Source organism: Neorhizobium sp. IRS_2294 (assembly GCF_050500145.1).
GTDB lineage: Bacteria > Pseudomonadota > Alphaproteobacteria > Rhizobiales > Rhizobiaceae > Neorhizobium > Neorhizobium soli.
This window is the reverse complement of sequence record NZ_CP191440.1, coordinates 1,324,687-1,376,148: the sequence shown is the minus strand read 5'-3', so window position 1 is coordinate 1,376,148 and position 51,462 is coordinate 1,324,687. Positions and strand designations below refer to the sequence as shown.

Below are 51,462 nucleotides of genomic sequence, written 5' to 3'. Positions count from 1 at the left end.
AAAACGGTAAGTTGCTGATTTGACGCTATAAAATCGGAATCCACCAGAAAGAGCCCCCAAAACGGGGTATTTGGCGCCAGGTTTATGTGTGCAATCCACCCTGTCTTTGGCCCCGCCTTGAAACCGCCCCGACATCTTCACAATCGCATGGGAAGAGCTTTGCCTATGAAGAGTGATTTCGCCCCTATAGAGTACGCGCGAAGGCCTGGGTCTTCGACCCCCGAGCCGAGTTTGACTCATGTCGCTGAAACGGGCACATGTTTGGCCCAAGGTACTGCAGGCAGCATTCCCTTGCTGTCTATGGAAGAACACGCATCACGGGACTGGCAAAGACTGGCATGATGACGGCCCGCAGCATGATACGCACGCTCGGCAACGAACCGCCGATCCTCGCCGATGGCCGTCGCGCGCCAGATCGGCGCGAAATTTCCATGCGCTGGCTTTCCGGAACGTTCTTGACCGGCATTACATCGTCTCTCCTGATGGGCGTCGCGCTGTTTGCAGCGCTCGATGGCCGCCAGCAGCTTGCCACGCCTGCCGAAGCCTCTGCCGCGATCCCTTCAGATCATGACGACGACATCACGTCGCGCGGCAAGCGCCTCCTCGGCGGCAATATCGTTGCCATGCCGACCGACCGGCGGATCATGGAAGTGTCGACCGTCGTTCACGAGGGCAATAAGGAAGTCGTGCGCCGCCGGCCCTTCGCGCATGTGAAGATGAACCTTGCCGTCAACAACGTCGCGCCGGAAGCCTATCCGAAATTCGATCCGCTCAGCATCTTCTCCTCCAGCGAAGCGCCGCCGCCGCCCAACAGCCGCACCGGCGTGATCTACGGTTCCAATGTGGAATCCGATGTCAGCCTGCAGACGGTGCCCTTCCCGGTGAAGGGCGGCACCTATGCCTATGCGGCGCCGATGACGCTCGAGGAAGTGGAAGAAAACGTCCGCTCCAACGGCTCCGTCCTGACATCAGGCAATACCCAGCTCTCGGCACTCTATTATGTGGACCCGCAGCGCTTCTCTTCCGAAGACGAGGATGTCGACCTGACATCGGGTCTGGCGGCCCGCATTGTCGAGCAGAACATGTCGGTCTCGACGCCCGAACCGTTCACCGCCCGCAGCCGCGAATATGCAGACGATATCATCCCGGTCCGCCAGCCGACCACGATCGCCCAGGCGATGACATCGGTCGGCTACCCCGAGACCAAGGCCCGCGAAATCGCCGGCTACCTCAAGTCGCGGATCGGCAGCGAAGATGTGGCCGCGGGCGACGTGATCCGCATCGGCGTGATCCAGGAGGGCCAGATGGTCCTCGTCGTGCGCGCCAGCATCTATCGCCGCGGCAACCACCAGATCACGGTGGCCGCCGACGACAAGGGCCATTTCATCGACGGCAAGGAACCACAGATGCTGGATGCGGTCGCATCCGCGTTCAGCGAGCAACCGGCTATCGTCGCCGGCCGCGAATTGCCCGATGTCTATGACGGCATTTATCGCGCTGCCCTCTCCTACGGCATGAACAGCGACATGACATCGCTGCTCGTCAAGCTTCTCGCCAGCAATGTGGATCTCCAGGCGCAGCTGCGTCCTTCCGACATGATCGAGGCTTTCTTCTCGGTTGCGGACGAAAAGGGCCAGGCCAGCCGGGATTCGGAACTTCTCTATGTAAACGCCAGGTTTGGCGACACGACTACCCGGTTTTACCGGTTCCAGGATCAGGATGACGGTTCGGTCGATTACTTCGATCAGGACGGCCGCAGCGTCCGGCAGTTCCTGTTGCGCAATCCGGTTCCGAACGGACGCTTCACGTCAGGCTTCGGCATGCGTAACCATCCGATCCTCGGCCGGGCCTTGATGCATACCGGCTCCGATTGGGCGGCCCCGCGCGGCACACCGATCATCGCCACCGGCAACGGCACCGTCGAAAAGGCGGGCTGGGACAGCGGCGGTTACGGCAACCAGACTCTCGTGCGCCATGCCAACGGTTATGTCTCGTCCTACAATCACCAGAGCGCGATCGCCAAGGGCGTGCGCGAAGGCGCCAAGGTGACCCAGGGTCAGGTGATCGGCTATGTCGGTTCGACCGGCCAATCCACCGGCGCCCATCTCCATTACGAACTTGTGGTCAACGGCACCAAGGTCGACCCAATGAAGGTGCGCCTGCCCGGCGGCAAGTCGCTCGACGGCAAGGCACTGGCGCGGTTCGAGGAAGAACGCACCCGCATCGATGCGCTGCTGAAGAGCACGTCGAAGCCTGCCGAAGTCGCCAGCCGCTAATCTTAGCTTCCAAACGAAAAAGGCCGCCCCGTTTCCGGTGCGGCCTCATTTTTCGATCGCCGTTTGCGTTTACGCGGCTTCGCTCATGCTGCCCTTGATACGAAACAGCAGCCGGTCTGAGCCCGACGTCACGTTGATCGTCGATCCGTCCGGGATCTGTCCGGCAAGGATCTGCTCGGCCAACGGATCCTGCACGAACTTCTGGATCACCCGCTTCAGCGGCCGCGCGCCATAGACCGGGTCGTAACCCTTGTTCGCCAGCCATTCGCGGGCATCGCCGTCCAGGTCCAGTTCCACCTTGCGATCGGCCAGAAGCTTCAGCAGGCGCTGCAGCTGGATATCGACGATCGCACCCATCTCGTTGCGCTTCAGCCTGTGGAACAGGATGATTTCGTCAACGCGGTTGAGGAACTCAGGCCGGAACGACGCCTTCACCACGCCCATCACCTGCTCGCGCACGCTTTCGGAATCCTCGTCCTCGCGAAGACCGGTCAGATATTCGGCTCCGAGATTCGAGGTCATGATGATCATCGTGTTCTTGAAGTCGACCGTGCGGCCCTGCCCGTCCGTCAGGCGCCCGTCGTCGAGAACCTGCAGGAGAACGTTGAAGACATCGGGATGCGCCTTTTCGATCTCGTCGAACAGAACGATCTGGTAGGGCTTGCGCCGGATCGCTTCGGTCAGTGCACCGCCTTCGTCATAGCCGACATAGCCGGGAGGCGCGCCGATCAGCCGCGAGACGGAATGCTTCTCCATGTATTCCGACATGTCGAGGCGCACCATCGCGGTTTCGTCGTCGAACATGAAGCGTGCGAGCGACTTGGTAAGCTCGGTCTTGCCAACCCCGGTTGGGCCGAGGAAGATGAACGAGCCGATCGGCCGGTTCGGATCCTGCAATCCGGCACGGGAACGGCGAACCGCACGCGACACCGCCTGCACCGCATCGCCCTGGCCGACGACCGATTTCGCCAACTCGTCTTCCATCCGCAGCAGCTTGTCGCGCTCGCCTTCCAGCATCTTGTCGACGGGAATACCGGTCCAGCGGGACACCACATGCGCGATCGCATCCGGATTGACCACTTCCTGCACCATCGCATTGGTGGAACTGTCCTGCGCTTCCGCCTGTGCGAGCTCCTTTTCGAGATCGGGAATGACGCCGTAGGTCAGCTCGCCGGCACGCTGGTACTCACCCTTGCGCTGGGCAGTGGCGAGTTCGTTGCGTGCTTCGTCGAGCTTACCCTTGAGATCGGCGGCGAGTCCAAGCTTCTGCTTTTCGGCCTGCCAGCGCGCAGTCAGTGCATCCGCCTGCTCTTCCAGCGACGTCACTTCGGTCTCCAGCCGCACCAGCCGGTCGGCCGAGGCAGTGTCGGTTTCCTTCTTCAGCGCCTCGCGCTCGATCTTCAGCTGCATGATGCGGCGATCGAGCTCGTCCAGCTCTTCGGGCTTGGAATCCACCTGCATCCGCAGCCGCGATGCGGCTTCATCCATCAGGTCGATCGCCTTGTCCGGCAGGAACCGGTCGGCGATGTAACGGCTCGACAAGGTCGCGGCCGCAACCAGCGCCGAATCCGAGATACGGACCTTATGGTGCTGCTCGTACTTCTCCTTGAGGCCGCGCAGGATCGAGATCGTATCCTCGACCGTCGGCTCCTCAACCATGACCGGCTGGAAACGACGGGCAAGGGCCGGATCCTTTTCCACATGCTTGCGGTATTCGTCGAGCGTGGTCGCGCCGACGCAATGCAGCTCGCCGCGGGCAAGAGCGGGCTTCAGAAGGTTGGACGCGTCCATCGCGCCATCCGCCTTGCCGGCACCGACAAGCGTGTGCATCTCGTCGATGAACAGGATGATCTCGCCGTTTTCCGACTGCACCTCGTTCAGCACGCTCTTCAGCCGCTCTTCGAACTCGCCGCGATATTTGGCACCCGCAATCAGCGCGCCCATGTCGAGCGCCATCAGCTTCTTGTCTTTGAGGCTTTCCGGCACGTCGCCATTGACGATACGGAGCGCCAGACCTTCGGCGATCGCCGTCTTGCCGACGCCGGGCTCGCCGATCAGGACGGGATTGTTCTTGGTGCGGCGCGACAGAACTTGGATCGTGCGGCGGATTTCGTCGTCACGGCCGATCACCGGATCTAGCCGGCCATCGCGCGCTTCGGTTGTCAGGTCGCGGGCATATTTCTTCAGGGCCTCAAAGCCCTGTTCAGCGGTGGCGCTGTCGGCGGTGCGGCCCTTGCGCAGGTCGTTGATGACCTGGTTGAGACCCTGCGCCGTCAGCCCCGCCTTCTTCAAGCTGGCCGATGTCGAGGCCGAGCTTTCGATCAAAAGCGCCAGCAGCAGTCGTTCGACCGTGACAAAGCTGTCGCCGGCCTTCTTGGCGGCTTCTTCCGCTGTCGAAAACACTTTTGCCAGCGGCTGCGAAAGATAGATCTCGCCATTGCCGCCCGATACCTTCGGAAGCTTGGAAAGTGCAGCGTCGTTTGCGATGCGCGCATCCTTGGCGCTGCCGCCAGCGCGTTCGATCAATGCGGAAGCCATGCCCTGGTCGTCGTCGAGCAGAACCTTAAGCAGGTGCTCTGGCGTAAACTGCTGATGACCAGCGGACAGGGCCTGGGTCTGGGCAGACTGAAGGAAGCCCCGTACCCGCTCGGAATATTTTTCGATGTTCATAAGATAAACCTCCTGAATCGCCCTGCCCTCCATGGAGGCACAGACCGATGATTGAGATGGGGCTCCCTTCAAAGGCGAACCCGGCCGGCCAACCGGCCTTGGTGAAGATATGGGAGCGCGATTTTGTGATTTAAAGACGCGGAGAAGAGGATTCAGGCGATATTGGCGCGGCGTCGATCAAGCCGGGATCGCGCGATGTCATCGAGCCGACAACTCGCCACCGCACCCGGGTAAGACCGGCGAGGTGACAGGTGCAAAACGTGCACGGGATAGGATCCAAGACGAGCCAGGTGCAGCATGGCGATCTCCCGCAAGAGCTTTCGGCTACCCCAAAAAGAAAAACTCCGGCCTTTCGACCGGAGTTTTTATATCATTCGTTCTCTAGAAGATTGGCTTACTCGCCAGCTTCTGCCAAGGCCGGCTTGTCGTCACCGTCGCCGGCATCTCCGCCGTCTGCCGCATCGGCATCCTTGCGGGTCTGGCGACGTGGACGGTTACCTGCCGTGCGGCGACGGCGTGGCGTGGCTTCCGTCTGCGATTCCTCTTCGACCGAAACCTCGACCGGCGTGCCCTCGATATCAGGCTGCGGGCCGGATCCATCGACCACAGGCGCAACGGCTACCGGAGCTTCGGTGACCTGAGGCGCGCGCTGTCTGGTCCGTGTCGGAGCGACCGGCTGTTCGGCAGCCGGTGCAGCAGGCTGCTCCATCGGCTGCTCGCTGCCCTGTTCAGGTGCGCGCTCTGCACGGTCCTGACGCTCTGGGCGGTCGGGACGTTCCGGGCGACGCTCGCGGCGCTCGTTTCGGTCACGCCGGTTTTCGCGCGGCTGCTGGTCCTGGCCGGACTGGCTGCCCTGGTTGTGCCCAGAGTTTTGACCCGGGTTCTGTCCAGAGTTTTGACCGGAATTCTGGCCTGAGTGCTGTCCAGAGTTCTGGCTGGAATTATGCTCGCGGCGTGGCTGCTCGTCCATCATCGGCTGTGGTGCGTAGCCCATATCGTCGCCGTCACCCTGATCCATATCGTCTTGATCGATCGAGTTGCCGTCGCGGTCCTGGTATTCGCCACGCTCCTGATGCTGGAAACGGTCCTGCATCTGTGCCTGCGCTGCAGCAATGATGCGGTAATAGTGTTCCGCATGCTGCAGGTAGTTTTCGGCCATGACACGGTCGCCTGCGCTTTGCGCATCACGAGCAAGCGTCGAGTATTTTTCGGCGATGTGCTGAGCGGTGCCGCGGATTTTTACATCCGGGCCGGAGCTGTCATAGGACCGGCTGAGCGGGTTGCCGCCCTTGCGATTGAAATTGTTGTTTCCACCGCCGCTGCCGCCATTGCTGCTGCCGCCATTGTTGCTGCCACGCCCCCGACCGCGCTTGTTTTGCTGTCCTGGCCTCATATATCGTTCACCAACTCTCTGTCTTCGCTGATAAAAGGCCACGCGGCCCGCCGGTCATCGCCGGAACAGGACTTCGCGTGCCATGCGCAGGTCGACCAAGGCGGCCTGCCGCTTTCAAAGTCAAATTACCTGATCACGCACTGGATCTGCTCAACCTGCTCGGTCTTCGAAAAGAGCCGGTTCTACGGTTGACCTTTTAGCGAGAACGAATCGTTGTTCACTCCCAGCCGCCCCGATGCGTGATTTACGCTAACTCGCTTCCTGAAGGATTCCAAGCCCTTTCTTTTGCTTTGCAACATCGAAAGCCTGGATAATCAAGGGCCACCTCTCGTAAAGACAAGCACGCGATCGTTGTTACCATAATCACGTCTTGCTTGCGTCAAGATGAAGCCTGCATCCTCAAAGATACGTGTCACCGTGTCTCGCTGATCGAACCCGATCTCGACGCCGATCGACCCTTCGTCCTTGGGAAACGAGCCGTCTTCCTGTGGACCGCGCAGTTCGAGAAAGTGCTCGGCCTGCGATGCGATTGCCCGGTAGGCATCCAGGCCATCGGGTCCGCCGTCCAACGCGGCCGGCGGATCGAAATCGCGAACTTCCGGCTCTAGTTCAGGAATGACATCGCTTCTGATATAGGGCGGGTTTGACACGATTATGTCGAAACGCCCGTCAATTGCGTCAAACCAATGACTTCTGACGCCCTGAAACCGCTCGCCAAGATCAAGACGTTGCGCATTGCGCGTCGCCGTCGAAAGCGCATCGTCAGAGATATCGGAGCCGACGCCCGTTGCTTGCGGAACCTCGCTCAGCAGTGCCAGAATGATGGCGCCGGTCCCGGTGCCAAGATCGAGCACGCGGGCATGGCCCTTATCCGCAACGATCCGTCTGAGCACGGGCAGCATGCATTCGACCAGGAGTTCGGTATCCGGCCGCGGCTCCAGCGTCTCTTTCGAGAGCAACAGGTCCAGCCCGTGAAACGCCCGCATGCCTAGAATACGGTGAACCGGCTCGTGACCTAGCCGCCTGGCCACGGCATCCGCAATTCGAGCCATGTCGCCGGGATCGACCACCCGGTCGCCATCGACAAAAACCTCGGTCGAAGTGAGTCCCAGCAAGCCACCGATCAGAAGCCTTGCCTCGATGGCCGCATCGGCGATCCCTGCTCCGGCAAACTGCGCCCTTGCATCCGCCACCACCGCCTTCAGCGCGGACGCCGGTTGCTCGCTCATCCGTGCTGCTCGCCGAGCTGCGCCAGCTGTCCGGCCTGATAATCCGAAATCAGCGCATCGACGACTTCGTCGATCTCGCCGATCATCATCCGGTCGAGCTTGTAGAGCGTCAGGTTGATACGGTGGTCGGTCACGCGCCCTTGAGGGAAATTGTAGGTGCGGATGCGCTCCGAACGGTCGCCCGAGCCGACCTGGCTCTTGCGGTCCGCAGAGCGTTCGCTGTCGGCTTTCTGCCGCTCCATGTCATAGAGCCTGGAGCGCAGGACCTGCATGGCTTTCGCGCGGTTCTGATGCTGCGACTTTTCCGAACTGGTGACAACCAGCCCCGTCGGCAGGTGGGTGATGCGCACGGCAGAGTCGGTGGTGTTGACGTGCTGGCCGCCGGCGCCGGATGCCCGCATCGTATCGATGCGGATATCGTCCGCCTTGATCTCGATATCGATCTCTTCCGCTTCGGGCAAAACCGCGACCGTCGCGGCCGAGGTATGGATGCGCCCCTGCGTTTCCGTATCAGGCACGCGCTGCACTCGGTGCACGCCGCTTTCGAATTTCAGCTTGGAAAAGACGCCGCGGCCGGTCACCGTGGCGATGACTTCGCGGAAACCGCCCGCTTCGCCGTCGCTGGCAGACAGCACTTCCACCTTCCAGCCATGGGCACTGGCGTAGCGCTCGTACATGCGGAAGAGGTCGCCGGCAAACAGCGCCGCCTCGTTGCCGCCGGTGCCGGCGCGAATTTCCAGGATAGCGCTGCGCTCGTCGGCTGCATCCTTGGGAAGGAGCAGGATCTGCATGTCCTTTTCCAGCTGCTCGATGCGCTCTTCCGCATCCGGCAACTCCATCTCGGCCAACTCGCGCATCTCGCGGTCGGTCGCCTTGTCGACAAGCATCGCACGCAGGTCGGCGACTTCAGCCAGCGTCTTTTCGTATTCACGGATCTTGGTCACCACCGGCTGCAGTTCGGAATATTCCGATGCCAGCTTCACATAGACATCGGCAGCCGGACCTTCCGACATGCGCGCCTCGATCTCGCCGAACCGGCGTTCCAGTTCGCGCATCTTTTCGACAGGAAGCTTCGCCACCCAATCACTCCACTCTTGTTCTTTGTGTTTTTCTATACGGGAATGTTGTTGGTTTCCGCAAACCGCAACAGCAAATTGCGGATCGGCTCGTCCGAGCGCACGTCGTCGAGCGCGGCGTTCAGCTCCTCGGCCAACTGCCCTGCATCGAGACCAAGCAGCATCGCCTTGACCGGCCCGATCGAGGTTGCCGCCATCGAGACCGAGCGGAAACCGACGCCGATCAGCGCCATGGCGGAAAGCGGCTTGCCGGCCATCTCGCCGCACAAGGTCACCGGCGTCCGGTTCTTTTCGCCGGCGCGGGCGATATCACGAAGAATGCGCAGGAACGGCTTGCCGAGAATATCGAATCGGTCGGAAACGCGGGCATTGCCCCGGTCAGCGGCCATGGCGAACTGGAACAGGTCGTTTGAGCCGACCGATACGAAATCCACTTCCGCCATCAGTTCATCCAGCTGCCACATCAGCGACGGCACTTCCAGCATCGCGCCGAACTGCAGCTTGCGCGGCAGGCTGTGGCCGAATTTGGAAAGATGCTGGACTTCCTTCTGGAACAGCTCGCGCACCGCGCGGATTTCTGAAACCTCGGTGATCATCGGCAGCATCATGCGCAGCTCGGCACCCGCCGATGCCCGCAGCAGCGCGCGCATCTGGGTGCGCAGCAGGCCCGGCCGATCGAGAGACAGGCGGATCGCCCGCCATCCCAGCGCCGGGTTTTCCTCTTCCTGGCTGCGGAGGTACGAGACCACCTTGTCGCCACCGATATCGAGCGTGCGGAACGTCACCGGAAGGCCCGCCGCCTGACGGATCACGGCGCGATAAAACGCCTCCTGTTCCTCAAGCTTCGGCATAGTCGAGGCAATCATGAACTGCAGCTCAGTGCGGAACAGGCCGATACCCTGCGCACCGGATTCAGCAAGCTGCGGCAGATCCACCAAAAGGCCGGCATTCATATTGAGGCTGATCGCCTTGCCATCCTTGGTCACCGGCTCGACCGAGCGCAGTGCCTTGAACTGTTCCTGGCGCCGGGCCCGCAGCTTGACCTTTTCCTCATAGGCCTTCTGCAGATCCGCCATCGGGCGCACATGCACCTGGCCGTCGTCACCGTCGATGATGATGGGATCGCCGTTTTCGGCAAGCGCAACCAGACCCGTCGCCTGGCCGACAACCGGAATACCCATGGCGCGGGCCACAATCACCACATGGCTGGTGACCGCACCTTCTTCCAGCACCAGGCCGCGCAGGTTCTCGCGCGGGTAATCGAGCAGTTCCGCGGCACCCATGGCGCGCGCCAGAATGATCGCATCGAGCGGGAAGTTTTCGTCCGTCGCCCGGCCGGAATAGCCGGTCAGCTGGCGCAGCAACCGGTTGGCCAGATCGTCGAAATCATGCATCCGCTCGCGCAGATAAGGGTCGGTCAAGCGCATCATCCGCGCCTTGGTGTCGCTCTGCACCTTTTCGACCGCAGCTTCCGCCGTCAGTCCGTTATGGATCGCCTCTTCCATGCGGCGCACCCATCCCTGGTCGTGCGCGAACATGCGGTAGGTCTCGAGAACCTCGCGGTGCTCGCCCTCCTGCGCCACGTCGCGGCGCTGCAGCATGTCGTCGATCGAGATCCGGAGCGATCCGAGCGCTTCGGCCAGACGGAGGATTTCCTTGTCCGAGTCCTCGTTGAGAAGATTGGTAACGACGATGCGCGGCTCGTGCAGCACGACATGGCCGAGCCCGATGCCCTCGTTATAGCCGTTGGCCGCGATCGTGACGGCGCGGGTGAGGTCCAGCTCCAGCCCCGGTGCCGTGATCTTCTTCAGGTCGCCGGTCGCGATCATCTCGGCGATCACCATCGCCGTCGTCTCGAGCGCCTCGACCTCGTCTTCGCGGTAGTTGCGGCTGGCCTTGTTCTGCACGACGAGCACGCCGAGCGTACGGCCGGCGCGCAGGATCGGCACGCCGAGGAAGGAGTGGTAGATCTCTTCGCCGGTTTCCGGCAGGTATCGGAAGGCGGGATGCGCCTGCGCATCGGAAAGATTGAGCGGCTGTGCCGATGCGGCGATCGTGCCGACCAGGCCCTGCCCCATCTTCAGCTGCGATGTATGGACAGCCTCCTTGTTGAGGCCCTCGGTGGCATAAAGCTCGAGCACACCATCGGAGCGCAACACGTAGACGGAGCAAACCTCCGCTACCATGTTGCTGGCGATCTGGCGCACGATCCGGTCAAGCCGCTCCTGCGGCTCAAGTGGCTCGGCCATCAACTCGCGGAGCCGCTTCAGAAGAACGCGCGGCCCGGCCGACATGTCTCTCATCGGCATCATTGCTCCCGAATGCATCTTTAATCCGGAAGTGGCCGCGCGAGTTTCACACCCACGCGGCGAACCGGTTGACGATCAAGTCTTATCGAGACCGTAGGCGGAATGCAAAGACCGAACTGCAAGTTCCGAGTAGTCACCGGCGATCAGGATCGAAATCTTGATTTCCGAGGTGGTGATCGCCTTGATGTTGATCGACTTTTCGGCAAGTGCCTTGAAAGCGGTCGCGGCCACGCCAGCATGGCTGCGCATGCCGATGCCGATCACCGACACCTTTGCGAGACCCGATTCGCTCTGCACGACGTCGAAGCCGATCTTTTCCTTGTTGTCTTCGAGAACGCTGATGGCCTTCGCCACGTCCCCATAAGGCACGGTGAAGGTCATGTCGGTCTTTGATCCGTCCTCGGAAATGTTCTGGACGATCATGTCGACATTGATGTGATTTTCAGCCAGCGGGCCGAAGATGGCGGCAGAAACGCCTGGCCGGTCGGAGAGACGACGCAGGGAGATCTGCGCTTCATCCTTGGCGTAGGCGATGCCGGTGACGACTTCCTGTTCCACGATCTCTTCCTCGTCGCAAATCAAAGTACCGGGCGGGTTGATGAGGTCGCCCATGCCCGGTGCATCGGGATCCTCGAAACTGGAGCGCACGAAGGTGCGAACCTTGTGAACCATGGCAAGTTCAACTGAGCGCACCTGCAACACCTTGGCGCCGAGCGATGCCATTTCGAGCATTTCCTCGAACGAAATCTTCTTCAGGCGCCGCGCCTTGGGCACGATGCGCGGGTCCGTCGTATAGACGCCATCGACATCCGTATAGATATCGCAACGATCGGCCTCGAGAGCGGCAGCAATTGCCACCGCCGAAGTGTCGGAACCGCCGCGACCGAGCGTCGCGATCCGGTTGTCCGGGCCGATGCCCTGGAAGCCGGCAACGACGGCCACTTGGCCCTCGCCCATCCGCTTGATGATGTCGGAACCGTCGATTTCCTGAATGCGTGCCGCGCCATGGGCATTGTCGGTGCGGATCGGCAACTGCCAACCCTGCCAGGAGCGCGCGTTGATCCCCATCGACTGCAGCGCGATCGCAAGCAGACCCGATGTCACCTGCTCGCCGGAGGCAACAACGGCATCGTATTCGCGCGCATCGTAAAAGGGAGAATCGGCGCCATTGACCTTCGGCGTGTCCTGTACCCAGCCCACCAGCTCGTTGGTCTTGCCCGACATGGCGGAAACGACGACGGCCACTTCATGGCCAGCGTCGACCTCGCGTTTCACATGGCGTGCCACATTGTGGATACGGTCAAGATTGGCGACGGACGTGCCGCCGAACTTCATCACGATGCGAGCCATTCGACAAAAACCACTGTTTCGTCCCGGCACCATACGCTGGAACGTCTGCTTCCCGTTTCTCTGCTCTCCGGGCCTCAAGGCCTGGAGTCACAAAGTTGCGGGGGTCTCATATCGAAAAGGGGCTGGCGGTGCAATGGCCGGAACAGGCCAGAACGGTACGCCCGGCAAAAACCGGAGGCAGTATTTCGCGATTATCCGCGGAAAACCGCCGAACATGAAAAGGGCCGCTCTCGCGGCCCCCGACTATCATCAACTATAACCATTCACGGCGGAGCTCGTCCACCGTTGTCGCTTTAGCGATTGCGGCAACCCGGGCCGACGCACTGCTCCGTTTCCCCCTGCGGGGCGCGACGGTCGTTGTTGCGCTCTGCACGCGGTTCCTGACGACGTTCTTCTCTGCGTTCGTCATTGCGCTCGGCACGCGGCGGCGGGCGGCGATCATCCCTGCGGTCATCGCCACGATCCATGCGCGGCGGTGGTGGGCGACGGTCGTCGTCGCGATCAATCCGCGGTGGCGGACGGCGGTCATCCCGGTCGCGGTCGATACGCGGTGGTGGAGGGCGACGGTCGTCGTCACGATCGATACGCGGCGGTGGGCGACGATCGTCCCGGTCTCGGTCTCGGTCGACGCGTGGCGGGTCGCGGCGGTCACCGCGATCACGGTCCCAACCGGGACGGTTGTCCCAGCGGTCACGATCGCGGTCGCGGTCCCAACCCGGAGGCGGTGGCGGCGGACGTCTGTCACGATCCCAACGCGGCGGTGGCGGCGGCTGACGATCGGCGCGCCAATTGTAATCGCGCCAGCGATCACGTTCACGATAGAAATTGCGCTCTCTATAATGGCGGCCCCAGTAGTCGTTGACTTCGAAGGTCACCGTCGGGATGCCGAGACCCTGATAGTAGTCGGGCGCGACATAGACGCGGTTCGAACGGTACGCCGCCTGGACATAGTTTCCCGACACCCAGCCACGACCGCCGTAGAACGAAACGTCGCACCAGTTCACGCTGCTCATGCAGCCGTTGATGGTAACGGTCGCGCTGACCGGGATCACTGTGACCGCCGGATAGGCGGTGCTCGGACCAGACCGCATGTTCACGTTCGCGGTTGCGAATCCCTGCACGGCAGCCGAAGCAATCGACGGCGCCAGCATCAAGGCGCCGAGAGCGGCTACCCGTAAAAGTAACTTTTTCACCTGTTTCCTCCTGGAAAACATAAGCGGTCGGAATTGCTTCCGTTTTGCGCCCCGTAATTTTCAGCCTAAATGCTCGGAACGACCTATTGTTCCAGTTGTCGGCTGAATGGCGAATGAATGATGTATTTGACTGTCATTCACCCTTTTTCTCCTCGCCGTAAGCAACGGTTCATCCCGCCCGCTCACTGGAAAACAATGACTAAGCTGTCGCGCGACCTCCGCGGCGATTTCACCCCTTGACATCAACCCGGGATCGTCCGACTTCAGGCCCTAGTACGAGAGGATGACGATATGACCGAAACCACACGCAGCACAGTCGATAAGGACCAGGTTGAATGGTTCTCGAAAATGGCAGCCGAGTGGTGGAACCCGACAGGGAAGTTTCGGCCTCTCCACAAGTTCAATCCGGTCCGCCTCTCCTATCTTCGCGACCGGATCTGCGAGCATTTCGGCCGTGACCCCAACGGTCACCAGCCGCTTGCCGGTCTTCGCATCCTCGATATCGGATGTGGCGGCGGTCTGTTGTCGGAGCCGATGGCCCGCATGGGTGCGACCGTTGTCGGCGCGGACCCGTCTGAAAAGAACATCGGCATCGCTTCCACCCACGCAGCTGAGACCGGCGTCACCGTCGATTATCGCGCGGTCACCGCCGAGGATCTGGCCGCGTCGGGCGAGATGTTCGACGTGGTCATGAATATGGAAGTGGTCGAACACGTCGCTGACGTCGATTTTTTCATCACGACCTGCGCGTCGCTGGTGAAGCCGGGCGGCCTGATGTTCGTCGCGACTATCAACCGCACGCTGAAGGCCGGCGCGCTGGCGATCTTTGCTGCGGAAAACATTCTCCGCTGGTTGCCGCGCGGCACCCACCAGTACGACAAGCTTGTGCGCCCGGAAGAGATCGAAAAGCCGCTGTCAAAAAGCGGCATGGAGATCATTCACCGCACCGGCGTGTTCTTCAACCCGCTCAGCGACCGCTGGAACCTGTCATCCGACATGGACGTCAATTACATGCTTCTGGCGCGGCGTCCGGGCTGAGCTTCAGTTCTTGACGACAGCCGTGACGGGTGTTGCGGCGTCGACGGATCCACCCTTCCGGTGCAAAAGCGTGGCCCAACGGGGCCGCTCGAACAGGAAGTTGCCGATCCCTGTCGCCCTGACAATCGCGTAGAGGATGAGCGAGCTCACGATCGACACGATCATCACCGAAACGCTCAGCAGTCCTGTATCGGTAATCAGTCCGGTCTTGAGCGCTACTGCCCTGAACAGAGACATCGGGATGGTAAAGGCGAGGTAGACAACCAGCGAATGCTTGCCGAGCCAGACCAGCCAGCGCGAGAACGGCAGTTGGACGACGAGGCCGCAAGCGATGCAAAGCGCCAGCGTTCCAGCGACAGCAAGTACGAAATGCATCCCTGGCAACACCGCAGACCCCATCTGCATCCCGACCGGTTGAACCTCATAGCCGGGTGAAAACACGAGCACTCCGTTGACCAGCGCCCAGACGCACAGCGCAGCCCAGGCTCTCGCCGAATAGCGCTGGCAGAGATCGACCAGCTTCAAAATTGCGGGACCCGTCCGGAAGCCGAGGTAGAAGAAGATAAAATACGCGGCAAACTGCGTCACCACATAGCTCGCCGAATGGGGCGACAGGACCTCGAGGCCGATCGCGACCGGAAGAACCACCCAGGCCGGAACAGACAGCTGGTACAACAGCTTCGTCACCAGTCCGAAAATGGCAAGCAGATAGACGAACCACAAAACGCCGTAGGGCTGGACCATCGCAAACGCCAGCTCCTTCAGCATCTTGCTGAGATCGATTTCGTAGACCCCGATCTTGAGGCCAAGCATGATCGTGACCCAGAGCACGTAGAAATAAAGGTAATGGACCACCCGGCGGTCGACGAACTGCAACCACGGGCGGGCGATAACCTGCGACAGGAACAGACCCGAGATCAGGAAGAATTCCGGCATCCGGAATGGCGTGGCGAAACCGATGACATAGTGCAGAAAGCCGACCTGCCCGGTATATTCGCCGGTATTGTAGGCCGAGTACATCATCACAACGAGGATGATCGAGACACCTTTGGCGGCGTCGACCCACGCTAAACGATCAATCTTTTCCATGCTGCAGAGCACTTTCTGTCTGATCAAGGTTACGGGGACGCCCTTGCGCTGCGATCGCAACGATCCGGCCTGTTTGGTCTAAATCCAGAGGGTCATGTCGAATGCGATGTTGGTGTCGACGTCTGCCAATTCGTCGCCGGAGTGTGGTCCTTGGAGAACTGGGCAGGATTTGAACCTGCATGTACGGGCTTGCGGGCCCGCTCCATTTCAGTCTGGCACCAGTTCATCACGGACGGCTTTCGGCAGCCCGTCCGCAGAGATAGCGCAGTCAGGTTAGAGTTCGGTAAACCGGCATGGTAAAGATGCATGTCTTGGAAGAAATACTTACAAGATACTTCCGACATCGCTAATGAACTTGAAGACCGGCGTCAGTTGCCGTCTTCCGGGAGCGTCGGCAAGGGGGCGATGTCGATGCCCTCATCAATCAGCTCGCGCACGTCGTCGAAACTTGCCTTGCCGATAATCCCGCGCGCATCGGCCTCGCCGTAATGGATCTTGCGCGCCTCTTCCGGAAATTTCTCGCCGACATCTTCGGAACTGGCGCGGATACCGGCGACGGCTTCCTTGAGCTTCGCCATCACCTCATGGCGCGCCATATTCATCGCCAACTCCTGCTTGGCTTCCTTCTTCCGTGCTGTCGAAACGGAGGGCGCCATCAGGGATTTTGAGATCGCGGTGGAATTGCAGACCGGACAGGTTAAAAAGCCGCTTTCCACCTGGCGGTCGAAATCGGCGCTTTGGGCAAACCAGCCTTCAAACGCATGTCCGTTCTCGCAGCCGAGCGAATATTTAATCACGCCGCCTCTTCCCCGTCACCGCGGTCGGGGACGATCGCCACGGAAAACTCCCGGGCATTCTTGAGGTTGGGGATCTTCTGGCGTGCCGCCCGGACCTGGTCGAGATCGATCTCGGCGATCAGGACCTCTTCGCCGGTGCCGCCAGCCATCGCCAGAACCTTGCCCCAGGGATCGACGATCATCGAATGACCGAAGGTTTCGCGGCCATCTTCGTGGGTGCCGCCCTGTGCCGCAGCAATCAGGAACGTCCCGTTCTCGATGGCGCGGGCCCGAAGCAGGATTTCCCAATGCGCCTCGCCCGTCTGGCGGGTAAAGGCAGCCGGAACCGTGAGAATTTCGGCGCCGGCCAAGGCCTCAGCCCGAAACAGCTGCGGAAACCGCACATCGTAGCAGATCGCGAAACCGAGCCTGCCGAAACCGAGGTCGGCGACCCGCGCTTCGTTGCCGGGTTCATAGGCCGAACTTTCGCGCCAGCTTTCGCCATTGTCGAGATCGACATCGAACATGTGGATCTTGTCGTAGCTGCAGACGGTTGCGCCGTCTGGCGAAAACAGGAAAGCGCGGTTGGCGATCTTCCCGTCGTCGCGGGCAATGGCGGTCGAGCCGATATGCAGGAAGACACCAAGCTCTTTTGCGAGATCGCGCGCCGTCGAGACGATCACGTCGTCCGCCTCGCCCCGGAGCACCTCGCGCGCTGCCTTGCGGTCACGCTGCAGCATGCCGGTCATTTCGGGGGTCTGAATATAGGTCGCGCCATGGGCTGCAGCGTCACGGACAAGACGCGCCATGTCGGCCGCATTCCTGACGGGATCGACGCCCGAACACATCTGGATCGCTGCAACCTTGACCGCGGTCATCGAAAAATCTCCTCAGGCCGCCAGAAGCGGATCGAGCTTGCCGGCACGGTCGAGCGCATGCAGGTCGTCGCAACCGCCGACATGCCGACCATCGATGAAGATCTGCGGGAATGTCGAACCGCCGTTCGACTTCTGCACCATTTCGGCGCGCAGTTCCTTGGAATAGGTCGCGTCATGCTCGGTAAAGGCAACGCCCTTGGATTCGAGCAGCGCCTTGGCGCGGGCGCAGTAACCGCAATGTTCGCGGGTGTAAATGATCACATCTGCCATGATTTTCTCCACGTAATGTCAGGACTTTGTGCAGCGCGTCACAATTGCCGTCTCTGTCATATAGGCCCGGCAATGGCCATTGCAAAGGTCAAAACCGTCACCTCGGCAGCCCCTGCCCGCTTCAGCGCCCGGGTTGCGGAAGACACAGTTGCGCCGGTCGTGAACACGTCGTCGACCAGTACGATATGCTTGCCGAACACGTCCTGTTCGCGACCCGCGGCCACCTTGAACGCGGCGCGGACGTTCTCCTCGCGGCCCCGCGCGGTCAACCCCACCTGACGCCGCGTGCTCTTCGTGCGCAGCAATGTTGCTGCAAGAAAGGGCTTTTCGGATTGAGCGGCGAGATGCCGCCCGAGCTCGGCTGCCTGATTGAACCGGCGCCAGAACATCCGCGAGCGATGAAGCGGCACCGGGAGAATAGCGTCGCAATCGGCCACATGGGTCTTGCAAGCGCGCAGCATCCACCCGGCCATCATTGCGGCGAGGTCGGTACGATCCCTATATTTCAGCGCATGGACGAACGCGCGCGCCGCACCTTCGTGGATTGCCACAGCCCGCAGGCGGTCGAACACCGGGGGATTGGCGATCGCTTCCGGCGAGATCAGCAATTGCTCATCCAAAGCGGGATCGGAAGGATCATAGGAGAACGGAAGGCCTAGAACCTCGCAGTAAGGACGTTCGATGAAGCGCAGACCGCGCCAGCACTGTGCACAGAAACCGCGATGGCTGCCGGTGAGCACGCCGCATCCGGGACAGGCTGGCGGGTAGACGACGTCGCCTATCCGGCGTGTCCATAGGGACGCGGCCGATACCATGCTCCTCAGCGATCGCAAGGCGGGGGACGAAGACATGCTTGACATTAATCGACGGAGAGCGACTTTGCGACCCGCGGAAATTGAGTGGAAAACATGGACATCATTTTTGACGCCGAACTGGTCGAAGCACGGCGCCGGCGTGCGATTGCCGCTGGCGACCACAACGCGGCGTTTTTGCTGGATATAGCCGGACGCGAACTGGCCGAGCGGCTGTCCGTGGTCGAACGGCAGTTCGAACAGGGTGTCGAGTTGCATGGCGGTACCGGCACTGCAGCCCGCGAAGCGAAAGCAACCGGCAAGATCGACAACATGGTCCGGGTCGAGAGCGATCCTACCTTCGCCGTCTCTGGCGAAGACATCACGGTCGCACCGCTCGACGATGTGCCGCTTGAGCCGGATACGGTCAATCTCATCGTCTCACCGCTCGCCCTTCACTTGATCAACGATCTTCCCGGCACGCTGGTCCGCATCCGCCGGGCGCTGAAACCGGATGGGCTGTTCCTTGCCGCCATTCCCGGATCCGGCACGCTTGCCGAGCTGCGCGATGTACTTCTGTCGGCCGAGGTGGAAATGACCGGGGGCGCTAGCCCGCGTGTCATTCCGTTTGCGGACGTGCGCGACGTCGGCGGGCTACTGCAGCGGACGGGTTTTGCCCTGCCCGTGATCGATGCGGAAACCTATACGGTGCGCTACGACAACCTGTTTGCACTGATGCGGGACTTGCGCGGCATGGGCATGACCAATGCGCTCGCTGGCCGCAGCCGCAAGCCGCTGACGAAGAGCTTTTTCCTGAAAGCCGCCGAGCTTTATGCCGAACGCTACTCGGATCCGGATGGGCGCATCCGGGCCACGTTTTCGATCATCTACGCATCGGGATGGGCGCCGCATGAAAGCCAGCAAAAGCCCCTGAAGCCGGGATCGGCCAAGATGCGGCTGGAAGATGCGCTGCGCGGATCGCAGAACGAAAACTGATAGATCAGGGTAACGATCGGGGGAGGGTCAGGTAATCGGCTTGTCGACCTTGCCGCCGAGGAAGCTGAACATATTGCTGAGCGCCGAGGAAAAAGCGCCGAAACCGGCGAGCAAGGCGGCCGATATGATCGCGATGATCAGGCCGTACTCGACAGCCGTCGCCCCACATTCATCGCGCATGAAGGAACGCAGGAGACGCATGACTTGCCCTTTATCCGGTAAACCGCTGATCTGTCGCCCGACTATAGCGACTAATCGTTAATTAGCAGCCATCGTTTGCGCCGTAGCCCTGTACGATGCAGACGGAGCCCGGCGTGTCCTGAAGTACGCTACGGCGGATCGTGTAGGTTTTCGTGCCCTTCTCGACCGGCTTGATCGAGCCGGTGGTGATCATGTCGAAGTCCTGCTTGACCGTTGCCAGCCGCTGCTGGTCATCGTGACCGGCGAGCATCGGCGTCACGATCAGCGCAAGCGCAACCGCAGCGGTGCCAAACAGCAGAGCAATATTGAGGGCGCCGGTCCTACCGGATCTGTGCTTTGCCCGCTGGCGGGCCTGCACAGTTTTCCAGAATTCGTCTTCCATCGCTGAAAAGCCTCGTCAACGCAGTCACTGATCCCCCTGACGATGCCACGATGGGCTGAATTAAAGGTTAACAGGCTCTGAATTCGACTGCGCTAATTCGATTGATCTCGATCAGACAAGATCCTGAATGATCGGGATCAGAGGCTCGTCGGCGGGCGGCATCGGATAGTCCCGAAGCGCGTTCGGCTTGACCCACTTGATCGCCTGCCCCTCGCGCCCGTGCGGAATGCCCTCGAAACGGCGACAGACATAGAGCGGCATCAACAGATGGAAGGTTTCATAAGTGTGGCTCGCAAATGTCAGCGGCGCGAGGCAGGCTTCCTTCGTCTGGATCCCGAGCTCCTCGTCGAGTTCACGGATCAACGTCTCCTCGGGCGTTTCGCCAGGCTCCACCTTACCCCCCGGAAACTCCCAGAGCCCGGCCAGCGACTTGCCCTCAGGGCGCTGCGCAAGCAGGATGCGGCCATCGGCATCGATCAGCGCGCAGGCTGCAACGAGAAGAATTTTCCTCGACATGAGATCGGTCACCCTTTGCGCCAGTAGCGGTATTCATAGACCTTGCGAAAGCCGAACTGGCGATAGAGGGCAATCGCCGGTTCGTTGTCTGCCTCCACCTGCAGCCATGCCGAACGGGCGCCGCTGACGCGGGCCCAGCGCAGTGCCGAGGCAAGTATTTCCGAGCCGATGCCCTGCCGCCGAACCGTTTGCGACACGGCAAACGACATGACGCCCGCAAGATCGTTGTCCTGCACGCAAAGCGCCACGGCGACGGCGCCGTGACGTGGGCTTTCCTTGATGAAGAAGCCCGATTGCGGCTTGATGGAACTGAGGATCTCCGCCAGTGCCGGCTTCAGCGCTGCGTCGTCCTGCCCCACTGCAATGCAGGCATCGACGAAACGGCCGATATCGTGGCTGGGAAGATGACCAAGCGTCGGCGGCAGCGGAAGGTGGGCGAGATCGCCGATCATCACATCTGCGGTCTCGAACATCTGCCAGCCATCATCCTCCAGATGACGGATCAGGTGGGGCGGTGCGAGCGGCGTTTCGCGCACCACCAGCGATCGTCCGTAATCGGCAAAACGCTTGCGGGCCTTCGACAACCGCAGGTCCATGTCCCGGTAATCCGACGGATCGAGCGGCACGATGCAGTTGAGACGCTTCGACGGATGGCTACCCGTCAACCGAACCTGCCAGCTGCCGTCATAGACCACGGAAGCCGCGGGCCAGGCCCGGAAGCCGACCGCTTCCAGTCTCCGAACCAGCGGCAGGTCGCCTTGCGCGAGAGATGCGGTCATATCCGTCATCAGCTCCGGTAATCGCCGTTGATGGCAACATATTCCTTGGTGAGGTCGCAGGTCCAGACGGTGGCCGTGCCGGAGCCGAGGCCGAGTTCGACCTTGACCGGAATGTCCTGCCCCTTCATCACGTTGGACGCGGCCTCTTCCGAATAGGAAGGATCGCGTTCGCCATTGACGGCAACGCGGACATCGCCGAACCAGATCGCCAGCTTGTCGCGGTCCGCCGCTTCGCCGGCCTTGCCGACGGCCATGACGATACGGCCCCAGTTGGCGTCTTCGCCGGCGGCGGCGGTCTTGACCAGCGGCGAATTGGCGATCGACAGCGCGATCGTCTTGGCGCTAGCATCGCTTTCAGCGCCCGTGACCGTGATCTCGAGCATCTTGGTGGCGCCTTCGCCATCGCGCGCAACCTGGATCGCCAGGTCCTTCAGAAGCGCGTTCAACGCATCCCGGAAAGACGACAGAGCCGGATCGGCGGGATCGGTGATCTGCGCCTGGCCGTCTGCAGCAGCAGCCCCCGTTGCAAACAGCATCAGCGTATCGGACGTGGACGTATCGCTATCGACCGTCATGGAATTGAAGCTTGGCTCGACGCCTGCAGAGAGAAGCGACTGCAGCACCGAAGACGAGATATCGGCGTCGGTGACGACGAAAGACAGCATCGTCGCCATGTCAGGCGCGATCATGCCAGCACCCTTGGCAATGCCGTTGATCGTAACCGCGACGCCGCCGATCTCCGCCATGCGGGTCGCGACCTTCGGATAGGTATCCGTGGTCATGATCGCCTTGGCAGCCTCCTGCCAGAAATCGCCCGTGGCCGACCCGTGCATATCGCCAAGCACGCCTGCAAATTTCGTGGCATCGAGCGGTTCGCCGATGACGCCTGTCGATGCGAGGTAAATTTCATTCTCGCTGCATCCGACAGCAGCCGCTGCCGATTGTGCGGTAAGTTCCGTTGCCTGGCGGCCCTTGGCGCCGGTAAACGCGTTGGCATTGCCGGAATTGACCACCACGGCCCGCGCGGTGCCATGGGCTAAGTTCGCGCGGCAGAAATCCACCGGTGCCGACGGGCATTTCGACTTGGTGAACACGCCGGCCACCGCTGCCGGTGCGTCGAACACCATCAACAGCACGTCGGTACGGTTCTTGTATTTGATGCCGGCGGCAGCTGTCGCCATGCGGACGCCGCGCAGGGCCGGCATTTCGGGATAGGACTTCGGGGCGAGCGGCGAGACGGAAGAGGACATCTGAACAACCTGGCTGAATAGGAAAGGGCCCGGATATACCGGGCCCAGATGCGAATTTTACTGCTGTGCCGGTGCCGGCGCTTCTGCACCGTCCTGCATCTTGCTCACGTCCTCGTAGCCCTTCTTCAGGCCCACATCCATGATCTCGATCTTCTGGTCGGCCTTCGCCTTTTCGATAATGGCGACATACTTGTCGCGCATCACGAGCTGCTTGACCTGGTCCTCGACCTGGTCGAGTGCCGGCGGAGCGGCTTCGCGCTTGTCGAGAAGCTTGATGACGTGGAAACCGAACTGGGTCTTGACCGGGGTCTTGGTGTAGGCGCCCTTTTCGAGGGCAAACGCGGCCTGCTCGAATTCCGGAACCATGCGGCCCTGGGCAAACCAGCCGAGATCGCCACCTTCGTCCTTGTTCGAATCCTGCGACTTTTCCTTGGCAATGGCTGCGAAATCGCCACCCTTGTCGAGGTCGGCAATCACGGCCTTTGCTTCATCCTCGGTCTTTACCAGGATATGGGCAGCATTGACCTCTTCCTGCTTCGGGATCGACGCGATTTCCTTGTCGTAGCGTGCCTTTACTTCTTCGGGCGTCGTGGCATCGACCACGTGCTTGCGGAAGTAGGCGTTGTGCAGCTCGCGATCGCCGATATAGGCCATGCGCTTCTTGTAGTCCTCGGTGTTACCAAGGCCTTCGGCGGCAGCACCGCTTGCCAGAAGCTTCACGTCGATTGCGCCGGAAAGGGCCGCAACCTTCTTCTGTTCTTCGGGAAGCTGGGCCAGCTGCGGGTCGAGGTTCTGGACCGCGACGTCGAGTTCGGCCTGAGTGATGTTCAGGCTGCCCACCTTGGCGACGACCGTATCGTCAGCGGCGAAAGCCGGGGCCTGGACGAAGATCGCAGCGGCAAGAGCAGCCGATACGAGAAGTTTGTGGCGCAGCATCGAGTTACCTTTCGATTGGTGAACCGGATCCAGAACGTCTGGCACCGGCCGGAAAACCTTCACAAACACCGGATTGTGGCCATTCTGTATCGGCCGTCACCGTTGACATAATTCGGACCCCCTCTTATCTGTCACGCAACTTCGCGTCCAGAAGCTTTGCGGGCGCCACGGGTTGAATTGTCAGAGGCGCCGCCGGCCGACAAGCTCAATCGTGGTCTCGACGAGTGACATCAGGGACTGACATCAGAAAGGGCCATTCGTATGGTCAGCTTTGGCGGCATTGCCCGCAAACTGTTCGGATCTGCAAACGAGCGCCGCGTGCGGGGCTACAAGCCGATGCTCGAGAAGATCAATGCAATCGAGGAAGCCACCAAGGCGCTCACCGATGAGCAGCTCGCCAACAAGACGGCGGAGTTCCGCCAGATGCTGGCAGACGGCAAGACCCTGGAGGATATCCAGATCCCTGCCTTTGCGGTGCTTCGCGAAGCGGCCCTCCGCGTTCTCGGCATGCGACCCTTCGACGTCCAGCTGACCGGCGGCATGATCCTTCACGACGGCGCAATCGCCGAGATGAAGACCGGCGAAGGCAAGACGCTGGTGGGAACCCTGCCCGTCTACCTCAATGCACTGTCGGGCAAAGGCGTGCATGTGGTGACCGTCAACGATTATCTCGCACAGCGCGACGCCAGCATCATGAGCCGCCTCTACGGGTTCCTTGGCCTTTCGACCGGTGTCATCGTCCACGGCCTGTCGGACGACGAACGCCGCGAGGCCTATGCCTGCGACATCACCTATGCGACGAACAACGAGCTCGGCTTCGATTATCTTCGCGATAACATGAAATACGAGCGCGGCCAGATGGTGCAGCGCGGCCACAACTTCGCGATCGTCGACGAAGTCGATTCGATCCTGGTCGACGAAGCCCGCACCCCGCTGATCATCTCAGGCCCGCTGGACGACCGTTCCGATCTCTACAACACGATCGACGCCTACATTCCGTTGCTGTCTCCGGAAGATTACGAAATCGACGAAAAGCAGCGCTCGGCCAACTTCTCCGAAGAGGGAACCGAAAAGCTCGAAGGCCTGCTGCGTCAGGCCGGCCTGCTGAAGGGCGAATCGCTCTACGACGTCGAGAACGTGGCGATCGTGCACCACATCAACAACGCGCTGAAGGCCCACAAGCTCTTCACCCGCGACAAGGACTATATCGTCCGCAACGACGAGATCGTCATCATCGACGAGTTTACCGGCCGCATGATGCCGGGCCGCCGCTATTCCGAAGGTCAGCATCAGGCGCTGGAAGCCAAGGAAAAGGTGCAGATCCAGCCGGAGAACCAGACGCTCTCCTCGATTACCTTCCAGAATTACTTCCGCATGTACGACAAGCTTGCCGGCATGACCGGTACGGCGCAGACGGAAGCGGAAGAATTCGGCAACATCTACAAGCTGGAAGTGGTGGAGGTTCCGACCAACCTGCCGATCCAGCGTATCGACGAGGACGACGAAGTCTATCGGACGTTTGAGGAAAAGTTCAAAGCGATCATCGTCGAGATCAAGGCGGCCAGCGAACGCAACCAGCCGGTTCTGGTCGGTACGACCTCGATCGAAAAGTCCGAACTTCTGGCAACCATGCTGCGCGAGTCCGGTTTTGAGAAATTCCACGTTCTAAACGCACGCTACCACGAGCAGGAAGCCTATATCGTGTCGCAGGCCGGCGTGCCCGGTGCCGTCACGATCGCCACCAACATGGCCGGTCGCGGTACCGACATTCAGCTCGGCGGCAATATCGACATGCGCCTTGAGCGCGAGCTCGAAGGCATCGAGGACGAGGGCGAACGCGCTGCCAAGGAGGCTGCCGTCCGTGCCGAGGTGAAGGTCCTGAAGGGCAAGGCTCTGGAAGCCGGTGGCCTTTACGTCATCGCCACGGAACGTCACGAAAGCCGCCGCATCGACAACCAGCTGCGTGGCCGTTCCGGCCGCCAGGGTGACCCGGGCCGCTCGAAATTCTACCTGTCGCTCCAGGACGATCTGATGCGCATCTTCGGTTCCGACCGGATGGATTCGATGCTGCAAAAGCTTGGTCTCAAGGAAGGCGAAGCGATCGTCCACCCCTGGATCAACAAGGCGCTCGAGCGGGCGCAGAAAAAGGTCGAGGCGCGTAACTTCGACATCCGCAAGAACCTTCTGAAATACGACGACGTCACCAACGACCAGCGCAAGGTGATCTTCGAGCAGCGTATCGAGATGATGGATTCGGAAGACGTGTCCGAGACCATCGAGGACATGCGCAACGAAGTGATCGAGGTTCTCGTTGCCAAGCACATCCCTGAGCGGGCCTATGCCGAACAGTGGAGCGTCAAGGAACTGCGCGAAGACGTTGATCGCCTGCTGAACCTTGATCTTCCGATCGAGGACTGGGCGACCGAAGAGGGTATCGGCGAAACCGATATCCGCGAGCGGATCACTGCCGCCGCTGAAGCTTCCGTCAAGGATCGCCGAGAGCGGTTTGGTGCCGACGTGATGAACTACGTCGAACGCTCCGTGGTGTTGCAGACGCTGGACGCCCTGTGGCGCGAGCATATCGTCAATCTCGACCACCTGCGCTCCGTCATCGGGTTCCGCGGCTATGCGCAGCGCGATCCGTTGCAGGAATACAAGGCGGAAGCCTTCGAGCTGTTCCAGGCGCTGCTTGCGAACCTGCGCGAAGCCGTGACCGCCCAGATGATGCGCGTCGAGCTTGTGCAGAACCCCGAGCCGCCGGTACCGCCATCGGTGTTCGAGGAGCATCATTTCGACCCGACGACCGGCGAAGACCAGGTGTCGGGCGCAGACGGCAGCGACTTCATCGCAGCGCCTGCCGATCGTCATCCCGAAGACCAGTCTACCTGGGGGCGCGTCGGCCGCAACGAGGCTTGCCCCTGTGGTTCGGGCAAGAAATACAAGCACTGCCACGGCGCCTTCGAACAGGCCTGATCGGGCAACACCAGTGTTATCGATAGAACGCCGCCTTCGGGCGGCGTTTTTCGTTTGCGGGATCGTCGCCGTCTTAACGTTCGGGTCGGCTGAGCCAACCGTTTCTTAACCCTGCTGTGGCAGATTTGCGAGCATGGCTCCTGTAGCGTAACGAGTATTGCGTGCCCATCATGGCGGTGATCGAAACAGCGGAAAGACTGCTTCCGGCCGGTTTGCGTGCCAGAGTCGCACCGCTGACGGGCAGGATCAGAGCCACTGTGACCGAAAACAGCGATACGGCGCGGGCGCAACGCCAGGCCATGACCGCGTTTGCGATCCGCATTTTCAGCGCCGCTATCGCCTTCCTGTCCCAGATCGTCATGGCCAGGCTGATGGGCGAGTTCGAATACGGGTTGTTCGCCTTCGTCTGGGTGATTGTCATCCTCGTCGGCAATCTCTCCTGCCTCGGCTTTCACACCTCGATCATCCGCTTCATCCACCAGCATTCAGCAGAGGGTGAAAACGGCGAGATCCGCGGCTTGAGCCTTGCCGCCTGCCTTGTCGCGCTCGTCACCTCGACCGTGATCGGCGGCCTCGGCTTTGCCTTTCTCTGGGCGTTCGGCAGCAGCATCGAGCCCTACTACATCGTGCCGGTTTCGATCGCTCTTTTCATCATTCCGATGATCGGCATCGGCGACATCCTCGACGGGATTGCCCGTACCCATGGCTGGACGATATCGGCGCTGGCGCCAACCTACATCCTCAGGCCCATCCTGATCCTCACTTTCATGACGGCAGCCGTCCTGTCCGATGCGCCGCGCGATGCGCAGACCGCCATGCTGGCGGCGCTTGCCGCCACATACGCCACAACGTTTGCGCATCTGACGCAGCTCATACTTCGGCTGAAAGGCAGCTACGGCAATGCATCGCGGCGCTACCGGCTTGGCTCCTGGATCCGATACTCGATCCCGCTATTTGTAGTCGACGGCATCGGCTTCCTGCTGACCAATGCGGACGTGGTCGTGGTCGGCATCTTTCTGCCGCCGGACGATGTCGGGATCTATTTTGCGGCGTCGAAAACGATCGTCCTTGTGCAGTTCGTCTACTTCTCCATCAAGGCGGCCGCCGCTCCCCGTTTCGCCGCCATCATGGCGGAAGGCGACATGACGGCGTTGGCCACATTCGCGGGCCAGACCGTCCGCTGGACCTTCTGGCCGTCGCTCGTCGTCGGGTTGACGACGCTTGCTGCGGGTGAACTGCTTCTGTCGCTGTTCGGCGACGCTTTCACTTCAGGCTATATCCTGATGGTGATCCTGTTTGCTGGCATTCTGTCCAAGTCGCTCGTCGGTCCCGGAGAAGTGCTGCTCAGCATGGCGGGCAGGCAAAAGCTCTGCGTTGCAGTCTATACGGCAACGCTTGCCGGCAGCATCGTCCTCAATGTCGTGCTGATACCACATTATGGGCTGGTCGGTGCGGCGATGGCGACCGCCGGCGCCATGATGATCGAGGCGACGTTGCTGCACATAGCAGTACGCCGCACGCTCGGAATCGTGCTATTCGCTTTTTCCGATCCACTGCCCAGACCCTCGTTCAAGGTTCTATAGACACAATGGCTCTTCCCCCGAACAGGAGCGAGAAGGAATACGACGACGTCACGATGCCGAACGTCGCGTCGCGTCTTCGTGCAGACCGCCCGGATGCCGATACACGGGTAGAAATCGGCCGGCCCGGCCGCGAATTTTGCCTCTATCCGGCAGGTCTCGGTTACGATCTGCAGGAAGAACTCGAATTTTTGTCTCACCGCGCGATGGAGCCCAACATCTTCTTCTCGGCGCGGCTTCTTGCCCCCGCCATGCCGCGCATCGATGACCGCCAGGTGCGACTGGCGCTTATCCGTGACGAAGGCGAAAGCCATAGCCGCCTTCGCCTTCTGATGCCGTTTACCGTGGAGAAACCAGGCTTTGCCATGGGTGCTCCGATCATCCGCGTCTGGTCCAATCCGTTCGGTCCGCTCGGTACGCCACTGGTGGATGCCGAAGATGCGGCCGAAACCATCGACAACCTCCTGGAGGCCCTGACTGCCCGGGAAGCAAAACTTCCCTCCGTTCTCGTTCTGCCCGATGTGCGCTTAGGCGGCCGCTTTGCCCAGCTTGCGCGCGCCGTTGCCATCGGCCGCGACCTGCCCGTTGCCGTCACCGACAGCTTTCGCCGGCCGATGCTGGAAAGCCTTCAGGACGGCGAAACCTATATGAAGGCCTCCGTCTCGCCGCACCATTACCGCGAGATGCAGCGCCAGTGGCGAAAGCTCGGACAGCTGGGAAGGCTTGAATACGCCGTCGCCCGTCAGCCGGAAGAGGTGCGCCAGCGGATGGAGGAATTCCTGGCGCTTGAATCGACAGGCTGGAAAGGCCGCAAGCGTTCGGCCCTGATCAACGACCGTTACCGCGCAGCCTTTGCTCGCGAAGCGATCACCAATCTTGCCGAAGTGGACGCCGTGCGCATCCACACGATCAATCTCGACGGCCGCGCGATCGCCTCGATCGTGATCTTCTTGATGGCCGGCGAGGCCTATACCTGGAAGACCGCCTATGACGAGAGCCTTAGCCGCTATTCGCCCGGCAAGCTGTTGGTGATGAAGCTGACCGACTGGCACCTTGATGATGCCAACATCCTGCGCACCGACAGCTGCGCCGTGCCCGACCATCCGATCATGAGCAGGCTATGGGAAGAGCGCGAGGAAATGGGAACGCTGGTGATCGGCCTTGCCCGCAACAGCGACCGTGACGTGAGACAGGTGGCGACACAGCTTCACCTCTACCGCAACACCCGCAACATGGCGCGTCTGCTGCGCGAAAAGATCCTGGCGATTGCCGGACGCAATGCCTGACATCGCGGTTTGCAGCGATCCGAATAGTTCTTCTTGCATCCGCCGCCGAGGCCATGTTAGAGGCCTTCACCATACCCTCCGTGCCCCATTGGCGGAACTGGTAGACGCGCTCGACTCAAAATCGAGTTCCGAAAGGAGTGCTGGTTCGATTCCGGCATGGGGCACCACCCACTTTTTTGACCATTGTTTTTACAGCGAAGTTTGGTTCCAAACGTCCAGAAAACTTAAACTGCTTAGAAAAGCTGGACACTTTTGTTCTTATTTTCCCCCCTCGTTCCTTTCGTCGATGTCGTCGAACAGGCTGATAGCGCTCTCCGCCAATAGCTTCTGATTTGCCGCCTTCGTGTATCGCGACACCTCTTTCGATGTCGTATGACCGGTCACCGACATGATCTGTTTCTCGGTGGCGCCTCTCTCAGCGAGCCTGGCCGATGCGGATTTCCGCAGACCATGCGCGCTGCAGTGTGGAAGGCCCGCATCATTGCACTGCTTGCGAAACCAGTTTCCAAACCCTGCGGCGGTGAAGCCTTTATTAAATTCGGTCACGAGGAACGTGAGATCGCCTACAGGCGATGCATCAATGATCTTCTGCAGTTTCGGATGAACTGGGATCTCCAGCGTAATCGGCTTCTTCTTCCGGCCTTTGAACTGCGTAAATTTTAAACTTCCGTTGCTGACGTGCTGCCGGCCGAACAGGATGACATCGCTACGACGCTGACCGGTGTAGAGCATCAGCGCCAAGGCGAGCCGAGGCTTCGTCCCGATCTTGTGCTTATCCTCAAACTTCGCAATCTCGTCTTCAGTCCACGAATGATAGCCGTCGCCTTGCTGAGCGAAGAATGACACGTCCCTCGCGGGGTTTGTCAGCATTAGCTCGACGTCGCTTTTGCAGGCCCACGCGAATATTGCACGCAGCGCTTTGATCCGGCTGTTAGCCGCTTCCGGCTTCTCAGCCTTGCGGTCTCTCAAGACCCGGACGGCCTTTGCAGTGATGGCAGCAATCGGCATGTCTTCGAAAAGGCGCGTACTGTCCTTCTTTAGGGGTTCGGCCCACATATGCTCGATGATCAGTTTACGGACATGCCGGGTCCGCTGATCCAGGCGCTTATATTCAGCCGACTGAAAGTACTGCTCGCAAAGCCAACGAAGAGAGTTTTTCGTTGATAGCTTCGGTCCCCTCGCCTCTTCGACCGCGGTGCCATTCACAGCGATATAATAGGCCTCATTGAACTCGTCGCTACCCGGCACGCCAGGAAGCCGGACCTTCTTCTGGCCGCGCTTTCGGAAATAGAAGCGCAGGACGCCGTCCGTGCGATCCTCAATCACGTACTTCTTTGCAAACTTCTTCGGCATCACACTTCCACGGACCAATCATCTTCGTCGTCAGGATCACCACCAGGCAGACGCGTGAACGCCCGGTCAAGTGCCACGCGGTCCCAGATCGTCCGGGCGTTGGCCTTCTTTGGTTTTGGCATTCTGCCATCGCCTACCATTTCGTCAAATAGGCTGGAAGATACCCCGATGTACGCTGCAGCCTGGTCACGTGCCAAACCGCGTGGCGGGAGGGAGGTCGGCAGAACTTCTGCGCGCTGTGCTCTCATCTGTACCCGTCCCTTCTAGTTTTGGCTGATGGGGTATCGGTTTCGGTCATGCGGCCTCCAAACCAGCTTCCATTTCAGTCTCCTGTGTGATGGTGCCGCCTGCTGGTGAGACTGGCGGGCGGTAATGGTTCTTGCCCAAATATCGATTGGCGGATAAGGATTTCTGGGCTTTTAGGGGAATCTCATGGGTAAGATAATTGGCGGTCTGTTCCGACTGATCGGAAAAGGACTTTGGATATTAGTGGCGTTCATCTTTGTCCTGATCGGACGTTTCCTGATGACATTTCTTGAGAATTTCGTCGGGACACCTGCCGCCAAAAAACGGCAGCGGCAGCGAGAAAACGATGAACTCCGCAAGCTTCGCCTCAAACGCGCTCGTGAGCGCGACTATTATTAGGCCACCGTCCTCGTTTCGGGCGATGGGTTCTGATTATCGGTCATGATCCATTCCTCGCTTTTACGCTTGGCAAGGCGCGATCGTCCTTTAAGGCGCGATAGGCAAAGCGCTGGTTCAATCGGGAGAGGCTCGAAAAGCCGAATGCATGTTGGCCGGCGTTCTGTCGCGCCTGCCGCTCGGCCATTTGAATTCGCAGGGTCATGATTGCGATGTCTCGCCGACACTGGCCACTGTTTCGCAGGATATCGACGAGCAACCCCCATCCGGGCTCGATCGCCTTATCCAAACGAGGTGGACGCTTCACGACACGCCATGTTGCGCCGTCCCATTCCAGAAGGCCCGCCCACGATGGAACTTCCATCTTCGTCAGGAGCCCAGGTGGGGTCACGTAGATGAAGCGGTCGGAATGCCGCAGTGCACCCGCCTGCTTCTCCTCGCTGTCGCGCTTGAAGTCCTGTCTGGATACCTTGATCTCATAGCTTGTGGCACGGAAGCCGGCTGATCTGGTCGGCTCCAAGGTCCAGAAGTCAATGCGCGTCGTCGATCCTCGGAATGGGACTTCAGTAGCCCAGATCTTGTCGCCGCTCGCGGAAACCAATGCGTCGAGGATATGATCGGCCGTGATGCTCATGGCTGACTCTCCGTCGTGGCGGCAACGTAGGTTTCTGTTGCCGTCAAATCGATTACGTGTATCGTTGGTTGGTCGCCAAGTAGAAGGAGCGATAAATGATCGACGATATCGTCTCGATAGTGGCAATGACCCTGCGAATCGCCGTTGCGATTTGCGACGTTTGCTCTTTTAAAAAAATCTCTATTTGACGGTGTCGTCATTTAGATGGCCTCTTTATTCAAGTCGCGGATGCCGTCGATAATTTCTTGCAGCTCTCCGACATACTCATCGCCGTTACCCGGAAACTCGACGGTGCCTGTTTCTGGATCGGTAGAGCCGTGTTCCTGGACGTAGTCGTTGAGGCGCTTCTCGACGAAGCGAGCAGCAAGCTCGATCCCCGTCACATGCGTCTGGGGCGGTGGGATTGTCAGCGCAGCGACAAGCGCTTCAGGCGTAAGCTCGAAGCCAGCACCCTTTCCGCTCTCGTCGAAGATCCGCGGCGCCATCACCTCGCGGTAGAGGTACGTACTGATCTTGCTGTCCGGTATCTCGTCGCCCTTTTCGAGATCGACGACCGGCGAACCTTCGAGGCATTCCGCGTGGCAGGTGCCTTCTGTGATGTCGTTGGCGCAAACGTCATCCGCTTTGAAGGGCACGTCGCAAATCGGGCAGCGATCGATGTCGTCTTCCAGTGCTGCGCGCGCCTCGGTGTTGAACTCGGATTTACCCATGTGATCTCGGGTCATGCTGCATCCTTCCATTCTCGGTATCGTCCGAGTAAGACCTCCCAGCGCCTGGCGGCGGCTGGGTGCGTGTTGAGTTCAGAGCGGGATTCGATCTGCAGAACCTTGCGGACGCCGGTGGCAAACCGCTCGCGGTCGTCGGAGGGGATGCCGTGCTTCTGCAGCATGAATTGCTTGAACTGAGCGTCCTCGCAGATCCTGCCGCATTCCTTCGCCAGGTCCGGGCGTGGCTGCTCTAACAGCCTTTCAAGTTCGCGAATCCTGCGGAAAGACTTGCCTAGAATCTCGAAGAGCCACTGCTCGTCCGCGTGGGCGTGCAGGAGAAAGTTGCGGTCCTGATACCCGCACTCTTCCGTCAGCGTCACGAGTGCGACGGAGGGCTGGCTTGGCAGTAATCGAGCCGTAAGCTGCTCGCCATTGCGGGCGCTGTCGATTGCCCTCCAGTCTGTGCTTGCCTCACTGTGGCGGGCGCGGATGGTGTCCAGACGTTCTTTGTCCTGAGCGCTGCCCATCAGCTGAAACTCGGGCTCGATGCGAAGTCAAAGCCGGCAAGATCATTGACGGCCGACACGACGAGCGCGGCGATCATCAAAACTTTGGCGTTGTCGCGCATGCCGTTGCTGTCGACCGTCAGCACGTCGGCTCCATCTTCATCGAGGATTACGCCGACGTCTTCTTCGGACAGACGCAGGGGTAGTTTGACGTCGTGGTCGGCGAAGGCAGATCGAACTGCGTTGGCGGCTGGAAGGTCCTGCATGTTCAGGCCTCCCGCTGCGCCAGGCGCGATAGCAAAAGATCCCGCAGCGGGCGGTCTGCCTGAAGGCATCCGCAAAGGGTCAGCGCGTGGAAGAGCGCGGCTTCAAGCGACCGCGTCCCTTCGAGGATCGATGCCTCGTCGCTCGCACGGTCGGACAGCATTCCGAACCTGCCTGCGGCATCGTTCAAATTGACTGCGACTGCGCCAAGCTCGCGCTGGAAGAAGGATGCCGGACGGGTCTCGACGGCGCGCGGTGCTGGGCGGACTGGCAGGCGTAGGATGGTCGCGCTCATACCGCCTCCCGCGCATAACGTGTTTCAATCTCCACGACGCGCTGGCCGGCTAGTGCAGCAGCGGCGCACATGCCGATGATCGAGATCACGACGGCGAAAGCGATGGTGAAACGCGTTGGGAGGTATTCGAGGCGGGCGCGTCCCGATCCGGTGAGAGCAATCGTTGAAGGACGAACACCCGGATCATCGACGATGAAGGGCGCGTTACGCCGTTCGGCGGCGTGGCGGCGGACCATCTCCGCTTCCACTTCCAACCGCATCTCTATCGCTATTTCAGCCGATATGCCCCAACGTTCGTCGCTGGCAATCTCGGCTGTCCAGAATGCGAGTTCTTCGTCGAGCTGCAGCATCGTCATCTGTGAAAATGGCAGTGTTGTGGGCATGTGCTGAGGGTTTTTGACGGCTGACATATTGGCCTCCGATCCGTTTCGGGTCACGTCTGCGCGGCTTAAGCCGGGGGTACGCAGACGGGCACCGAAGCGGATCAGGCGGCGCGCTTGGCCGGAACAGAAACGCGCCGCTGATAGGTGCTGGCGGCGACAGCGTAGGCGCGTGCGTCGTCAGCAACGTCGTTCAGTTCGCTGGAGGTGATGCCGAGGCTGTTCTTGAGATCACTCTCGGTGCAGCCTTCGCCAAGGCGGCGCATGGCTTCGCCGACGCATTCAACCTGCTCCTGGCGGTTGCGGCAAAGTGGGTAGGCATTGTGATTGTGAAAGCGCATTTCGTTCTCTCCTGGTGATGATGGCGAACCTCTAAAGAGGTCTGCCGACCAGAGAGAATATGCATTTCGCATAGTTTTGCGTCAAGCTCTAAATATGCGTAATGCATATTATGCTTTGCGCGTAGAAGGTTGCGGTCTGGATTTTAGATGGTAAGCCGATGCGGTGACCGATATCAGCGATTGTTACATCTTGAGGATAGACATGCGGACCCGCCCGATAATCGTGGGCGTGTTGTCAGGAAAAATTGGCTCAAGTTCAGCGTTCGTCGAAACCGGTTCGAAGCGGTCGGGAGCTGGCCGGTATCGCTTGTAAGTGGCGTCTCCGTTCTCATCAGCGATCACATAACAGCCATTCGGGACGAGGGTTTTGTCGGCGCGATTTACGATGATGATCGAGGTAGGAGGTGAGATGCGATCCATCGAGTCGCCTGAAACCTCAAGTGCTATCCAGTCTCCTATCGGCAGCTGGCCGACAGTAACTATGCCCATTGCTTCATCGATCACGTCATCGCGCTGGAGATCTCCTGCGCTGACAGTCGTGAGAATTGGGATATCGATTGCTTTGTCGGAAATGATTTCGTCCGCTTCCCCTGGTCCAGGTCCTACGCCACGTAAAAGCCAGTCGAGAGACACTTTGTAGCGTCTCGCATACTGCTTTGCATTTCGGACAACACCTCGGCTGCCGTTCTCGTGGCCCGCGTAGGTCGGGTATTTCATGCCAAGGGACTGCGCCGCTACCGTGGCGCTCGCATAGCCTGCGTGCTCGCGAGCAAGCTTCAAACGCTTGCCGATTTCTACTGTGTCGCTCATGTGTGTGCGTTTCGCATATTTGGATATGCGTTAGGCATTGACATTGCATCTATGCGTAACGCATAACATGGATATGTTCACGCCCAGCAGCATCATCCAGTTTCGGACAGAACGAGGCCTAAGCCAGCGAGAGATGGCGGAGTTGTTGGGCGTTGATCAGGGAACGGTCTCCAAAATGGAGACCGGGAAGATACGACCTAGTGGCCCTGTCGAGCGCCTCTTGTCCCTTCTTTCGAGGGAGGCGGCAGAGTGATTTCAGGCCAAAATTCATACGGTGGCAGCTCCTCCTCCCGCTTGTCCACCGAACCACGCGCCAGGGTGAGTTCCCTGACCTGGCGCGATCTCCGGCCGAGGCAGGTTTTGTCTTGCGGACCGTCTCGGCCGGTTTCTTTTCTTGAGCTTCGTGCATGCGGTCCCCCGTGATCTGATGCGCTGAACTTCGCACTTTCGAAAGCTTCCCACGATGGGAAACGCGCGGGACTTTTCCCGGCGCGGGAAAACTTTGTCTGGAGAAACCCCATGCAGGATACTTTGACGAACGCCTGGTTCCATCAGTTGAAGGCCGCCAACCGTCTGCTGATCAAAAAGAACGGCGGCATTGAAGCTGCAGCGGAAACCTGCTCGCTTTCGAAAAGCCAGGTCGGGCGCTGCAATGCCGATTCCGACACTGAGCTACTGCCGATCCCGGCGGTGTTGCGGCTGGAAGCCGAATGTGGCGACCCTTGCGTGACGCGGGTTATGGCCGGCCTGCACGGCTGCAAGCTCACAGACCCGGAAGAGAAGAACCGCGACGGCACGTGCCTGGTGCGCGGCTCCCTCGCGATCGGCGCTGCGGCGAACGAGTATCAGCGCAACGCCTCCATTGCCTATTCTGACCTGCAGGTGAGCGCAGCGGAAGCGCGGCAGGGCATGCGCGATCTTGAGAAGGTCGTTGAGGAAGCGACCGACCAGATGCGGCGGTATGCTGGGATTGTCGCCAAGGGCGGCGATGCTTCGCCAGCTCTGAAGATCGTCGGCGGGGAATGATTCCATGGCCCGCACCGCGTTCAAGCTTGTCGGCGTGATGATCAACGTGCCTGAGAAGGCGAAGACGACGCTCGATCGGCAGGCGGCGGAACGTGGTGTTGCCTCGTCGATCTGGGCTGGTCAGGTGTTCGACCTCGGCTTTGCAGCGGTCTGCGCGCGCGAGAAAGGGATGCCGGTCACTGACGCGGATCTCGACGCGATCGTCGGCGCTACGCTGCTGCTGTGGGAGCGTGGCGAATGGGATAGCGCATCAATAGCCAAGGGGCTCGGCGTCTCGGAAGCAACGGTGTCGCGCGTTCTCGACGGCTGGCGCAGTTATCGGAGGGCGTCATGACCAAGGCCTCCATAAGCCGTGCTTTTGAAGAGCGGCTGCACCAGGCGCAGCTCCGAAATTTTCGCGCCTTTGTCCGGCACACCGATTCGGTGAATGCCGGCGATTTCGCGGACGGCGTCCAAGCCCGTGAAGAGCCTGCGTATGAACGCTATGCGCGGCAAATGATCGAAGGCGGCATCTGCTGGCGCGATCCGCATGCGAGGCGCCCCTCATGAGTGAGCTCGCGATCCGTGACAGCTCGGAACTGGTTACCTGCATAGAGACGGCGCGCGCGCTGCTGGATGCCGGCGATGTCGAGCGCGCTCTAAAGCTTTCGTCCGTGGCCTATGACCAGGCCAAGGCTGTCGCCTGTTCTGCGGAACGCGTGAAGACTTCGCGCGACCTGGTCGACAAGGCGCGGCGTATGCAAGCGGAAGCGCTGAAGATGGAAAGCCTCTGCTATGTGGCGATGGCGGACGCTGTCGATGATGCGCAGGCGAAGGGCGAGCTTTCGCGCGGCGGGCGTCCGAAAACCGTTTCCAGCGGAAACAGTTTTACACTCGACGAGATCGGCGTCGATCGCCAGCAGCTGCACGCGGCTCGCAGCCTGCGCAGCGCCATCGCAGCGGAACCGGGCTTTGTCGATCGTGTGGTTGAGGTTCGGCTTTCGGAGGGGCTGGAGCCAAGCCGCGCGGCGCTGAAGAATGCTGCGCGTCATGCGATCGGCACGAAAACGGCGACCAAAGAAGAAAAGGGCGATCAGCTTTACGAGACGCCGATTGAGGCAACCCGCACCATTCTCGCGCTGGAAAGCTTCTCGGAGATTATCAAGGAACCGTTCGTCGGCCGTGCGGCGATCTTGCGGCCGCTGGAAGCTGCCGGCTATGACGTGCTGATAGCGGATCTCGTTGACCGTGCGATCAGCACGCAGCATGGCGAGCTGCAGCAGGTTGGCGATTTTCTCTTGTCTGATCCTGGCGATACCGTCGGCACGGATATCTTCACCAATCCACCCTATGGCGACCTCGCCAACAAGTGCCTTGCCCACGCGCTTCGCCTGCACAAGCCAGCCAAGATGGCGGCGCTGCTCAACATCAATTTCATGTGCGGCTTCGATGATCCGGATCGCCGCTACGTGATGGACGAGAACCCGCCAAGCCGGGTCTATGTCTTCACTCGGCGCCTGCCGATGATGCACCGCGACGGATGGACCGGGAACGTCGCCTCAAGCCAGATGAATACAGCGTTCTTCATTTGGGAGCGCAACGCCGATGGCAGCTACGGCAATGGCGACGGGACATGGAAGACCGTGCGCGTCGACTGGAAGGCGTTCGAGCACGCGGAAGCGTTGCCGCCTGGCGAGGGTGGCCATCGTGCACCGATGGCGTTCGCTGCGGCGGACGATGAAGATTTTACCCGCACCACGCCACGCAAGACGCTGGAAGAGCGTTGCGACGAAGAGACGGCGCGGGCGCTAGTGTGGATGGCAGAGAACCCCGGCTTTGACGCGGCACGGCTGCGGCGCGGGATTGGCGTGCGGCCATCGGTTGCCGATGCGCTGATTGCGGATCTCGCGACCAAGTGCGTGATCTGGGCCGGTCCCGATGATGACGGGTGGCAGATCTCTCCAGATGGCATGACTGCGCTCAACGCGACAGCTGCCGTGCTGCTCGGCGCGACACTCGACGAGGTAGCGGCATGAACCCTGACTTTTCACCCGCCATGCTGCGCGGTTTCGTCAATGCGCGGATCCAGATGGCCGGCTTTCGGGCGGAATTTCCGGACGAACGCAAGAGCGCCCGCCGCAAGGCACTGAGCTTCGACGAGGCCTGCGCCGCTGAGCGGGCTCACCTCATTCGCCGTGCGGACATCACGCCGGAACAGCTGGAGCTAGTCCTGTCCGGTCGCCGCATCTCGCCGGCTCCGCGCGAGCGGCTTTGGAAGGCGCTGGACGCTGACCCCGGCCGGTTCGGCATCCGCCTCGTCGGCATGACAGAACAGGAGATTGTTCGATGATCCCCGAAATCGATCGCGACCGCCTGGCCATGGACACGCGTGCCTGGCTGGAAGCAACCGGGCTGTCGACGCGCAACGCCTCAATGCGGCATGCAGGACTGAACCCGGCGATGATTTCGCGCGCCTGCAGCTGTCAGGTCCTATCGGCTGCGAGCCATCTCGCACTGTGCACGGCGATGGGTGTCGATCCTTCCGGCTATCTCATCTTCAATCATCGAGGCCAGCGAAATCAGGCTGTTACAGCGTTTGCGCAACGTGAAACACCGAGGGCGGTCCCGTGAACCCCATCCTCGATATTCTGGCGGACCTGCAAAACGACCGGGCGCGGGCGGTGTGGCTTTCGACCATTCCGCTCGGCGTCATCCAGCGCGACCATGCCGACATTGCGGCTGTCCTCGGAGCTGCCGGTTTCTCCGGCGGGCTGGCCTATCTCGCGGCACTCGTCGCTCACGTCAATTCGGTGCGGCTGGACGACGGGTCGATCCCGATCGAGACGCGCCAGATCACGGACTATTCCCGCAAACTGATGTGGGGCGCCGTGAAGCAGGGGGAAATGGTGGAATGACATCTGAGCCCCGTCTCTCGATCATACCGGGATGGATCGTCACGGACCCGCGCCTGAAGGGCAAAGATCTGCAGGTGATCTGCATGCTGGGCCGGAACGCCAACACCCGCCACGGCTGGTGCCGGCGAAGCCAGGTGAAGCTTGCTGAGGCGCTGTCTTGCTCGCGCTCGACAGTCCAGGCGGCGATTGATCGTCTCGTGGAAATTGGTGCGTTGGAGCGCCGCAAGGTGGAAAGCGCGAGCGGTCGTGACAGTGCTCATTGGTATCGCGTCATCTACGATTCAGCCGTCGATAGCTCTGCATTTGATGCATGGGACGCTGACGACAAAGAGGAATTTGATCCTAATTCGTCGGCTGCAGCTGGTGCACCCCCTGCCGGTATACCGGCACCCCCTGCCTGCCCAGAGTCGGCACCCCCTGCCGGTTCTGGACCGGCACCTATTAACGCCTCTACCTTAACGCCTCCTGCTAAACGAGAAGAGAGAGAGCGCGCGAGCGAAGACGATGAAGGGGAAGAAAATCCCAAAGCGCTGGAACGGCGTTTTCGGAAATGGTGGTCGTCATGGCCGACATACGCCATCGACGCCGAGATGCCGACACGGCGCGCCTGGCAGGATCTGGCGCCGGAGCAGCGCGAGGCCTGCGAGGAACGGACCCCTGACTATCTCGCTGCGGCCAAAGCCAGCGGTCGCAAGTTCTCCAAGGCTGCGGCCACTTATCTTTCGGAACGGGCGTGGGAGCGCCTCGACGACAGGCCGGCAGCAGCGGCGACGCCTGAGAGGCACAATCCATATTCACGCGCCTGGAGTGCGCTGCGCCTTACGGAGCTTTCTAAGCCGCCTGTCCATCTGACCCTGACGCCATTGGAAGCGCAGATCATCGAAGCGAAGCCTGAGAAGGATGCGGTGATCTGGCGCGACAAGCGGGAAAAGGCTGGATGGCCGGAGGCGGTGAAGCTGAACGAAGGCGCTCGTGAGCGTCGGCCTGTGTTCGTTCATCCGCGCATTGTCTCGATCTCGTCGAGCTTCGACAAGGTCGAGGTCGGCGGCGAGATCTGGGACGCTTGGAAGCGGCTGCATGCTGATCGTTGCTGGCCTTGGTTGCCAGAGCCGAACGGGCTGCCGTTCGTGCAGTTCCCGGCTTTGCCGGACGGCATCGAAGATCCTGATGAGGCGGTGGCCGCTGCCCTTCGCGAGTTCCAGAAGAAGCTGATCGAGAGGCGGGACGATGATGCAGCATAAAACGGTGATCGGATCGCCAATCGCAAACCAAGGCAGAGAGCGCTTCGAAGACAGAATGCGCAGAATCGCCGCTAGAAACCTGAAAGAAGCAACCATGAGCGTGACAGAGAATCACCCGCACCTAGCCCGTTGGTACTGCTTGCAGGTCGAGCCACGCCACGAGTTCTCTGTGGAAAACATCCTGAAGGACGCGGGCGTCGAGGTATTCCTCGCCCGACAAAAGGTGACGATCGTTCGTCGTGGACAAAAGCTCGTGCAAGAAATCTCGATGTTTCCAGGCTATCTCATGGTTCGCTGCATACCGTCTGACGAGGCTTTTGACGGTCTGAGGAGACAGAAATTTGTGATCAGGGTTATGGGTGGGAAGACCGGCACACCCCTTTCGATCCGCGATGAAGTGATCAACCTTTTCAAGAAGATCGCTGATGATGGCGTACCACGCGTCGCGACGGACAAGAGCTTCGTTGACGGCGATCGTGCGGAGATCGAAGGCAGTGCTTTTGCCGGTTTCACCTGCCTGATCTTGCAGATCAAATGGTGCCGGCAGGCTAAGGCGCGAGTTGCCATCAACGTCGACGGTCAGGTATTCGAGATTGAAAGCATGCCACTTGCTTTCCTGAGAAAGCTATGAGAGTCATCTCGTCACTGGACGAGTTAGACAGCATCCCCTCTGATCCCCAACGCCTGACGCTGGGAAGAGTAGGCAGTAGCCTCAGGGACCAATGCACCTGACCCCAGCCCTACAAGCCTCACCAACGAGGCACCGATTCAGGGCAAGTGCTACAGCTATGCGATGACGATGATGAGGCGGCCATAAGGTCGCCTTTTGTCGTCTTAGAGTATGCCTCGTCTCAAGTCCCTGCCACCTCGACTGACCTCGATGCCACCCCGTCTCGGACGTGCTGTCGGTGATGAGAAGGCCAGACTGAGAGAGCGCGAGATCAACACGCCGAACCGCAAGTGGTATCACAGCGAACGCTGGAAGAAGCTGCGGCTCAGGGTTCTCGAACGTGACAGCTACACATGCAAGCAGACCGGAGCGATCTGTGTCGGAAAGCATCCCGCTCCCAACAGTCCAGTTGTCGACCACATCAAGCCGCATCACTGGGATGAGCAGTTGTTCTGGGACATCGACAACCTGCAGACGGTGACCAAAGCCTACCACGATAGCGAGAAGCAGAAGCAGGAGCGGGCACAGCCCGGTTGGTGACGCGATGCAGATAGCCATGATCGAAGGCGCAACACGCATCATAGGCAAGAGCCAAGGCTACCTCGGTCTGCCTCTGCGAGACGAGCTGATCAACTGCACGGTCAGCGGTGAAGGCACACCGGCAATGGTGACAGCTTGGACGCCGACACCTGACGAACTGGAGCGGCTCAACGCAGGTGCATCGGTGCACCTTCGCATCCACGGCGTCAGTCACCCGCCTGTCATGGTCGAAGTCGGCGACGTGCCGATCGAGGCCTGACCCCCGACCGGGAGGGGGGGTCGAAAGTCTGGAACCCCTCTGCCTCCCGCACCCGCGTCCCCCATACTCAGAGATTTTTTTCCCGGTGACAGACGATTTATCCCCAGAGGCTGTTGAGCTCGACATGTTCGGGCAGCCCGTTCTTCCGATTAAGGAACGGCGAGGCCGACCTTCGTTCGCGAAGAACAAGGAAAATCAGGAGCTTGTGTGCCTTCTTCGGGCGGCAGGTTGGACGCAGGCCCGGATCTCTCGCTATCTCGGCTGCGATGAGAAGACACTTCGGAAGAATTTTTCCCGAGAGCTGGAAGACGGCGCCGACCTGATCGAGGGCATGGCCTTGGAGGTCACGCTCAAGAAAATGAAGTTTGGCAACTCAGTCGCCATCGGTCGCATCCTCGACCTGGTCGACAAGAAGGGTAGCCCCGCCATCCCGGTCACGGCCAAGCCAGCGAAGGAAGAGCCGTTGGGCAAGAAAGAGACGCTCCAGCAGGAAGCGCATACAGCGCATGAGGGGACCAAGTGGGGATCGTTGCTGCAGTAAAGCCGGAGTGGAACTTTGCCTGCCCAGACTGGGCGGAGCGGCTAAGGTCCGGTCGCTCCATTCTTCCGGATCTCCCGCTGTTCAAGGCCAAGGCTGACCGTGCAGTCGCCATTTTCGACAATCTCCGCATCCCGGACATCGAAGGGCAGCCGCGCTTCGCTGATGCCGCTGGGGATTGGTTCCGCGACATCGTCCGGGCGATCCTCGGCTCGCTCGACGACAACGGCGTTCGCCACGTCTCCGAAGTCTTCGCCCTACTTGGCAAGAAGAACAGCAAGACCACCAATGGCGGTGGCCTGATGCTGACGGCGCTGCTGGTCAATGAGGTGCCTCGCGGCGAATTCCTGTTCATCGGTCCCACTCAGGAAATCTCGGATCTCGCCTTCCAGCAAGCGGCCGGGATGATCGAGGCGGATCCGGAGGGGTATCTCCAGAAGCGCTTCCACGTGCAGGAGTACAAAAAGAAGATCGTCGACCGGGTCAACAAGGCCTTCGTCAAGGTCAAGACCTTCGATATGAAAGTCATGACTGGGTCAAAGCCCATCGGCGTACTGATCGACGAGCTGCACGTCATGGGCTCGCTGCACTACGCTTCCCGTGTCATGGGCCAGATCCGCGGCGCCCTTGAATCCAAGCGGAACAGTTTCCTGCTGATCATCAGCACCCAAAGTGACCAGCCGCCGGCGGGCGTCTTCAAAGCCGAGCTGCAGTACGCGCGGAGCATCCGTGACGGCAAGGTGACCGGTAACATCCGGATGCTTCCGATGCTCTTTGAGTTTCCGGAGAGCATGCAGATCGACCGGCACAACAAGCCGTGGGCCAATCCAGAATTCTGGCCGATGGTCATGCCCAACTTGGGGCGCTCGCTGCATCTGGACGCCATGCTGGCGGGTTACCAGGCAGCGAGAGAAAAAGGCGACGAGGAAGAGCGGCGCTGGGCAAGCCAGCATCTCAATGTCGAGATTGGGCTTGCTCTCCACTCCGACCGTTGGATTGGAGCCGACTACTTCGAGGACGCAGCGGACGAACGGATCACCCTCGAATACATTGAGGAGAACTCCGATGTCTGTGTGGTGGGAGGCGACGTCGGCGGGCTGGAAGATCTCTGGGGCCTCGCGGTTCTGGGGCGCCATAAACGAACCCGCCATTGGATGCTGTGGGTTCATGCCTGGGTTCAGCCTATCGTTTTCGAGCGCCGCAAAGAAATTGCAGAACGGTTGCGAGACTTCGTCAAGGATGGCGATCTCACCATCTGCAAGCATGTCACACAGGATGCCGAAGAGGCGGCATTAATCATTGTTCGCCTACGCGACAAGGGCCTCCTCCCGGAAGAGGGAGCGGTTGGCCTTGATCCGGCCGGTGTGACTGCCCTTCTGGAAGAGCTGGCCTCGCATAGCATCGTCTCGCCGATGGCTGCGAGCGTCTCGCAAGGGTACAAGCTTTCCGCGGCCATCTTCGGTGTCGAGCGCAAGCTTGCAGATGGGACTTTGAAGCATTCCGGCTCGCCGCTTCTAACTTGGTGTGTCGAGAACGCCCGGGCAGAGATGCGGGGCAGCAATGTCTATATCGAGAAGAAGTCGGCAAGCTCCAAAATCGACCCCCTCGTGGCGACCTTCAACGCTGCCGAAATGATGAGCCGCAACCCTGAAGCAGTCGGCCGCTCGGTCTATGAGACTCGCGGAATAAGGATGATCTGAGCCGATGGGTAAGAAGAAACAGGCCCGTCAGGCAGCACTTGCTGTTGCCTCTTCGACCGGCCGTGCAGAAGTCCTGGCTTCCGGCGCTGGCTACGTGTCTCTGGATGACCCACGGCTGATCGAATTCCTTCGCGATGGCATGATGACGGCGACAGGGTTTACAGTGAACCCGGAAACTGCGTTGCGAAACCCGTCTATGTTCCGGGCTTGCAGCCTGATCTCGAACTCGATTGGCATGCTGCCGCTGCACCTGATCGTGCAGGAGACGAAAGAGAAAGCGACGGAGCACCCGCTTTATCGCGTGCTGCATCGTCGCCCTAACACCTTTCAAAGCGCGTTCGATTTCCGTGCCTGCATGCAAATGCGGGCGTTGGTCCATAAGAACAGCTTTGCGCGGATCCTGAGATCGACGAGCATTCGGACAGGTAAACCAACGGTGTCGGGCCTGGTCCCGCTCGATGCTCGCAAGATGTCGGTCAGCCTGAACGCAAGCTGGCGCATGGAATACCTCTACGAGCCGACTAATGGGCCGAAAGTTCGCTATCAGGCTGAAGACATTTTCCACCTTCGAGGTGCGTCCATTGATGGCTTGAATGGGTTCTCGCTGATCGAGCAGGCCAAAGAGGCCATCGGCCTGGCGTTGAGTGCGGAGCTAGCAGCGGGCCGGATGTTCAAGAATGGAACGTTGGTCGGCGGCGCGCTCTCCCACAAGGGAACGTTGTCCGATCCTGCTTTCGAACGCCTTCAGGCAAGTCTCGCGGAGAAGGAAGGGGCCGATAACGCAGGCAAGAACCTCATCCTCGAAGAGGGGATGGAATGGAAGGCTTATGGCTCGAACGCCAAAGACTCTCAGATGACGGAGCTTCGTAAGCTCCAAATCGAAGAGATCGCTCGTGTCTCCGGCGTGCCTCGGCCGCTGCTGATGGTCGATGAGACCAGTTGGGGTTCCGGTATCGAGGCGCTCGGACAGTTCTTCGTCGCCTATGCCCTCAACCCATGGTTCGAAGCTTGGCAGCAAGCCGTCGAGCGATGCCTCCTAAGTGATGATGAGGTCGAGATCTATGAGGCCAAGTTCAATCCGGGAGCGCTTCTACGCGGCTCACTGAAAGACCAGGCCGATTACCTCTCGAAAGCGCTTGGCGCCGGCGGTCATCAGCCGTGGATACACTACGACGAGGCCCGCAGCACGATGGACCTTCCTGATCGAGAGCGGCCAATAAACCCCATGACCGCGGCCCCAACTACCCCGGACCCTGCGCGGACCTGAGAAGGATCACTACCATGAAGCCTACCAAGCCAATTTCAACTTCGACGAAACCGGCCGGCGCTCATGTGGCGGGATCGTCCGTGATCAAACCACCTCGCGGGTCGATCATGAAGCCGCAGGCGAAGGTCCGGCCTGGCGCCTTGCCGCTTCCTGCCAACCGCGACGTTGCGGCGTTCACAAAGCCATCAGTGTTCGATCGGTGGTCGGCAGATGCTGCCGGTGTTCGTGCGCTTGAACCTGGTGACAACGTCATCACCATGTTCGATGTGGTCGGTGAAGATTACTGGTCGGGCGGCGGCATCACTGCAAAGCGCGTTGCCTCGCAGTTGCGTGCCATCGGCCCAAAACCCGTCGAAGTCCAGATCAACAGCCCCGGCGGGGATATGTTCGAGGGCATCGCCGTCTACAACGTTCTGCGCGAGCATCCGCAGCCGATCACGGTCAAGGTCATGGGCATGGCTGCGTCAGCGGCATCGATCATCGCCATGGCGGGTGATCAGATCCTCGTCGGCGCCGCATCCTTCCTGATGATCCATAACTGCTGGGTCATGGCGATGGGAAATCGTCACGACATGAAAGAGACGGCCGAATGGCTCGAACCTTTCGACCAGGCCATGGTCGAGGTTTACGCGGCAAGGTCCGCGCAGGACCCGAAGCAGATCGCGAAGTGGATGGATGCTGAGACGTTCATGTCTGGCTCCATATCCGTCGATCGCGGATTTGCCGATGGCTTGTTGCCGGCGGACACGATGACCGTCGACGAAAGCGCAAAGGCGGAGGATCTTGATCTCAACGAAATTCGGGCGATGGAGCTTTCCCTCGTCTCGGCGGGCATGAAGCGCAGCGATGCGCGCGCCCGCCTCAACAAGATCAAGGGTACGCCTGGCGCTGCCCTTGAAGCCACGCCCGGCGCTGGCGCTGATTGGTCGGGACTGTCCGGCCTCCTTTCCACGCTTCGTTCCTGAGAGGACACCATCATGAAGCACATTGCACCGGGCGCTTTCGCGCTCGCGCGTCCGCGCGCCATCATCACGATGCCACGCGCCGACGCATCCAATCCGGCGGCTCTGCTTGCCGAAATCAAATCGGCTTTTGAGGAATTCAAGACTGCCAATGAGCAGAACCTCAAGGGCAAGGCCGATGTTGTCGTCGCTGAAAAGGTCGATCGCATCAATGCTGCGCTGTCGACGATGGAAGGCAACTTCCAGAAGGCGGTCGACGACCTGAATGCGAAAGTTGCTGCAGCTGGCTCGGGGAACATCATCGGCGATATTCCGGGAGACCCGGAATATACCAAGGCGTTTAAGGCGCATATGCGCAAGGGCGACGTCTCCGCGGCCATGACCAAGGGCACGGCGGAAGATGGCGGCTATCTCGCTCCGATCGAATGGGATCGCACGATCACCGGCCGCCTGAAGCGGATCTCGGCAATTCGTGCCAATGCTCGTGTGCAGTCGATCACCGGTGCTGGCTTCAAGAAGCTGTTCACCGATCGTGCGGTCGGCTCTGGCTGGGTGGGTGAAACCGCCTCGCGGCCGGCAACCACGACGCCGCAGTTCGGTCAGCTCGACTTCATCCCTGGCGAGATCTACGCGAATCCGGCGATCTCTCAGCAGATGCTCGACGATGCTGCCATCGATCTGGAAGTCTGGCTTTCCGACGAGGTTGACACCGAGTTCTCCCGTCAGGAAGGCATTGCCTTCGTCGGCGGTGACGGGGTCAATAAGCCGAATGGCATCCTGACTTACGTGACTGGCGCCGCCAATGCCGCCAAGCACCCATGGGGCGCCATCCAGGTGCAGAACTCCGGCGCTGCCGCCGGCGTGACGCTCGATGCCATGATCGACCTGATTGCAAGCCTGCCGGAGGAACTTTCGCAGAACGCGAAGTTCTTCATGAACCGGCTGTCGGTTGCCGCTTATCGCAAGATCAAGGATGCCAACGGCAACTACATCTGGCAGCCGAGCCCTGCTGTCGGTCAGCCGTCGACGCTGTTCGAAGCGCCAATCGTGCAGGTGCCGGACATGCCAGTCGTAGCGGCCGGCAACATCGCCGCTCTCTACGGCGACATGGAAGCGACTTACTTGGTCGTCGACCGTGTCGGCATCCGTGTCCTTCGCGACCCCTACACCAACAAGCCGTTCGTGCACTTCTACACGACGAAACGCGTTGGCGGCGGCGTCTACAACCCCGAGCCAATGCGCGCCCTCAAGATCGGCGTCTGATTCAGGCGGCGGGCGTCACATAACGCCCGCTACCACTTTGCTTCAGCCCAGATATCAAAGGAGGCCACCATGGCCACGACGAAAGAAACCACCGCGCCAGCCGCAGCCAAGCAGGCGCCCGAAGCAAACCATCACAATGAGACGGTTTCTGTCACGAACAGCGGCGATAACGCGCCTGTAGCCACGCCGGTGGAGAGCGTGACGTCCACTGAGACTGTGGCGACGGAACAGGCAGCAAACATCGCACCGGCGACCGAGGTCGATCCTTCCGGTGCACCCGTCCAGATCGTTCCGGACGTCGATCTCTCGCATCCGGCCGTCGACGCCGATCCGCGCAAGGGCACGACGGTTGCCCAAAACCGGATCGACTTCAACGATCCTACCCTGACTCCTGGCGAGGCTGTCGCAAACATGCTCCGCGCTCAAGGCGTCGAAGTCATCACCGACCCTTCCAGCAAGTAAGGTTGCACCAATGGCAGACGTCGTCGTCCTGACTACCGGCCCGCTCTATACTCTTGACGAGGTGAAAGAGCACCTTCGCGTCGATGGCAGCGACGACGACGTTACCATTGCGGCCTACATGGATGCAGCTCAAGAGTCCGTGCTGCAATACTGTAACCTTTCCCTCGTTCCAGTGGGAAAGGAAAACACATTCAAAGTCGCAGCGCTGATGTACGTCGCGGCAATGTATGAGAACCGAACGGGTCTCGATGGGCTTCCGAAGTCGGCGCAGTTGCTCGTGAACCCTTACCGTTGGCTTCGGGTGTAGCGATGGAAGCTGGCAAGCTGAACCGGCGCGTTGCATTCGACGCGCCGAAGAAGGTCAAAGACGGTCATGGCGGCATCAAGAACGGCTTTGCCGACGACGCCGAGGCGACAAAGGTCTGGGCGAATTTCCTCTACCTTCGTGGCGGGGAAACCGTCCAGGCTGCCCGTCTCGCCGGTCGTCAGCCAATCGTCGTGACAGTGCGCAGCAGTTCGCAGAGCAAGGCTGTCGATACCAGCTGGCGCATGCGCGATAGCGATGGCGAGATTTACAACATCCGCTCCGGTCCGGTGCCCTCGGATGACCGGCTTTATCTCGAATTCACAGTCGAAGGCGGCGTGGCATGAGTGTTTCCGTCGCCTTTCAGGACCTGGTGCTTTCACTGTTGTCGAACGACGACGCTGTGTCTGCCATCGTTGGAGACCGGTTCATTGATGGACCGGATGCCGACACAGCTTTCCCTTACGTGAGCTTTGGGGCGACGGACACGGACCGTCTTGATGCTGAGTGCATTCCAGGTCGCGACGAGACAATGCAAATCGACTGTTGGTCACGCGACGACGGACGGCTCAATCCTTGCAAGGCACTCGTCAACGCGGTTGAGGCTGCGCTCCACGAGAAAGATGGAACTCTCAGCGTCGGCGCTCTGATCTCGCTGAATGTCGTTTTGTCGCGATGCTTCATCGATCCTGATGGCATCACGGCTCATGGAGTCGTGCAGGTCACGGCCGAAATCGAAGATCCTCGAAACTAAGGACTGGCAATGGCTCGCGTACGTTTTCTCAAAGACTTTGACTATCGCCCGACTGGCAACAGTCTCACCGCCTACCTCGCGGGCATGGAAGAAACCGTAAAGCGAGAATGTGCCGATCAGGCTATCGCTGAAGGCAAGGCGGTCGAGCTGCCGGCCGCAACAAGGGGTAAGCCAAATGGCGAAAATCCTGAACCTGGCTCGACTGGACAGGAAGCTTAAGCGCCTCCCGACTGTAGCTCGGGTGCGCATCAGGCTTGGCATGGAAGAGGCGGCTGACGAAATCGTCGCTATGATGAAAAGCCTCGTTCCAAAAGACAGCGGCACGCTGCGCGACAGCATCGGCTGGACGTGGGGAAAAGCGCCCAAAGGCTCTATGGTCATGGCAACGGCCAAGGGATCATTGGGTGCCGATCTCACGCTGACGATCTACGCCGGCAACAGTGATGCCTACTACGCCCGGTGGGTGGAGTTTGGTACGGTGGGACATACCAACGCTGGAAAATTCGCCGGTTCGGACAACCCGGGCACAAGGGCGCAACCGTTCTTCTACGTGAGCTGGCGGGCAAATAAACGAGCGGCAAAGCGCATCGTTAGGAAAGCCAGTCGAGACGCAGCCAAAAAAGTGGCCGCCGGCTGAAACTATCAATTTTTCAATTATGATCGCCTGCCGTTCGGTGGGTTCATTGGCATGCCATCAAAGGAGATCCACTATGGCAGACGCAACGGGTATTAAGGGCGGACGCATCAAGATCATGCTCGGCAACTCTGCCGTTCCAATTGTCTACGGCGTTCCATGCGGACTGACGCAGCGTTCGCTTACCTTCAATAAAGGTCTGGAAGAGTTTCAGCTTCCCGACTGTGACGACCCCGATCAGGTGTCCTGGATGGGCCGTGACGCGATCTCAATCTCGATGTCGATCGGCGGCGAAACTGTCATCGCCGAAGAAAGCGTTGAAACGTGGCTGGATGCAGTCGAGGACGAAGACTCCACGCCGATCAAGGTCATTGCCGAGTTCCCGGCCAAAACGATCACGTGGACCGGTAAGGCGCACGTCGAAACGTTCGAAATCACGGGCATCAACAACCGCCGCGCAACCGGTACCGTCTCGCTTCAGAGCGACGGCAAGATGACACGAGTTGTCGTCTAATGCGGGACGCGCAGATAACACTGCCGTGGGCGGATGGTGATTACACCTTCCGCCTCGGCTGGGGCGAGTTGGAGTTGCTGCAGGAAGCGTGCGGTGCTGGCCCCTATGTGGTCCTGAACAGATTGATCGCCGATGAATGGATGATGGGTGATGTTCTGCATACCATCCGTCTCGGACTGATCGGTGGCGGAATGGCTCCAACGGACGCGTTAAAAAAGGTCCGTGACTATGTCGAAAAGCGGCCCCCGGTAGAGAATGTTCTTTATGCGCAGGGCATCTTGTCGGCAGGCCTGACCGGAGCGCCGGAGGAAGGCGCACTGGGGGAGGACGCGGCCGGAAATCAGGACAGCAGCTCGACGACCTCCCAAACGGAAAGCTGAGATTTGCGGCCATCTACGGCAATGGCGCCGTGATGGGTTTTAGCCCGCAACAAGTGCGGGCTATGAGCATGTGGCAGTATTTTGCGGCGCTAGATGGATATCAGAAGGCGAACGGCGCCGAAGACGCCATGACCAAGGCCGAAGAAGACGATCTTTGGGATTGGATTAATTCTAGCGACTAAGCCTTGCGACCGATGAGCCGGCAGCCATCCGGTAACGGTCACCATTGGAGCAATCGAGGACATACCCCCCTGATGCAACAGGCGTGACCATCTCGATGGTGCCGCAGCTATTTAGGATCGACTTCATTGCTTCGCGCGCAACAGCGTATTCCGCTGAGTCGGACCTGATCGACGTGCTTACTGCAAGGCTGGAGCTGCCTCGGCTCGAAAACAGGGGCGAAAAGAGCCAATAGCCTCCCCCGCCAACGACAAGAAGAACTATCAACCAAGATAGGACGATTTCTCGTTCTTCTCTTCTTTTTGCATCTGTCACAGGACACCTATGGCAACCGATATTGAAAAATTGGTCGTACAACTTTCCGCTGACCTTAAGGGGTACCAGCGCGAAATGCAAAAGGCCGTAGGTGTCTCCAATCGACAGATGAAGGCTATCGAGACGCGTGCGAGCCAGCTTGACAAGCGGCTTGGTGCAATTGGCAAGAACGCCGCTGCAGGACTGATCGCGCCTCTGGCAGGCGTCGCGGCTGCACTTTCCATTCGTGAAGTTGCACGGTATGCCGATGCGTGGACATCTGCGAAGAACAGCCTCGCTGTTGCAGGTGTCACAGGGCAGCGGCAAACTCAAATTCTCGATCAGCTCTACCAGTCTGCGCAGGCGAACGCCGCCCCGGTGACAGCACTTGCTGACCTTTATGGCAAGGCC

The 51,462-nt window shown here is 60.2% G+C and carries 61 protein-coding genes and 2 tRNA genes (1 of these 63 only partly in view); 34 read left to right on the top strand and 29 right to left on the bottom strand.

Annotation, left to right across the window (positions count from 1 at the left end; all coding sequences use genetic code 11):
- Positions 1 to 338 precede the first annotated feature (338 nt).
- Positions 339 to 2,276: a M23 family metallopeptidase gene (locus ACQY1K_RS23525; protein ID WP_113166643.1), complete on the top strand. Its 1,938-nt coding sequence runs from the start codon at positions 339 to 341 to the stop codon at positions 2,274 to 2,276.
- 69 nt (positions 2,277 to 2,345) lie between these two features.
- Here the strand turns inward: ACQY1K_RS23525 and clpB are convergent, their stop codons facing one another.
- The 7 genes from clpB to ACQY1K_RS23490 all read right to left on the bottom strand — a co-directional run bounded on the left by clpB (position 2,346) and on the right by ACQY1K_RS23490 (position 13,496).
- On the bottom strand, positions 2,346 to 4,946 hold the full coding sequence (gene clpB / locus ACQY1K_RS23520) for an ATP-dependent chaperone ClpB (RefSeq protein ID WP_092664670.1): 2,601 nt from the start codon (positions 4,944 to 4,946) through the stop codon (positions 2,346 to 2,348).
- 394 nt (positions 4,947 to 5,340) lie between these two features.
- The gene (locus tag ACQY1K_RS23515) at positions 5,341 to 6,339 is read right to left on the bottom strand and encodes a DUF4167 domain-containing protein (protein WP_430259864.1); all 999 of its coding nucleotides are present in this window, start codon (positions 6,337 to 6,339) and stop codon (positions 5,341 to 5,343) included.
- Between the two features lie 314 nt (positions 6,340 to 6,653).
- A complete protein-coding gene (gene prmC, locus ACQY1K_RS23510) occupies positions 6,654 to 7,568 on the bottom strand; it encodes a peptide chain release factor N(5)-glutamine methyltransferase (protein ID WP_430259862.1) in 915 nt (304 codons plus the stop codon).
- Complete coding sequence (gene prfA, locus ACQY1K_RS23505) at positions 7,565 to 8,647, bottom strand: peptide chain release factor 1 (RefSeq protein ID WP_062454274.1); 1,083 nt, start codon at positions 8,645 to 8,647, stop codon at positions 7,565 to 7,567. Before prfA ends, prmC begins: the two co-directional genes overlap by 4 nt.
- Before the next feature lie 32 nt (positions 8,648 to 8,679).
- Complete coding sequence (gene ptsP, locus ACQY1K_RS23500) at positions 8,680 to 10,947, bottom strand: phosphoenolpyruvate--protein phosphotransferase (protein ID WP_174197870.1); 2,268 nt, start codon at positions 10,945 to 10,947, stop codon at positions 8,680 to 8,682.
- Positions 10,948 to 11,028: 81 nt separating this feature from the next.
- Positions 11,029 to 12,303 (bottom strand): aspartate kinase, encoded by a 1,275-nt coding sequence (locus ACQY1K_RS23495; protein ID WP_430259860.1) that lies wholly within the window; start codon positions 12,301 to 12,303, stop codon positions 11,029 to 11,031.
- Positions 12,304 to 12,596: 293 nt separating this feature from the next.
- Entirely contained in the window at positions 12,597 to 13,496 is a 900-nt protein-coding gene (locus tag ACQY1K_RS23490) for an SH3 domain-containing protein (RefSeq protein ID WP_082471734.1), read from the bottom strand.
- 291 nt (positions 13,497 to 13,787) lie between these two features.
- Here ACQY1K_RS23490 and ubiG point away from each other — a divergent pair, with 291 nt between their 5' ends.
- Complete coding sequence (gene ubiG / locus ACQY1K_RS23485) at positions 13,788 to 14,534, top strand: bifunctional 2-polyprenyl-6-hydroxyphenol methylase/3-demethylubiquinol 3-O-methyltransferase UbiG (RefSeq protein ID WP_062577499.1); 747 nt, start codon at positions 13,788 to 13,790, stop codon at positions 14,532 to 14,534.
- A gap of 3 nt (positions 14,535 to 14,537) precedes the next feature.
- On the opposite strand, the gene ACQY1K_RS23480 is transcribed toward ubiG, so the two are convergent.
- The 6 genes from ACQY1K_RS23480 to ACQY1K_RS23455 form a co-directional block, all read right to left on the bottom strand.
- A complete protein-coding gene (locus tag ACQY1K_RS23480) occupies positions 14,538 to 15,623 on the bottom strand; it encodes an acyltransferase family protein (RefSeq protein WP_430259858.1) in 1,086 nt (361 codons plus the stop codon).
- A gap of 151 nt (positions 15,624 to 15,774) precedes the next feature.
- Positions 15,775 to 15,848: transfer RNA gene (locus ACQY1K_RS23475), tRNA-Ala, on the bottom strand.
- A gap of 143 nt (positions 15,849 to 15,991) precedes the next feature.
- Positions 15,992 to 16,420 (bottom strand): DUF1178 family protein, encoded by a 429-nt coding sequence (locus tag ACQY1K_RS23470; RefSeq protein ID WP_062454278.1) that lies wholly within the window; start codon positions 16,418 to 16,420, stop codon positions 15,992 to 15,994.
- Positions 16,417 to 17,277 (bottom strand): carbon-nitrogen hydrolase family protein, encoded by an 861-nt coding sequence (locus ACQY1K_RS23465; protein WP_092664580.1) that lies wholly within the window; start codon positions 17,275 to 17,277, stop codon positions 16,417 to 16,419. The genes ACQY1K_RS23470 and ACQY1K_RS23465 overlap by 4 nt, the downstream gene beginning before the upstream one ends.
- 12 nt (positions 17,278 to 17,289) lie before the next feature.
- On the bottom strand, positions 17,290 to 17,547 hold the full coding sequence (grxC, locus tag ACQY1K_RS23460; protein WP_430259856.1) for a glutaredoxin 3: 258 nt from the start codon (positions 17,545 to 17,547) through the stop codon (positions 17,290 to 17,292).
- Positions 17,548 to 17,603: 56 nt separating this feature from the next.
- Positions 17,604 to 18,362, bottom strand: a complete 759-nt coding sequence (locus ACQY1K_RS23455) for a ComF family protein (RefSeq protein ID WP_430259854.1) — start codon at positions 18,360 to 18,362, stop codon at positions 17,604 to 17,606.
- Positions 18,363 to 18,455: 93 nt separating this feature from the next.
- Here ACQY1K_RS23455 and ACQY1K_RS23450 point away from each other — a divergent pair, with 93 nt between their 5' ends.
- A complete protein-coding gene (locus ACQY1K_RS23450) occupies positions 18,456 to 19,334 on the top strand; it encodes a methyltransferase domain-containing protein (protein WP_062454282.1) in 879 nt (292 codons plus the stop codon).
- A gap of 27 nt (positions 19,335 to 19,361) precedes the next feature.
- On the opposite strand, the gene ACQY1K_RS23445 is transcribed toward ACQY1K_RS23450, so the two are convergent.
- The 6 genes from ACQY1K_RS23445 to ACQY1K_RS23420 form a co-directional block, all read right to left on the bottom strand.
- The gene (locus ACQY1K_RS23445; RefSeq protein WP_062454283.1) at positions 19,362 to 19,535 is read right to left on the bottom strand and encodes a Flp family type IVb pilin; all 174 of its coding nucleotides are present in this window, start codon (positions 19,533 to 19,535) and stop codon (positions 19,362 to 19,364) included.
- Between the two features lie 61 nt (positions 19,536 to 19,596).
- On the bottom strand, positions 19,597 to 19,917 hold the full coding sequence (locus ACQY1K_RS23440) for a hypothetical protein (RefSeq protein ID WP_062454284.1): 321 nt from the start codon (positions 19,915 to 19,917) through the stop codon (positions 19,597 to 19,599).
- A gap of 111 nt (positions 19,918 to 20,028) precedes the next feature.
- Positions 20,029 to 20,433: an 8-oxo-dGTP diphosphatase MutT gene (gene mutT / locus ACQY1K_RS23435; protein WP_062577544.1), complete on the bottom strand. Its 405-nt coding sequence runs from the start codon at positions 20,431 to 20,433 to the stop codon at positions 20,029 to 20,031.
- An 8-nt stretch (positions 20,434 to 20,441) separates the two neighbouring features.
- Positions 20,442 to 21,212, bottom strand: coding sequence for a GNAT family N-acetyltransferase (locus tag ACQY1K_RS23430; RefSeq protein ID WP_092664664.1), 771 nt, complete (start codon positions 21,210 to 21,212; stop codon positions 20,442 to 20,444).
- Positions 21,213 to 21,220: 8 nt separating this feature from the next.
- Positions 21,221 to 22,462: a bifunctional glutamate N-acetyltransferase/amino-acid acetyltransferase ArgJ gene (argJ, locus tag ACQY1K_RS23425; protein ID WP_062577490.1), complete on the bottom strand. Its 1,242-nt coding sequence runs from the start codon at positions 22,460 to 22,462 to the stop codon at positions 21,221 to 21,223.
- A gap of 57 nt (positions 22,463 to 22,519) precedes the next feature.
- Positions 22,520 to 23,398 carry a peptidylprolyl isomerase gene (locus ACQY1K_RS23420; protein ID WP_430259852.1) on the bottom strand — a complete coding sequence of 293 codons (879 nt, stop codon included), beginning with the start codon at positions 23,396 to 23,398 and terminating at the stop codon, positions 22,520 to 22,522.
- A gap of 261 nt (positions 23,399 to 23,659) precedes the next feature.
- Between ACQY1K_RS23420 and secA the strand changes: the two genes are divergently transcribed.
- The 4 genes from secA (at position 23,660) to ACQY1K_RS23400 (ending at position 29,404) form a co-directional block, all read left to right on the top strand.
- A complete protein-coding gene (gene secA, locus ACQY1K_RS23415) occupies positions 23,660 to 26,371 on the top strand; it encodes a preprotein translocase subunit SecA (RefSeq protein WP_092664569.1) in 2,712 nt (903 codons plus the stop codon).
- A 170-nt stretch (positions 26,372 to 26,541) separates the two neighbouring features.
- Positions 26,542 to 27,954, top strand: a complete 1,413-nt coding sequence (locus tag ACQY1K_RS23410; protein WP_325264632.1) for a lipopolysaccharide biosynthesis protein — start codon at positions 26,542 to 26,544, stop codon at positions 27,952 to 27,954.
- Positions 27,955 to 28,007: 53 nt separating this feature from the next.
- Positions 28,008 to 29,237 (top strand): GNAT family N-acetyltransferase, encoded by a 1,230-nt coding sequence (locus ACQY1K_RS23405; RefSeq protein WP_244631559.1) that lies wholly within the window; start codon positions 28,008 to 28,010, stop codon positions 29,235 to 29,237.
- 82 nt (positions 29,238 to 29,319) lie between these two features.
- Positions 29,320 to 29,404, top strand: a tRNA-Leu gene (locus tag ACQY1K_RS23400).
- Between the two features lie 91 nt (positions 29,405 to 29,495).
- Here the strand turns inward: ACQY1K_RS23400 and ACQY1K_RS23395 are convergent.
- Both ACQY1K_RS23395 and ACQY1K_RS23390 read right to left on the bottom strand, forming a co-directional pair.
- Positions 29,496 to 30,590, bottom strand: coding sequence for a tyrosine-type recombinase/integrase (locus tag ACQY1K_RS23395; protein WP_430259850.1), 1,095 nt, complete (start codon positions 30,588 to 30,590; stop codon positions 29,496 to 29,498).
- Complete coding sequence (locus ACQY1K_RS23390) at positions 30,590 to 30,838, bottom strand: hypothetical protein (RefSeq protein ID WP_430259848.1); 249 nt, start codon at positions 30,836 to 30,838, stop codon at positions 30,590 to 30,592. Before ACQY1K_RS23390 ends, ACQY1K_RS23395 begins: the two co-directional genes overlap by 1 nt.
- A gap of 184 nt (positions 30,839 to 31,022) precedes the next feature.
- Here ACQY1K_RS23390 and ACQY1K_RS23385 point away from each other — a divergent pair, with 184 nt between their 5' ends.
- On the top strand, positions 31,023 to 31,235 hold the full coding sequence (locus ACQY1K_RS23385; RefSeq protein WP_430259846.1) for a hypothetical protein: 213 nt from the start codon (positions 31,023 to 31,025) through the stop codon (positions 31,233 to 31,235).
- Between the two features lie 40 nt (positions 31,236 to 31,275).
- Here the strand turns inward: ACQY1K_RS23385 and ACQY1K_RS23380 are convergent, their stop codons facing one another.
- The 8 genes from ACQY1K_RS23380 to ACQY1K_RS23345 form a co-directional block, all read right to left on the bottom strand.
- A complete protein-coding gene (locus ACQY1K_RS23380) occupies positions 31,276 to 31,866 on the bottom strand; it encodes a hypothetical protein (RefSeq protein WP_430259844.1) in 591 nt (196 codons plus the stop codon).
- A gap of 200 nt (positions 31,867 to 32,066) precedes the next feature.
- The gene (locus tag ACQY1K_RS23375) at positions 32,067 to 32,591 is read right to left on the bottom strand and encodes a hypothetical protein (RefSeq protein ID WP_430259842.1); all 525 of its coding nucleotides are present in this window, start codon (positions 32,589 to 32,591) and stop codon (positions 32,067 to 32,069) included.
- Positions 32,588 to 33,100, bottom strand: coding sequence for a hypothetical protein (locus ACQY1K_RS23370; RefSeq protein WP_430259840.1), 513 nt, complete (start codon positions 33,098 to 33,100; stop codon positions 32,588 to 32,590). The genes ACQY1K_RS23375 and ACQY1K_RS23370 overlap by 4 nt, the downstream gene beginning before the upstream one ends.
- Complete coding sequence (locus ACQY1K_RS23365; protein ID WP_430259838.1) at positions 33,100 to 33,345, bottom strand: hypothetical protein; 246 nt, start codon at positions 33,343 to 33,345, stop codon at positions 33,100 to 33,102. The genes ACQY1K_RS23370 and ACQY1K_RS23365 overlap by 1 nt, the downstream gene beginning before the upstream one ends.
- Positions 33,346 to 33,347: 2 nt before the next feature.
- Entirely contained in the window at positions 33,348 to 33,638 is a 291-nt protein-coding gene (locus tag ACQY1K_RS23360) for a hypothetical protein (protein ID WP_430259836.1), read from the bottom strand.
- Positions 33,635 to 34,048: a hypothetical protein gene (locus ACQY1K_RS23355; protein WP_430259834.1), complete on the bottom strand. Its 414-nt coding sequence runs from the start codon at positions 34,046 to 34,048 to the stop codon at positions 33,635 to 33,637. The genes ACQY1K_RS23360 and ACQY1K_RS23355 overlap by 4 nt, the downstream gene beginning before the upstream one ends.
- A 74-nt stretch (positions 34,049 to 34,122) precedes the next feature.
- Positions 34,123 to 34,359 (bottom strand): hypothetical protein, encoded by a 237-nt coding sequence (locus ACQY1K_RS23350; protein ID WP_430259832.1) that lies wholly within the window; start codon positions 34,357 to 34,359, stop codon positions 34,123 to 34,125.
- Between the two features lie 183 nt (positions 34,360 to 34,542).
- Complete coding sequence (locus tag ACQY1K_RS23345; RefSeq protein ID WP_430259830.1) at positions 34,543 to 35,169, bottom strand: LexA family protein; 627 nt, start codon at positions 35,167 to 35,169, stop codon at positions 34,543 to 34,545.
- A gap of 67 nt (positions 35,170 to 35,236) precedes the next feature.
- On the opposite strand from ACQY1K_RS23345, the gene ACQY1K_RS23340 reads away from it, so the two are divergent.
- The 26 genes from ACQY1K_RS23340 to ACQY1K_RS23215 all read left to right on the top strand — a co-directional run.
- On the top strand, positions 35,237 to 35,422 hold the full coding sequence (locus tag ACQY1K_RS23340; protein WP_430259828.1) for a helix-turn-helix domain-containing protein: 186 nt from the start codon (positions 35,237 to 35,239) through the stop codon (positions 35,420 to 35,422).
- Positions 35,423 to 35,688: 266 nt separating this feature from the next.
- Entirely contained in the window at positions 35,689 to 36,195 is a 507-nt protein-coding gene (locus ACQY1K_RS23335) for a hypothetical protein (protein ID WP_430259826.1), read from the top strand.
- A gap of 4 nt (positions 36,196 to 36,199) precedes the next feature.
- Positions 36,200 to 36,529 carry a hypothetical protein gene (locus ACQY1K_RS23330; protein WP_192087793.1) on the top strand — a complete coding sequence of 110 codons (330 nt, stop codon included), beginning with the start codon at positions 36,200 to 36,202 and terminating at the stop codon, positions 36,527 to 36,529.
- Complete coding sequence (locus tag ACQY1K_RS23325) at positions 36,526 to 36,744, top strand: hypothetical protein (protein WP_430259824.1); 219 nt, start codon at positions 36,526 to 36,528, stop codon at positions 36,742 to 36,744. The genes ACQY1K_RS23330 and ACQY1K_RS23325 overlap by 4 nt, the downstream gene beginning before the upstream one ends.
- Complete coding sequence (locus tag ACQY1K_RS23320; protein WP_430259822.1) at positions 36,741 to 38,210, top strand: hypothetical protein; 1,470 nt, start codon at positions 36,741 to 36,743, stop codon at positions 38,208 to 38,210. The genes ACQY1K_RS23325 and ACQY1K_RS23320 overlap by 4 nt, the downstream gene beginning before the upstream one ends.
- On the top strand, positions 38,207 to 38,524 hold the full coding sequence (locus tag ACQY1K_RS23315) for a hypothetical protein (RefSeq protein ID WP_430259820.1): 318 nt from the start codon (positions 38,207 to 38,209) through the stop codon (positions 38,522 to 38,524). Before ACQY1K_RS23320 ends, ACQY1K_RS23315 begins: the two co-directional genes overlap by 4 nt.
- A complete protein-coding gene (locus tag ACQY1K_RS23310) occupies positions 38,521 to 38,805 on the top strand; it encodes a hypothetical protein (RefSeq protein ID WP_430259818.1) in 285 nt (94 codons plus the stop codon). Before ACQY1K_RS23315 ends, ACQY1K_RS23310 begins: the two co-directional genes overlap by 4 nt.
- Positions 38,802 to 39,089: a hypothetical protein gene (locus ACQY1K_RS23305; protein ID WP_430259816.1), complete on the top strand. Its 288-nt coding sequence runs from the start codon at positions 38,802 to 38,804 to the stop codon at positions 39,087 to 39,089. The genes ACQY1K_RS23310 and ACQY1K_RS23305 overlap by 4 nt, the downstream gene beginning before the upstream one ends.
- Positions 39,086 to 40,330, top strand: coding sequence for a helix-turn-helix domain-containing protein (locus ACQY1K_RS23300; protein ID WP_430259814.1), 1,245 nt, complete (start codon positions 39,086 to 39,088; stop codon positions 40,328 to 40,330). The genes ACQY1K_RS23305 and ACQY1K_RS23300 overlap by 4 nt, the downstream gene beginning before the upstream one ends.
- Entirely contained in the window at positions 40,317 to 40,961 is a 645-nt protein-coding gene (gene nusG / locus ACQY1K_RS23295) for a transcription termination/antitermination protein NusG (RefSeq protein ID WP_430259812.1), read from the top strand. Before ACQY1K_RS23300 ends, nusG begins: the two co-directional genes overlap by 14 nt.
- Before the next feature lie 249 nt (positions 40,962 to 41,210).
- Entirely contained in the window at positions 41,211 to 41,540 is a 330-nt protein-coding gene (locus tag ACQY1K_RS23290; protein ID WP_430259810.1) for an HNH endonuclease, read from the top strand.
- A gap of 4 nt (positions 41,541 to 41,544) precedes the next feature.
- Positions 41,545 to 41,799, top strand: coding sequence for a hypothetical protein (locus tag ACQY1K_RS23285; protein ID WP_430241953.1), 255 nt, complete (start codon positions 41,545 to 41,547; stop codon positions 41,797 to 41,799).
- An 85-nt stretch (positions 41,800 to 41,884) separates the two neighbouring features.
- Complete coding sequence (locus tag ACQY1K_RS23280) at positions 41,885 to 42,340, top strand: helix-turn-helix domain-containing protein (RefSeq protein ID WP_430259808.1); 456 nt, start codon at positions 41,885 to 41,887, stop codon at positions 42,338 to 42,340.
- A complete protein-coding gene (locus ACQY1K_RS23275; RefSeq protein ID WP_430259806.1) occupies positions 42,319 to 44,037 on the top strand; it encodes a terminase large subunit in 1,719 nt (572 codons plus the stop codon). Before ACQY1K_RS23280 ends, ACQY1K_RS23275 begins: the two co-directional genes overlap by 22 nt.
- 4 nt (positions 44,038 to 44,041) lie before the next feature.
- A complete protein-coding gene (locus tag ACQY1K_RS23270; RefSeq protein WP_430259804.1) occupies positions 44,042 to 45,304 on the top strand; it encodes a phage portal protein in 1,263 nt (420 codons plus the stop codon).
- Between the two features lie 80 nt (positions 45,305 to 45,384).
- Positions 45,385 to 46,269 carry a head maturation protease, ClpP-related gene (locus tag ACQY1K_RS23265; RefSeq protein ID WP_430259802.1) on the top strand — a complete coding sequence of 295 codons (885 nt, stop codon included), beginning with the start codon at positions 45,385 to 45,387 and terminating at the stop codon, positions 46,267 to 46,269.
- A gap of 12 nt (positions 46,270 to 46,281) precedes the next feature.
- The gene (locus ACQY1K_RS23260; protein WP_430259800.1) at positions 46,282 to 47,529 is read left to right on the top strand and encodes a phage major capsid protein; all 1,248 of its coding nucleotides are present in this window, start codon (positions 46,282 to 46,284) and stop codon (positions 47,527 to 47,529) included.
- A 69-nt stretch (positions 47,530 to 47,598) separates the two neighbouring features.
- Positions 47,599 to 47,991, top strand: a complete 393-nt coding sequence (locus ACQY1K_RS23255) for a hypothetical protein (protein WP_430259798.1) — start codon at positions 47,599 to 47,601, stop codon at positions 47,989 to 47,991.
- 10 nt (positions 47,992 to 48,001) lie between these two features.
- Complete coding sequence (locus ACQY1K_RS23250) at positions 48,002 to 48,298, top strand: head-tail connector protein (protein ID WP_430259796.1); 297 nt, start codon at positions 48,002 to 48,004, stop codon at positions 48,296 to 48,298.
- Between the two features lie 2 nt (positions 48,299 to 48,300).
- Positions 48,301 to 48,642: a head-tail adaptor protein gene (locus tag ACQY1K_RS23245; protein ID WP_430259794.1), complete on the top strand. Its 342-nt coding sequence runs from the start codon at positions 48,301 to 48,303 to the stop codon at positions 48,640 to 48,642.
- Complete coding sequence (locus tag ACQY1K_RS23240; protein ID WP_430259792.1) at positions 48,639 to 49,049, top strand: DUF3168 domain-containing protein; 411 nt, start codon at positions 48,639 to 48,641, stop codon at positions 49,047 to 49,049. The genes ACQY1K_RS23245 and ACQY1K_RS23240 overlap by 4 nt, the downstream gene beginning before the upstream one ends.
- Positions 49,050 to 49,058: 9 nt before the next feature.
- Entirely contained in the window at positions 49,059 to 49,268 is a 210-nt protein-coding gene (locus ACQY1K_RS23235) for a hypothetical protein (protein WP_430259790.1), read from the top strand.
- Positions 49,225 to 49,686: an HK97 gp10 family phage protein gene (locus tag ACQY1K_RS23230; protein WP_430259788.1), complete on the top strand. Its 462-nt coding sequence runs from the start codon at positions 49,225 to 49,227 to the stop codon at positions 49,684 to 49,686. Before ACQY1K_RS23235 ends, ACQY1K_RS23230 begins: the two co-directional genes overlap by 44 nt.
- A gap of 73 nt (positions 49,687 to 49,759) precedes the next feature.
- Positions 49,760 to 50,197 (top strand): phage tail tube protein, encoded by a 438-nt coding sequence (locus tag ACQY1K_RS23225; RefSeq protein WP_430259786.1) that lies wholly within the window; start codon positions 49,760 to 49,762, stop codon positions 50,195 to 50,197.
- Positions 50,197 to 50,577 (top strand): gene transfer agent family protein, encoded by a 381-nt coding sequence (locus tag ACQY1K_RS23220; protein ID WP_430259784.1) that lies wholly within the window; start codon positions 50,197 to 50,199, stop codon positions 50,575 to 50,577. The genes ACQY1K_RS23225 and ACQY1K_RS23220 overlap by 1 nt, the downstream gene beginning before the upstream one ends.
- 504 nt (positions 50,578 to 51,081) lie before the next feature.
- Positions 51,082 to 51,462 carry the start of a tape measure protein gene (locus tag ACQY1K_RS23215; protein WP_430259782.1) on the top strand. Its footprint extends 2,862 nt past the window's final position, so 381 of the gene's 3,243 nt are visible here — the first part of the coding sequence; its start codon is at positions 51,082 to 51,084; its stop codon lies beyond the right edge, outside the window.

Coding starts and splice junctions, on each gene's coding strand:
- ACQY1K_RS23420 (WP_430259852.1), bottom strand. CDS start 23,398: ATGCTGCGCCACAAACTTCTCGTATCGGCTGCTCTTGCCGCTGCGATC.
- ACQY1K_RS23235 (WP_430259790.1), top strand. CDS start 49,059: ATGGCTCGCGTACGTTTTCTCAAAGACTTTGACTATCGCCCGACTGGC.
- argJ (WP_062577490.1), bottom strand. CDS start 22,462: ATGTCCTCTTCCGTCTCGCCGCTCGCCCCGAAGTCCTATCCCGAAATG.
- ACQY1K_RS23250 (WP_430259796.1), top strand. CDS start 48,002: ATGGCAGACGTCGTCGTCCTGACTACCGGCCCGCTCTATACTCTTGAC.
- ACQY1K_RS23430 (WP_092664664.1), bottom strand. CDS start 21,212: ATGACCGCATCTCTCGCGCAAGGCGACCTGCCGCTGGTTCGGAGACTG.
- clpB (WP_092664670.1), bottom strand. CDS start 4,946: ATGAACATCGAAAAATATTCCGAGCGGGTACGGGGCTTCCTTCAGTCT.
- ACQY1K_RS23360 (WP_430259836.1), bottom strand. CDS start 33,638: ATGAGCGCGACCATCCTACGCCTGCCAGTCCGCCCAGCACCGCGCGCC.
- ACQY1K_RS23225 (WP_430259786.1), top strand. CDS start 49,760: ATGGCAGACGCAACGGGTATTAAGGGCGGACGCATCAAGATCATGCTC.
- ACQY1K_RS23440 (WP_062454284.1), bottom strand. CDS start 19,917: ATGGAAGACGAATTCTGGAAAACTGTGCAGGCCCGCCAGCGGGCAAAG.
- ACQY1K_RS23395 (WP_430259850.1), bottom strand. CDS start 30,590: ATGCCGAAGAAGTTTGCAAAGAAGTACGTGATTGAGGATCGCACGGAC.
- ACQY1K_RS23340 (WP_430259828.1), top strand. CDS start 35,237: ATGGATATGTTCACGCCCAGCAGCATCATCCAGTTTCGGACAGAACGA.
- ACQY1K_RS23285 (WP_430241953.1), top strand. CDS start 41,545: ATGCAGATAGCCATGATCGAAGGCGCAACACGCATCATAGGCAAGAGC.
- prmC (WP_430259862.1), bottom strand. CDS start 7,568: ATGAGCGAGCAACCGGCGTCCGCGCTGAAGGCGGTGGTGGCGGATGCA.
- ACQY1K_RS23380 (WP_430259844.1), bottom strand. CDS start 31,866: ATGAGCATCACGGCCGATCATATCCTCGACGCATTGGTTTCCGCGAGC.
- ACQY1K_RS23345 (WP_430259830.1), bottom strand. CDS start 35,169: ATGAGCGACACAGTAGAAATCGGCAAGCGTTTGAAGCTTGCTCGCGAG.
- ACQY1K_RS23320 (WP_430259822.1), top strand. CDS start 36,741: ATGAGTGAGCTCGCGATCCGTGACAGCTCGGAACTGGTTACCTGCATA.
- ACQY1K_RS23290 (WP_430259810.1), top strand. CDS start 41,211: ATGCCACCCCGTCTCGGACGTGCTGTCGGTGATGAGAAGGCCAGACTG.
- ACQY1K_RS23255 (WP_430259798.1), top strand. CDS start 47,599: ATGGCCACGACGAAAGAAACCACCGCGCCAGCCGCAGCCAAGCAGGCG.
- ACQY1K_RS23375 (WP_430259842.1), bottom strand. CDS start 32,591: ATGACCCGAGATCACATGGGTAAATCCGAGTTCAACACCGAGGCGCGC.
- ACQY1K_RS23385 (WP_430259846.1), top strand. CDS start 31,023: ATGGGTAAGATAATTGGCGGTCTGTTCCGACTGATCGGAAAAGGACTT.
- ACQY1K_RS23455 (WP_430259854.1), bottom strand. CDS start 18,362: ATGGTATCGGCCGCGTCCCTATGGACACGCCGGATAGGCGACGTCGTC.
- ACQY1K_RS23410 (WP_325264632.1), top strand. CDS start 26,542: ATGGCGGTGATCGAAACAGCGGAAAGACTGCTTCCGGCCGGTTTGCGT.
- ptsP (WP_174197870.1), bottom strand. CDS start 10,947: ATGAGAGACATGTCGGCCGGGCCGCGCGTTCTTCTGAAGCGGCTCCGC.
- ACQY1K_RS23270 (WP_430259804.1), top strand. CDS start 44,042: ATGGGTAAGAAGAAACAGGCCCGTCAGGCAGCACTTGCTGTTGCCTCT.
- ACQY1K_RS23365 (WP_430259838.1), bottom strand. CDS start 33,345: ATGCAGGACCTTCCAGCCGCCAACGCAGTTCGATCTGCCTTCGCCGAC.
- ACQY1K_RS23220 (WP_430259784.1), top strand. CDS start 50,197: ATGCGGGACGCGCAGATAACACTGCCGTGGGCGGATGGTGATTACACC.
- ACQY1K_RS23350 (WP_430259832.1), bottom strand. CDS start 34,359: ATGCGCTTTCACAATCACAATGCCTACCCACTTTGCCGCAACCGCCAG.
- ACQY1K_RS23335 (WP_430259826.1), top strand. CDS start 35,689: ATGCAGGATACTTTGACGAACGCCTGGTTCCATCAGTTGAAGGCCGCC.
- ACQY1K_RS23240 (WP_430259792.1), top strand. CDS start 48,639: ATGAGTGTTTCCGTCGCCTTTCAGGACCTGGTGCTTTCACTGTTGTCG.
- nusG (WP_430259812.1), top strand. CDS start 40,317: ATGATGCAGCATAAAACGGTGATCGGATCGCCAATCGCAAACCAAGGC.
- secA (WP_092664569.1), top strand. CDS start 23,660: ATGGTCAGCTTTGGCGGCATTGCCCGCAAACTGTTCGGATCTGCAAAC.
- grxC (WP_430259856.1), bottom strand. CDS start 17,547: ATGGCAGATGTGATCATTTACACCCGCGAACATTGCGGTTACTGCGCC.
- ACQY1K_RS23445 (WP_062454283.1), bottom strand. CDS start 19,535: ATGCGTCTCCTGCGTTCCTTCATGCGCGATGAATGTGGGGCGACGGCT.
- ACQY1K_RS23260 (WP_430259800.1), top strand. CDS start 46,282: ATGAAGCACATTGCACCGGGCGCTTTCGCGCTCGCGCGTCCGCGCGCC.
- ACQY1K_RS23245 (WP_430259794.1), top strand. CDS start 48,301: ATGGAAGCTGGCAAGCTGAACCGGCGCGTTGCATTCGACGCGCCGAAG.
- ACQY1K_RS23480 (WP_430259858.1), bottom strand. CDS start 15,623: ATGGAAAAGATTGATCGTTTAGCGTGGGTCGACGCCGCCAAAGGTGTC.
- ACQY1K_RS23515 (WP_430259864.1), bottom strand. CDS start 6,339: ATGAGGCCAGGACAGCAAAACAAGCGCGGTCGGGGGCGTGGCAGCAAC.
- mutT (WP_062577544.1), bottom strand. CDS start 20,433: ATGTCGAGGAAAATTCTTCTCGTTGCAGCCTGCGCGCTGATCGATGCC.
- ACQY1K_RS23310 (WP_430259818.1), top strand. CDS start 38,521: ATGATCCCCGAAATCGATCGCGACCGCCTGGCCATGGACACGCGTGCC.
- ACQY1K_RS23325 (WP_430259824.1), top strand. CDS start 36,526: ATGACCAAGGCCTCCATAAGCCGTGCTTTTGAAGAGCGGCTGCACCAG.
- ACQY1K_RS23450 (WP_062454282.1), top strand. CDS start 18,456: ATGGACATCATTTTTGACGCCGAACTGGTCGAAGCACGGCGCCGGCGT.
- ACQY1K_RS23390 (WP_430259848.1), bottom strand. CDS start 30,838: ATGAGAGCACAGCGCGCAGAAGTTCTGCCGACCTCCCTCCCGCCACGC.
- ACQY1K_RS23405 (WP_244631559.1), top strand. CDS start 28,008: ATGCCGAACGTCGCGTCGCGTCTTCGTGCAGACCGCCCGGATGCCGAT.
- ACQY1K_RS23300 (WP_430259814.1), top strand. CDS start 39,086: ATGACATCTGAGCCCCGTCTCTCGATCATACCGGGATGGATCGTCACG.
- ACQY1K_RS23355 (WP_430259834.1), bottom strand. CDS start 34,048: ATGTCAGCCGTCAAAAACCCTCAGCACATGCCCACAACACTGCCATTT.
- ACQY1K_RS23330 (WP_192087793.1), top strand. CDS start 36,200: ATGGCCCGCACCGCGTTCAAGCTTGTCGGCGTGATGATCAACGTGCCT.
- ubiG (WP_062577499.1), top strand. CDS start 13,788: ATGACCGAAACCACACGCAGCACAGTCGATAAGGACCAGGTTGAATGG.
- ACQY1K_RS23465 (WP_092664580.1), bottom strand. CDS start 17,277: ATGACCGCGGTCAAGGTTGCAGCGATCCAGATGTGTTCGGGCGTCGAT.
- ACQY1K_RS23525 (WP_113166643.1), top strand. CDS start 339: ATGATGACGGCCCGCAGCATGATACGCACGCTCGGCAACGAACCGCCG.
- ACQY1K_RS23370 (WP_430259840.1), bottom strand. CDS start 33,100: ATGGGCAGCGCTCAGGACAAAGAACGTCTGGACACCATCCGCGCCCGC.
- ACQY1K_RS23230 (WP_430259788.1), top strand. CDS start 49,225: ATGGCGAAAATCCTGAACCTGGCTCGACTGGACAGGAAGCTTAAGCGC.
- ACQY1K_RS23495 (WP_430259860.1), bottom strand. CDS start 12,303: ATGGCTCGCATCGTGATGAAGTTCGGCGGCACGTCCGTCGCCAATCTT.
- ACQY1K_RS23315 (WP_430259820.1), top strand. CDS start 38,207: ATGAACCCTGACTTTTCACCCGCCATGCTGCGCGGTTTCGTCAATGCG.